Raw genomic sequence first — 41,172 nt, 5'->3', positions numbered from 1 at the left:
TCGCGGGCATCGGCACCCCCGACACCCGCCACACCACCGAACTGGCCCGAGAGGCGGAAAAGGCGGGCCACCCCGGGTCGGGGGTGGGCGGCGGCCTATTCGTCAGCGGAGCCGGCGACCCGTCAGACCGCCGAGCCGGCCTTCCAGTCGGCCCAGTCCATGTTCCAGCCGTTGAGGCCGTTGTCCGGCGCGATGGTCTTGTCGCCGGTGTTCTCGACGACCACCACGTCACCGAGCATCGAGTTCTTGAAGAACCACGCACCCGGCGTGTTCGGGTCGTTGGCGCCCTTGGCGTCCTGAAGGCCGACGCAGCCGTGGCTGGTGTTGACGCTGCCGAAGATGGACTTCGCGCCCCAGTAGTTGCCGTGGATGAACGTGCCGGAGCTGGAGAGGCGGATGGCGTGCGGCACGTCCTTGATGTCGTACTCGCCCTTGCCGTCGTCGTCCGTGAAGCCCACGGTCGCGCCGTTCATGCGCGTCTCCTTGAACTTCTCGGACATCACCATGATGCCTTCGTAGGTCTTGTTCTCGGGCGAGCCGGCGGAGATCGGGATCGTACGGACGGTCTTGCCGTCCTGTGTGATCTTCATCTGCTTGGTCTTCGCGTCGACGTACGAGACCTGGTTGCGGCCGATCTTGAAGGTGACCGTCTTCTGCTGGACGCCGAAGACGCCCTTGGCTCCCTCGACGCCGTCGAGCGCGAGCTTCAGCGTGACGGTGGAGCCTTCCTTCCAGTAGTCCTCGGGCCGGCAGTCCATGCGGTTGGCGTTGAACCAGTGGCAGGCGACCTCCTGGCCGCCGGTCGTGCTGACCTTGATGCCCTTCTGGACCGCGGCCTTGTTGGTGATCGCCTTGTCGAAGTTGATCGAGACCGGCATGCCGACGCCGACGGTGGTGCCGTCGTCCGGCGTGAAGTTGCCGATGAAGCTGTTGGCCGGGGAGACCGTGGTGAACGAGGCGTTCTCGTGGGCGACGCGTCCGTCGGAGTCCTTCGCCTCGGCCGAGAGCTTGTAGGTCGTGGACCGCTCCAGCTGGGCGGTGGGCTTCCAGCTGGTCTTGTCGGCGGATATCTGGCCGCTGACCTCCGCGCCCTCCGACGTCGTCATCTTCACGTCGGTGAGCGTGCCCTTGCTCACGGTCACGGCGGCGGAGTTGTTGATCGAGGCGTTGTCGGAGCCGTCCTCGGGCGTGATCTTGATCTGGGCCTCGGAGGTCTTCTTCGCCGCGGCCTCGTCGACCTTCGACTGGGAGCTGTCGCCGCCGTCGCCCCCGGAGGCGCTGTCGTCGCCTCCGGAACACGCCGAGAGCACCAGAACCCCGCCGAGCAGTGCGGACGCGACCGTCAGGCCCTTGCGCCGCTTACTGACCGTCATCACACGCTTCTCCATCGTTGCCGATTTCCCCAAAACCCCGAGTGTCCCCGTCACGACTGAGTGCCCCCGCCGCCACTCGTGAGTCCTCATCCGGAACTTTCAACGCTACGACCGGTTCGTCCGGTTCCCCATGTCACACAGGTGTGGGGATCACCACGTCCGTGACGGACGGTGCGGGCGATACGGGTGTGGTCGGTGCGCCGCTTGAGACGCGAAGACCCCGGGCGGCGGTTGCCGCCCGGGGTCACGAGTTTCCCGGACGTTCAGCCGTCGCTGTCGTCGCCATCATCCTCGTCGAGGTCCCAGTCGGGCGAATCGGGGTCGTAGTCGACCCGCTCGCTGCTCCAGGAGGCCTGCTGGAGTTCCACCCCCGGCACCTGGCTGACCAGGTCGAACGGGTCCACGAGGTAGGCCAGGGCCTCCGCGGTGTCTTCCGTCACAGCGCTCTCGGCGTGGGCCCGTTCCGACGCCGGCATCTCTGCCTCGTCGGCGATCCGGCGCAGGGCCGACTTGGTGACCGCGTCCGCGTCGTCGACCTCGAGGACGAGTTCCACCCGAAGCCGTACAAAACGTGATGTCTCTGGAGTGCTCATGGCGCGAGCGTACGTCCAGGCCCTCCCGTGACTTTCCCGTGACCCGCGACTTTCACTAACATCGCCCCACACGGCCAATTCGCCAGCGCCACAAGGGGATCGATATTCCGTGTCATCCGCTCGCCGATCGTTGCTGACCGCCACCGCCGCGGCGTCCCTGCTGGGTGCCCTGTGGTTCGTCCCGTCCGCGAACGCGACGTCGGACTCCCCGGTGAGAGACGCGGTCTCGGCGAGTCCGTCGCCGCAGGTCACAGAGCAGGCGCGGATCGCCGCCACGACCGCGGACGCCTCCGTCGGCGGCACCCGCCTCGCCGACACCGGCAGCTTCGACAGCACGCCGTACGTGATCGGCGGGACCTTCTGCCTGACGCTGGGCGCCGGGTTCGTCGTGTACTCGGTGCGCCGGGAACGCCTCGGTTTCTGACGGCGGTTGGGCGGGACCCCGCCGGACGGCAGGGTCCCCGCGCCCACGACGGCAGGGGCCCCGCCCGCCCCGACGGCAGGGGCCCAGCCCACCCCGGCGGCAGGGTCCCCTGCGGCCCTACCGGAGCGGCCCGGTGACCTTCTCGACCGCGGCCAGCAGCCGCCCGTCGCACACGAACGCGTCCGCCGCGGCGAGGTCGGGCGCGAGGAACCGGTCCGGCCCGGGCCCCTGAACTCCCGCCTCCCGTACGGCATCGATGACCGCCCGCGACGCGGGCGCGGGGGTCAGCCCCTCGCGCAGCTCCACGGCGCGCGTGGCGGCGTACAGCTCGATGGCGATCACACGGGTGAGGTTGTCGACGGCCGTGCGCAGCTTGCGCGCCGCCGACCAGCCCATCGAGACGTGGTCCTCCTGCATGGCGGAGGACGGGATCGAGTCGGCCGACGCCGGTACGGCGAGCCGCTTCAGCTCGCTCACCAGCGCTGCCTGCGTGTACTGAGCGATCATCAGGCCCGAGTCCACACCGGCGTCGTCGGCGAGGAACGGCGGCAGGCCGTGGCTGCGGTTCTTGTCGAGCAGCCGGTCGGTGCGCCGCTCCGCGATGGAGCCGAGGTCGGCGGCGGCGATGGCGAGGAAGTCCAGGACGTAGGCGACGGGCGCCCCGTGGAAGTTGCCGTTGGACTCCACCCGCCCGTCGGGCAGTACGACCGGGTTGTCCACCGCGGACGCCAGCTCGCGGTCGGCGACCAGCCGGGCGTGGGTCATGGTGTCCCGCCCGGCGCCGGCGACCTGCGGGGCGCAGCGCACCGAGTAGGCGTCCTGGACGCGCGGGGCGTCGTCCTGGTGATGGCCGGTCAGGCCGGAGCCCTTCAGCACGGCCAGCATGTTGGCGGCACTGGCGGCCTGCCCCGGGTGCGGCCGGATGGCGTGCAGCTCGGGGGCGAGGACCTTGTCGGTGCCGAGCAGGGCCTCCAGGGACAGGGCGGCGGTGACGTCGGCGGACCGGTAGAGCGTCTCCAGGTCGGCCAGGGCCATCACCAGCATGCCGAGCATGCCGTCGGTGCCGTTGAGAAGGGCGAGGCCCTCTTTCTCGCGCAGTTCGACGGGCTGGATGCCGTGCGCGGCGAGGAGTTCGGCGGCCGGGCGCACGACGCCGTCGGGGCCCTCGGCGTCACCCTCGCCCATGAGCGCCAGCGCGCAGTGGGACAGCGGCGCGAGGTCACCGGAGCAGCCGAGGGAGCCGTACTCGTGCACGACCGGGGTGATCCCGGCGTTGAGGAGGTCGGCCATGGTCTGCGCGACCTCGGGGCGGACGCCGGTGTGCCCGGAGCAGACGGTCTTCAGACGCAGGAACATCAGGGCCCGCACGACCTCCCGCTCGACGGCCGGGCCCATCCCGGCGGCGTGCGAGCGGACGATGTTGCGCTGGAGCTGTGCGCGCAGCTCGGGGCTGATGTGCCGGGTCGCCAGGGCGCCGAAGCCGGTGCTCACGCCGTACACGGGGTCCGGCTTGGCCGCCAGCGCGTCCACGATCTCGCGGGCCGCGGCGAGGGCGGCCACGGCCTCCTCGGAGAGCTCGACGCGGGCGCCGCCGCGCGCCACGGCGAGCACGTCGGACGCGGTCACCCCGGACGTCCCCACCACCACAGTGTGCATATCCATATTCAGGAGCGTACGCAGTGAATTCGATGATGTCACCACTGGGGACGGCGTTCACCCCTTACCGATTGCGTCACACCGCCCGGGCCGGGTCAGGGCGCGTGCCGGCCCCGGAACCGCCGGCGCTCGCCGTCGGCCTCCCGGGACGGCTCGTCCGCCAGCCGCACGACGGGATCGTCGGGCCCCGCCCGCCCCGCGACGACCGGCCTGCTCGCCCGCTCGGCCTTGGCCCGGTACTGGGCGGCGTCGGCGAGCCGGAAGAGCCGCCGGGCCGAGCGCACCGGCCCGATCGGGTCCTCGGTGGAGGCGACCCCGCAGGCCACCCCGTCCCCGAGCTCCAACTCCGCGGCCCGGCGGCACAGTTCACCGGCCGCCTTCACCACCTGATCGGCGGGCGGCCCGACCGCGAGCAGACAGAACTCGTCCCCGCCGAGCCGTGCTGCCAGTGCCCCGGGCAGCATGGCCCCGCACAGCGACAGCACCGACCCGAACCGCTCCAGGAGCCGGTCGCCGGCGGCGTGCCCATGGGTGTCGTTGACCCGCTTGAGGCCGTTCAGATCGCAGACGACGAGACTGACGACGGCCCCGTCCCTGCGGTGCCGCTCGATCGCGCGCTCCAGGCGTACGTCCACCGCACGGCGGTTGGCGAGCCCGGTGAGGGAATCGGTGAAGGCCAGCCGCCTGGCCTCCTCCAGCCGCTCGGTCTGGGCGATGCCGGCGGCCACGACGGAGGCCAGGACCGTGGCGAAGTCGGCGTCGCCCCGGCCGAAGACGGCCTCGCCGGCCGGGCGGGCCACGTACAGCTCGCCCCAGGCCCGGCCGTGCAGCACGATGGGCGCGACCACGCAGCAGCCGCGGCCCCGGCGGCGCAGGGCGGCGACCCGCTGATGGCAGTACCCGGACCGCCGCCCGGCGGCGGGCCCCTCGGCGGTCTCCACCCAGGCGTCGGGCTCCCCGCCGCCGGCCCACTGCTCGTGCAGGAACTCGGTGATCTCCGCGAACTGGTGCACCGGGTAGGCCTCGTCCTCCGGGAACTCCTCCTCCCCCTCGGCCAGCTCGCCGACGTTCACCAGGACCCGCAGCCGCCCGAGCTCCCGCTCCCACACCGACAGCGCGGCGAAACTCCCGCCCAGCGCCCGGCACGCCCCGGCGGCCGCGGCACGCCACGCCTCACGCGACCCGTGTGCGGCCGCCATCCCCTGAGCCAACGCGACGACGGCCGCGAGCCGTCTGTCCTCACCCATCACTCCAGGCTAGGGAGTTTCCAGCCAGACTGACCTGTTTACGACGCGAACGGGGACGACCGATATCGGCCCGGGGCGCTCCGGCAGCTACTCCCCCGGCCACTGCGGCGTGCGCCGCTCGTTGAAGGCCGCGACGCCCTCCGCCCGGTCCCCCGAGAACGCCGTGGCCCGCCACGCCGCGTCCTCGACCTCAAGGCCGGCCCGCAGATCCAGCCCCTGCCCGAGCCGCAGCGCCCGCTTCGCCGCCCGCAGCCCCACCGGGGAGTTCCCGGCGATCCGGGCCGCCAGCTCCAGCGCCGCCTCCCGGTCCCGCCCCTCCTCCACCAGCTGATCGACCAGCCCCAACTCGCCCGCCTCCGCGGCCTCCACCCGCCGCGCGGAGAAGATCAGCTCGGCCGCCCGGGCCGCCCCCACCCGCCGCGGCAGCAACTGCGTGCCCCCGCCCCCGGGGATCACCCCGACCGACACCTCCGGCAGTCCCACGACCGCCGTCCGGTCCGCCACGATCACGTCGCAGGCCAGCGCCAGCTCGAATCCGCCCCCGAGTGCGAACCCGTGCACCGCCGCCACCGTCGGCACCGGCAGCTCCAGCACCCCGGTGTAGGCCCCGCGCGTCACCGGCCGCTGCCGCAGCAGATCGGCGTCGCTGAACGAGTTCCGCTCCTTCAGGTCGGCCCCGACACAGAACGCCCGCTCGTGCGTCGAGGTCAGGACGACGGCCCGCACCTCCCGGTCCTCCCCCAGCGCCGTACACGCTCCGGCGATGGAGCGCGCCATCTCCGTCGACACCGCGTTCATGGCCCCCGGCCGGTCGAGGACGAGCTCCGCGACGTGCCCCTGCTCATGCCGCCGCACCGCCACGAACTCCCCGAACCGTTCCTCACTCATGACACCCTCCGGTTAACGCGGGTTAACAAAGCCGACGCCCAGATCATCGCAGCCGCACCCCACCCGCGAAAGGGCGGACACCTCCGGCCCGCACCACCCCCGCCCACCCGTTCGAGTGACATGACCGCAACTCCGGCCCAAACGCCCATGACAGCGCATAGCGTGCGTCCCTCACGGCGCACCGGGGGCGCATGTGCATCGGGGAGGGACCGTGATGACGACGAACACGCCGACGAAACCGCACCAGGCCGGCAGGACCGCCCCGGCGCCCCGCCGGCGGGAGCCGCCCGCGCCCCACGAGCCGGCCCCGGACGAAACCCCCCGCGCCCGGGGCCGTCACCGCAAGCCCCGCCCCCGCAAGGTCCTGCTCGCCGCCGGCGGTCTCGCCCTCGCCGCGGGCGCCCTGAGCCTCCTGCGCCTGACCTCCGGCCCGGGCCCCGAGGCGCGCACCGTCGAGGCCGGCCCCCGCCCGGAGCCCGCCACCACCGCCACGGACGACACCGCCGGCACGGCCGCGACCTTCCCCGCGGTCCCCGACGCGAGCCCCTCGTCGCCCGCGGCCCTGGGCGGCCTCACCCCGTCACCGGCCACCAAGGGGGCGCGGCCGTCCCCGGCCACCCCGACCGGCACCCAGGGGGCCTCCACGGCAGCCGCCCCGGCGTCCACGACCATCCCCGACACGCCGAACCCGCCGAACGCCCCCGCCCCGGCACCCACGCCCCCGGACGGCGCCACCACGCGCCCGGCCCCGGCCCCGGCGCCGCCCGCACCGCCGAGCCGGACCACACCGACCCCGGCGCCCGGGCCCGAGGAGACGAAGAAGCCGCACGACCCGGGCCTGTGCGTGCCGGTCATCGGCCTGTGCGTGGACTCACCCGCCGGCCGCCGCTGACGTCCGGCCGACGCGACGGCTGCTACGGCGCGCTGTCCCGCCGCGTGAGCAGCCACGGCTCGACGACGCCCAGGCCACGCACCGGCCGCTGCCACATCGGCTGGAGCCCGAAGCGGTACGCCGGGGGCTCCTCGCCCTCCTTCTCCGCCGCGGCGGCCTCCTCGGCCGCCTCCGCCTCCGAGGCCGGGGCGTCCTGCGTACGGATCAGCTCCTCGGCGAAGGCGGTGTCGACGAGGACGGCGTCCTTCGGCGCTATCGAGGTGAGGCGGGAGGCCAGGTTCACGGTCGTACCGAACACATCACCCATACGGGTGGTCACCGTGCCGAACGCCATGCCGACGCGCAGCTCCGGCATCGTCTCGTCGTGCGCCATCGTCTCGATCAGCCGCAGGGCGATCTCGGCGGCCGTGCCCGCGTCGTCGGCGGCGTAGAGCACCTCGTCGCCGAGGGTCTTGATCAGCCGCCCGCCGTTGGCGGCCACCAGGTCCGCGGCCGTGGTCTCGAAGGCCTCGACCAGCTCGCCGAGCTCCTCCTCCTCCATGCGGCGGGTGAGGCGCGTGAACCCGACCAGGTCGGCGAAGCCGACGGCCAGGCGCCGGTCGACCATCTCCTCGTCGTCGGCCGCCTGCACGACCCGCCCGGCGGAGGCGGCGAGCTGCCGGCGCCAGACGTAGACCAGGAACTCCTCCAGCTCGGGCAGGAGCAGCTCGACGATCGGATACGTCACCTCGGTGCGGGTCATGCCCGGCTCGGGCGGCTCGGTCAGCCCCTCCAGGAAGGAGTCGATCTGCCACTCGGCGAGCCGCGCGGTGGTCTGCCCCGTGGACCGGGCCACCTGTACGGCCATCGCCTCGCTCAGCAGCCCGGCCTCGACGAGACCGGCCAGGCGCCGCAGGGCGAGGACATCGGCCTCGGTGAGGGCCTTGGCCTGGCCGATGTCGGCGAAACCCATGGCCCGCCAGAAGCGGGAGGCCAGTTCCATGGAGACACCGGCGCTGCGGGCCGCCTGAAACGGGGTGTAGCGGCGCTCGGCGCCCAGGATGAGCCCTTCGAGGCGCAGGGCGAGCGGATCCTCGCCGGAGTCGGCGCCCTGCGCGTCCTCGCCGGAACCCGAGTCGTCGACGGTCACGCGTGTTGCCCTTCCGATCTGTCACGGTCATGTATCGACCGGCCTCAACTCTACGGCAGGTGTGCGCCAGCTCACTCCGTCAGGTTCAGCCGAAGGGTGAGGTACCCGGCGCTGTAAGAAACCCGACGTCTGTGCCGCTGCCCCCAGGGGGCCCGGACCCCCGATCGGCCTGCCTCGTCCTCGGTCGCCGGACGGGCTGGAGGCACCTGGCCCACGCCCGGCCCGCGCTCACGCCGGCCTCAGATGCACGATGTCCCCGGCCCCGACCGGCTCCTGCATCCCCTCCTCCGTCGCCAGTACCAGCCGCCCGTCTCCGTCCACAGCCACCGCTTCCCCGACGACCGACCGATCTCCCGGCAGCTCCGCCCGCACCACTCTCCCGAGCGTCGCGCAGCCGGCCGCATACGCCTCCTGCAACCCGCTCGGCCCCGGGTCGCCCCCGGCCGCGCGCCACTTGCCGTACCAGTCCTCCAGCGAGCGCAGCACCCCCCGCAGCAGCGGATCGCGGTCCGTGCTCACGGCCCCGGCCAGGCCCAGGGACCCCGCCGTCGGCACCGGCAGTTCGTCGTCCTTGAGCGAGACGTTGATGCCGACCCCGATGACGACCCCGTCGTCGCCGGCCCGCTCGGCCAGGATTCCGCCGGCCTTGCGCTCCGCGCCCCGCACCGTGACCAGCAGGTCGTTCGGCCACTTCAGGGCCGTGTCCACGCCCGCCGCCCGCGACAGACCCGTCGCCACCGCGACACCCGTGAGCAGCGGCAGCCAGCCCCACCGAGCGACCGGCACCTCGCTCGGCGTGAGCAGCACGGAGAAGAAGAGGCCGGAGCGGGGCGGCGCCGTCCACTGGCGGTCCAGACGGCCGCGGCCCGCCGTCTGCTCCTCGGCGACCAGCACCGCACCCTCGGTGGCCTCGCCCTTCGCCGCCCGGGCCACCAGGTCGGAGTTCGTGGAGCCGGTGCGCTGCACCACGTCCACCTCCGACCACAGCCCTCCCGGCCGCACCAGCCCCCGGCGCAGGGCGGTGACATTGAGGGGTGGCCGGTCCAGGTCGGACCAACGGCTTCCGTTCGGCTCTGATGCATCTCGCGGCGTCATGCAAGCCACCCTAGGTGTGGTAAACGCCGCACTGCCGATGTGGAGGGCCCCCACTACTCTACGGATGAGTAACCGTCCCCCCTTTTGAGCAGGCAGGGAGCCGCATCCCGATGTCCGAGCCGGAAGAGCAGCAGCAGCCCGACATTCACACGACCGCGGGCAAGCTCGCGGATCTGGAGCGACGCATCGAGGAAGCGACACACGCCGGCTCCGCTCGTGCCGTCGAAAAGCAGCACGCCAAGGGCAAACTGACGGCCCGTGAGCGGGTGGAGCTCCTGCTCGACGAGGGCTCCTTCGTCGAGCTCGACGAGTTCGCCCGGCACCGCTCCACCAATTTCGGCCTCGACAAGAACCGCCCCTACGGCGACGGCGTCGTCACCGGGTACGGAACCGTCGACGGCCGTCCCGTCGCCGTGTTCTCGCAGGACTTCACCGTCTTCGGCGGAGCCCTCGGCGAGGTCTACGGGCAGAAGATCGTCAAGGTCATGGACTTCGCCCTGAAGACCGGGTGCCCCGTCATCGGGATCAACGACTCCGGTGGTGCCCGCATCCAGGAGGGCGTCGCCTCGCTCGGCGCCTACGGCGAGATCTTCCGCCGCAACACGCACGCCTCCGGCGTCATCCCGCAGATCAGCCTGGTCGTCGGCCCCTGCGCGGGCGGCGCGGTCTACTCCCCGGCCATCACCGACTTCACGGTCATGGTCGACCAGACCTCGCACATGTTCATCACCGGCCCCGACGTCATCAAGACCGTCACGGGCGAGGACGTCGGCTTCGAGGAGCTGGGCGGCGCCCGCACCCACAACGCGACCTCCGGTGTCGCCCACCACATGGCGGGCGACGAGAAGGACGCGATCGAGTACATCAAGCAGCTGCTGTCCTACCTGCCGTCCAACAACCTCTCCGAGGCACCGGCCTTCCCCGAGGAGGCCGACCTGGAGGTCAGCGACGAGGACCGCGAGCTGGACGTGATCGTCCCGGACAGCGCGAACCAGCCGTACGACATGCACGCGGTGATCGAGCACGTCCTGGACGACGCGGAGTTCTTCGAGACGCAGCCGCTGTACGCGCCGAACATCGTCACCGGCTTCGGCCGGGTCGAGGGCCACCCGGTGGGCATCATCGCCAACCAGCCGACGCAGCTCGCCGGCTGCCTGGACATCAAGGCCAGCGAGAAGGCCGCGCGGTTCGTGCGCACCTGCGACGCCTTCAACGTCCCGGTCCTCACCTTCGTCGACGTCCCCGGCTTCCTGCCCGGCGTCGGCCAGGAGCACGACGGCATCATCCGCCGCGGCGCCAAGCTGATCTACGCCTACGCCGAGGCGACCGTCCCGCTGATCACGATCATCACGCGCAAGGCCTTCGGCGGCGCCTACGACGTCATGGGCTCCAAGCACCTGGGCGCCGACCTCAACCTCGCCTGGCCCACCGCCCAGATCGCCGTGATGGGCGCTCAGGGCGCGGTCAACATCCTGCACCGCCGCACGATCGCGGAGGCCGAGGCGAACGGCGAGGATCTGGAGGCGGTCCGGGCCCGGCTGATCCAGGAGTACGAGGACGCCCTCCTCAACCCCTACGTCGCGGCCGAGCGCGGCTACATCGACGCCGTGATCCTGCCGTCCGAGACCCGCCGGCACGTCGTACGGGGTCTGCGTCAGCTCCGTACGAAGCGGGAATCCCTGCCTCCGAAGAAGCACGGCAACATCCCCCTCTAGTCCGCAGCGAGCCCAGGAGGCCCACATGACGATCAAGGTCGTACGGGGCAACCCGACCCCGGAGGAGCTGGCCGCCGCCCTGGCGGTGGTCAGGGCGCGCGCCGCGGCGGCGGCGGCCGCCCCGCCCGGCGCGCCCACGTCCCGCGATTCCTGGTCCGACCCGTCCCGCATCGCCGCCCACCGCCTGCCCCAGCCGGGGCCGTCGGCGTGGGGCCGCACCTACTGGCCGGGCTAGGGCCTGTCGTTTGGATCACGCCGCAGACGCGGGGCGCCGATTTGAGTACCTCTACTCAGGCGCCCCGCCCTGCCAGGCCGCACGCTGGTGACATGCTGTGGTCCGACCCCGAGAACGAACCGCCCGAAGAGATGCGTGACATGCAGGACATGCTGCGGCGGCTGAGCGTTCTCCTGGCCCTGGCCATGGTGCTGGGGATGATCGTGATCGGCGTGAGGTGAGACGCACCGGGTGACGCCGATACGCTGAACGCATGACAGATCAGCCGCGCCGCCGACTCGTCCTCGCCTCCCAGTCCCCCGCCCGGCTCGGACTGCTCCGCCAGGCCGGCCTCGCCCCCGAGGTGATCGTGAGCGGCGTCGACGAGGACGCCGTCACCGCCCCCACCCCCGCCGAGCTGGCGCTCGCCCTGGCCGAGGCGAAGGCGTCCGTCGTGGCGGCCCGGCCGGAGGTCAAGGGCGCGCTCGTGATCGGCTGCGACTCGGTGCTCGACCTGGACGGCCAGGCCCTCGGCAAGCCCGCGGACGCCGAGGAGGCCACCGCCCGCTGGAAGTCGATGCGCGGCCGCGCCGGCACCCTCCAGACCGGCCACTGCGTCTACGACACGCTCACCGGCCGCTACGTCTCCGCCACCGCGTCCACGGTCGTCCACTTCGGCGACCCCACCGACGAGGAGATCGCCGCCTATGTCGCCTCCGGTGAACCCCTCTACGTCGCCGGGGCGTTCACCCTGGACGGCCGTTCGGCCCCGTTCATCGACGGCATCGACGGCGACCACGGCAACGTCATCGGCATCAGCCTGCCCCTGGTGCGGCGGCTGCTGGCGGAACTGGGCGTCGGCATCACGGAGTTGTGGGCGCCGGCGGAGAAGTGACCGGGGACCCGTCGCCGCTCTTCCCGTCCCCGGGGGCGGCGTCGGCGGGCTCCACCGGGCGGTCGTAGGTCATCAGCAGCAACACGATCAGGGCGAGGACCAGCTCCATGAACAGGAACGCGGTCACGCCGACGGGTCCCCAGGTGAACGCGCCCAGCAGGCCGTGCACGACCGCCGCGCTGATCAGAAGGATGCGCCCGAAGCCGGCCGGGGGCCGGTCCCGCAGCGCCACGAGCAGGGCGACCAGGCCGCACAGGGCGAAGTAGAGGCCGAAGGCGATCCCGCCGATCTTCGACGACACCGCCATCATGTGCGGGTCCAGGCCGGCCAGCGACATGTCCTGCCGGTCGACGACCATCCCCAGGAACCAGTTGAGGGCCGCGACGCCGAACGCCTCCGCGAACAACACCACCGCCACGACCCACGCCACCGGCCTGCGTATCACCGGGCCCACCCTCTTCCCTCGAAGACATCGCGAACGCTACTAACCGGTAAACCGGGGGACAAGGGTCCGGCGGCCGGCAAAGAATCATTGGGCCATTCGTAGGGACTCGACAAAGAAACCGAGTGGCCCGCAGCACGTGATGACAGAGACCTTGACCACAGGAGAGGACTAGGGTTTCCCGGAGGAGTACTGCGTACCGCGGTGCGACAAGGGATTTCGCCGCTCGAGCGAGCCTCGCATCACGCTCCGTGTGGGCAAGCTCACCACTGGGGACGGGTCGAAGTGTCGTGTCGGCAGTCCCTAAACTCGGCTTGTTTCAAGGAGGGAGCCTCAATCGTGCGCAAGGTGCTCATCGCCAACCGTGGCGAAATCGCTGTCCGCGTGGCCCGGGCCTGCCGGGATGCCGGTATCGCGAGCGTGGCCGTCTACGCCGACCCGGACCGGGACGCTCTGCATGTCCGCGCCGCGGATGAGGCGTTCGCCCTGGGCGGTGACACGCCGGGCACCAGCTACCTCGACATCGAGAAGGTGCTGGGCGCCGCCCGCGAGTCGGGCGCGGACGCGATCCACCCCGGCTACGGCTTCCTCTCCGAGAACGCCGAGTTCGCGCAGGCGGTCCTGGACGCGGGCCTGATCTGGATCGGCCCGCCGCCGCAGGCCATCCGCGACCTGGGTGACAAGGTCGCCGCCCGGCACATCGCGCAGCGCGCCGGTGCCCCGCTGGTGGCCGGCACGCCCGACCCGGTCTCCGGTGCGGACGAGGTCGTCGCGTTCGCCGAGCAGCACGGCCTGCCGATCGCGATCAAGGCCGCCTTCGGTGGTGGCGGTCGCGGTCTGAAGGTCGCCCGCACCCTCGAAGAGGTGCCGGAGCTGTACGACTCGGCGGTCCGCGAGGCCGTCGCCGCGTTCGGACGGGGCGAGTGCTTCGTCGAGCGGTACCTGGACAAGCCGCGGCACGTGGAGACCCAGTGCCTGGCCGACCAGCACGGGAACGTGGTCGTCGTCTCCACCCGTGACTGCTCGCTCCAGCGCCGTCACCAGAAGCTGGTGGAGGAGGCCCCGGCCCCCTTCCTGTCCGACGCGCAGATGGAGGAGCTGTACTCCGCCTCCAAGGCGATCCTGAAGGAGGCCGGCTACGTCGGCGCCGGCACGGTCGAGTTCCTCGTCGGCCTCGACGGCACGATCTCCTTCCTGGAGGTCAACACCCGTCTCCAGGTGGAGCACCCGGTCACCGAGGAGGTCGCCGGTATCGACCTGGTGCGCGAGATGTTCCGCATCGCCGACGGCGAGGAGCTCGGCTACGGCGACCCGGAGCTGCGCGGCCACTCCTTCGAGTTCCGCATCAACGGCGAGGACCCGGGCCGCAACTTCCTCCCGGCCCCCGGCACGGTCACGACGTTCGCCCCGCCGTCCGGCCCGGGTGTGCGTCTGGACGCGGGTGTGGAGTCCGGCTCGGTCATCGGCCCGGCGTGGGACTCCCTGCTGGCCAAGCTGATCGTCACCGGCCGCACCCGCAAGGAAGCGCTGCAACGGGCCGCCCGCGCGCTGGAGGAGTTCCAGGTCGAGGGTATGGCGACGGCGATCCCGTTCCACCGTGCGGTCGTCAAGGACCCGGCGTTCGCGCCCGAGCTGACGGACTCGTCCGACCCCTTCACGGTCCACACGCGCTGGATCGAGACGGAGTTCGTCAACGAGATCAAGCCGTTCGCCGCGCCGGCCGACGCCGAGGGGGACGAGGAACCGGGCCGCGAGACGGTCGTCGTCGAGGTCGGCGGCAAGCGTCTGGAGGTCTCCCTGCCGTCGTCGCTGGGCATGTCGCTGGCCCGTACGGGTCTGGCGGCGGGCGCCAAGCCGAAGCGCCGCGCGGCGAAGAAGTCGGGCCCCGTGGCGTCCGGCGACACCCTGGCCTCCCCGATGCAGGGCACCATCGTCAAGGTGGCCGTCGAGGAGGGCCAGGAGGTCAAGGAGGGCGACCTGGTCGTCGTCCTGGAGGCCATGAAGATGGAGCAGCCCCTCAACGCGCACCGGTCGGGCACGATCAAGGGCCTGAGCGCGGAGATCGGCGCGTCGGTGACGTCGGGCGCGGCAATCTGCGAGATCAAGGACTGACGGTTCCGCCCCCTGGCGCTGCGCCCGCCCCTCGGGGGTGGGCGCCGCGCCGAGGTGTGTCCGGCCTACCCCTCGGGGCGCGCCTTCGCGTGACGCCGGGTGGGGTGCGCGTCTTCGCATGCCGCGGGTGGTGGGTCGGGGCCGCGCCGGGGGGGTGTCCGTCCTCGGAACGGCGCGATGGGCTTGCGTGCCGACTGACTGTCCGTTGACACGCCAACCGCTGCGGGCGGACACCCCCCGACACGTCCCCTTCTCGCCGCACGCGGGTGGACAGGCGCGGGCGGCACCCCGACCCGCGCAGCCTGCGGGCATGCGTGCCGCTGGGGGCGATGAGGGTCCCCCCTGCTCGAGCGAAGCCGAGAGCTTGGGGGAGGGTGGGCGCAGGCGGTACCCCGTTCCGCCGGGCTGCGGACCCACCCGGCCTCAGCGACAACGCCGGGGCCTGAAAAGCAACCGCGGCTCAGCCCACCGTCGGCGTCAACGCCGCCGCATGTCCGCCACCCGGGCCCGCTCCGCCCCGGTTCCCTGCTCACCCAGCATCGACGCGGAGGCGGACCGCAACTGCCCTCCGGCCCCCGGCACCTGCCGCCGAGGCCCGGGCACCGGCACATCCCGGCGCTGCTGACGTGCAGGGACGGCATCACCCCCCGGGCCCCCCGGACCCGACCCCGCCGAACTCCCTTGCCCCCCGGCCACGGCGATCTGCACGCCCTGGTCGGCGAGCGCCTGGAGCTCGGTGGCCGCACGGTCGTCGTGGGCGGGCGGCTCGTCCGTGACGAGGCGCGTGATGAGATCCGTGGGCACGGTCTGGAACATGGTGTCGGTACCGAGCTTCGTGTGGTCGGCGAGGACGACCACCTCCGCCGCGGCCTGCACCAGCGCCCGGTCGACGGACGCCGACAGCATGTTGGACGTGGACAGTCCCCGCTCGGCGGTCAGCCCCGCCCCGGACAGGAACGCCCGCGACACCCGCAGCCCGTGCAGGGACTGCTCGGCACCACTGCCGACCAGGGCGTAGTTCGAACCGCGGAGCGTACCGCCGGTCATCACCACCTCGACCCGGTTGGCATGGGCCAACGCCTGGGCGACGAGGAGGGAGTTGGTGACGACGGTCAGCCCGGGCACCCGGGCGAGCCGGCGCGCCAGCTCCTGGGTCGTCGTACCCGCCCCGACCACGATCGCCTCCCCCTCTTCCACGAAGTTCGCGGCGAGGTCGGCGATGGCGGTCTTCTCGGCGGTCGCGAGATGAGACTTCTGCGGAAAGCCGGACTCCCGCGTGAAACCGCCCGGCAGTACCGCACCGCCGTGCCGGCGGTCGAGGAGTCCTTCTGCCTCCAGCGCGCGCACGTCCCGCCGTACGGTCACTTCGGAGGTCTGGACGACGCGGGCGAGCTCACGGAGCGACACGGCCCCGTTGGCTCGCACCATTTCGAGGATCAATTGGCGACGTTCTGCAGCGAACACGAAACTGACAGTAACGCCAGCGACCGTCTGCTTTCAGCAGTTTGCGCTGAATAGCAGAAGATGTTCGCACCGAGCAGCGGGAAGTGGTATAAGGCCTAGTCCCGCCGCCTATGCCGTACGCATGGTCGAACACTCCCCGTGACCAGCGAGGAGCCGGTTTCGGCCTCAGCCGTCGCCGTTCTCCTTGCGGGTGTGCAACTGCCGTGCCACTTCGGCGATCGAGCCCGACAGGGACGGGTAGACGGTGAAGGCGTTCGCGATCTGTTCGACCGTCAGATTGTTGTCGACGGCGATCGAGATCGGGTGGATCAGTTCCGAGGCGCGCGGCGCCACGACCACACCGCCCACGACGATGCCCGTGCCCGGCCGGCAGAAGATCTTGACGAAGCCGTCCCGGATGCCCTGCATCTTCGCGCGCGGGTTGCGCAGCAGCGGCAGCTTGACGACCCGGGCGTCGATCTTCCCGCCGTCGACGTCGGCCTGCGTGTAGCCGACGGTGGCGATCTCGGGGTCGGTGAAGACGTTCGACGAGACCGTCTTCAGGTTCAGCGGCGCCACGGCGTCGCCCAGGAAGTGGTACATGGCGATGCGGCCCTGCATGGCGGCCACGGACGCGAGGGCGAACACGCCGGTCACGTCACCGGCCGCGTACACGCCCGGAGCGGTCGTGCGCGACACCCGGTCGGTCCAGATGTGGCCGGACTCGCGCAGCCGGACACCGGCGTCCTCAAGACCCATGCCCGCGCTGTTGGGCACGGCACCGACGGCCATGAGGCAGTGCGACCCGGTGATGACGCGTCCGTCGGCGAGAGTCACCTCGACCCGGTCCCCCACCCGCTTGGCGGACTGCGCGCGCGAACGCCCCATGACGTTCATGCCGCGCCGCCGGAAGACGTCCTCCAGCACGGCGGCCGCGTCCGGGTCCTCACCCGGCAGCACGCGGTCCCGCGACGACACGAGCGTCACCCTGGAACCCAGCGCCTGGTAGGCCCCGGCGAACTCGGCACCGGTCACGCCGGACCCGACCACGATGAGCTCCTCGGGGAGCTCGTCGAGGTCGTACACCTGGGTCCAGTTCAGGATCCGCTCGCCGTCGGGCTGGGCGTCGGGCAGCTCACGGGGGTGCCCGCCGGTGGCGATGAGCACGGCGTCAGCCGTCAGGGTCTCCTCACTCCCGTCGGCGGTGCGCACCACGACCTTGCGCGACCCGTCGAGCGCCTGCATGCCCTCCAGCCGCCCGCGGCCGCGCATGACGCGCGCCCCGGCACGCGTCACGGAGGCGGTGATGTCGTGCGACTGGGCGAGCGCGAGCCGCTTCACACGCCGGTTGACCTTGCCCAGGTCGACGCCCACGACCCGGGCGGCCTGCTCGATGTGCGGGGTGTCGTCGGCGACGATGATCCCCAGCTCCTCGTACGAGGAGTCGAAGGTGGTCATCACCTCGGCCGTGGCGATCAGGGTCTTCGACGGCACGCAGTCGGTGAGCACCGACGCCCCGCCCAGACCGTCGCAGTCGACGACGGTCACCTCCGCGCCGAGTTGGGCGGCCACCAGGGCCGCTTCGTATCCGCCGGGTCCGCCACCGATGATCACGATCCGAGTCACGTACTCCATTGTCCCGCACTGCTCAACATGCCACCGCCCCGGGGCCCCGCCGATGCGACGGTTGTTACGACAGTGACGCCGGGGCGGCCTGCCGTACCCTCTCCCCATGTCGCTCTACGCCGCGTACGCCGGCAACCTCGACGCGCGGCTGATGTCCCGCCGCGCCCCGCACTCGCCGCTGCGCGCCACCGGCTGGCTGAACGGATGGCGACTGACCTTCGGCGGCGAGCACATGGGCTGGGAGGGCGCACTGCCGACGATCGTGGAGGACCCGCTCTCCCAGGTCTTCGTGTCGCTGTACGACATCGCCCCGATGGACGAGGAGTCACTCGACCGCTGGGAGGGCGTGGGCCTGGAGATCTACCGTCGTACGCGCGTCCGGGTCCACACCCTGGACGGTGAGGACTCCGCCTGGGCCTTCGCCCTGAACGCCTACGAGGGCGGCCTGCCCTCCGCCCGCTACCTGGGCGAGATCGCCGACGCGGCCGAGTCGGCCGGCGCGCCCCACGACTACGTGATGGAACTCCGCAAGCGTCCCTGCTGACGCCCGCCCGCACGAGCCGCTCGTCGGAAACGACAAGACAACGATCGCCACCCCGTGAGCTCTGCCATCTACGCGCGTAGGCAATCACCGGCTACCCTCATCGGCGTGAACGCATCTCTTCTTCCGGACGACATCCAGGGCGACCCCCACGCGGCCGCCGACGCCGCCGCGGCCCGCCTGCGCGAACTCACGGGCGCCGAGACCCACGACGTCGCCCTCGTGATGGGCTCCGGCTGGGCCCCGGCCGTGGACGCGCTGGGCGCCCCCGAGGCCGAGTTCCAGGTCACCGAGCTGCCCGGTTTCCCGCCGCCGGCGGTGGAGGGCCACGGAGGCAAGATCCGCTCGTACCGGATCGGCAACAAGCGCGCCCTGGTCTTCCTCGGCCGTACGCACTACTACGAGGGCCGCGGTGTCGCCGCGGTCGCCCACGGGGTCCGCACCGCGGTCTCGGCCGGCTGTAAGACGGTCGTCCTCACCAACGGCTGCGGCGGCCTGCGCGAGGGCATGCGCCCCGGCCAGCCGGTCCTGATCAGCGACCACATCAACCTCACCGCCACCTCCCCCATCATCGGCGCCAACTTCGTCGACCTCACCGACCTGTACTCCCCGCGCCTGCGGGCCCTGTGCAAGGAGGTCGACGCCACGCTGGAGGAGGGCGTCTACGCCCAGTTCCCCGGCCCGCACTACGAGACGCCGGCCGAGATCCGCATGGCCCGTGTCATCGGCGCGGACCTGGTGGGCATGTCGACGGTCCTGGAGGCGATCGCCGCACGTGAGGCGGGCGCCGAGGTCCTGGGCATCTCCCTGGTCACCAACCTCGCCGCCGGTATGACGGGCGAGCCCCTGAACCACGAGGAAGTCCTCCAGGCGGGCCGCGACTCCGCGACGCGCATGGGTTCCCTGCTCGCACAGGTCCTCGGCCGCCTCTGAGAAGGCTGCGGGAGGCGGTCCGGCGGCTGCGGGTCGCGCAGTTCCCCGCGCCCCTGAGGGGTTGCAGCCACCCGCGCGAGAAGGCAGCCACGGCGCACTGGGGACATGGCCGCAGCGGGCGCACCCGCACCCGCGCACGGCGAGAAGGGGACGTGTCGGGGGGTGTCCGCCCGCAGCGGTTGTCGCGTCAACGCACAGTCAGTCGGCGTCCAAGCCCATCGCGACGTTCCGAGGACGGACACCCCCCGGCGCGGCCCCGACCCACCACCCGGCGCAAGGCGAAGACGCGCACCCCCACCACCTCACGCAGACCCACACCACACCGGAGAGGCTGACACCACACCGTGCACGAAGAACTCATCGCACAGGCCCGGGCGTGGCTCACCGAGGACCCCGACCCGGACACCCGCGCCGAGCTCGCCCGCCTGATCGACGCCGGGGACCACACCGAACTCGCCGCCCGATTCAGCGGCACCCTCCAGTTCGGCACCGCCGGTCTCCGCGGCGAACTCGGCGCCGGCCCCATGCGCATGAACCGCTCGGTCGTCATCCGCGCCGCCGCCGGCCTGGCCGCGTACCTCAAGAAGCAAGGCCACGACGACGGCCTCGTCGTCATCGGCTACGACGCCCGCCACAAGTCCCACGACTTCGCCCGGGACACCGCCGCCGTCATGACCGGCGCCGGTCTGCGCGCGGCCGTCCTCCCCCGCCCGCTGCCGACCCCCGTGCTCGCCTTCGCGATAAGGCACCTCGGCGCGGTCGCCGGCGTGGAGGTCACCGCCAGCCACAACCCGCCCCGCGACAACGGCTACAAGGTCTACCTCGGCGACGGCTCCCAGATCGTCCCCCCGGCGGACATCGACATCGCGGCGGAGATCGCCGCCGTCCCGTCCCTCACCACCGTCCGGCGCCCCACCGAAGGCTGGGACACCCTCGGCGACAGCGTCCTCGACGCCTACCTCGCCCGCACGGACGCCGTCCTGTCCGAGGGCTCCCCCCGCACCGCCCGCACGGTGTACACGGCGATGCACGGCGTCGGCAAGGACGTCCTCCTGGCCGCCTTCGCCCGCGCCGGCTTCCCGGAACCGGTCCTCGTCGTGGAGCAGGCCGAACCCGACCCGGAGTTCCCGACCGTCGCGTTCCCCAACCCGGAGGAACCCGGCGCGATGGACCTGGCCTTCGCGACGGCACGCGCCTGCGAGACCGCCCCGGACCTGATCATCGCCAACGACCCGGACGCGGACCGCTGCGCCGTCGCCGTCCAGGACGGCACCGACTGGCGCATGCTGCGCGGCGACGAGGTCGGCGCCCTGCTCGCCGCGCACCTGGTCCGCCGCGGAGCGACCGGCACCTTCGCGGAGTCGATCGTCTCCTCGTCCCTCCTCGGCCGCATCGCCGAGAAGGCGGGCCTCACCCACGTCGAGACCCTCACCGGCTTCAAGTGGATCGCCCGCGCCGAGGGCCTGCGCTACGGCTACGAGGAGGCCCTCGGCTACTGCGTGGACCCGGACGGCGTACGCGACAAGGACGGCATCACGGCCGCACTGCTGATCACGGAACTGGCCTCACGGCTCAAGGAGGAGGGGCGTACGCTCCTCGACCTGCTGGACGACCTCGCGGTGGAGCACGGCCTGCACGCGACGGACCAGCTCTCGGTCCGCGTCGAGGACCTCTCCCTCATCGCGGCCGCGATGCAGCGCCTGCGCGAGCAGCCCCCGACGGAGCTGGCCGCTCTGCCGATCACCCGTACCGACGATCTCACCAAGGGCACGGCCGAGCTCCCGCCCACGGACGGTCTGCGCTACACCCTCGACGGCGCCCGGGTGATCGTCCGCCCGAGCGGCACGGAGCCCAAGCTGAAGTGCTACCTGGAGGTCGTGATCCCGGTCGGGTCCCACGCGGACCTCCCGGAGGCCCGCGCGAAGGCGACGGCGCTGCTGGAGTCGATCAAGCGCGATCTGTCCACGGCGGCGGGCATCTGAGGCCGGGGGCCCGCACCGCCGCTCCCCGCCGAGGACTCAGGAACTCTTCCGGGCGGCCTCCCGCCGCTGCCGCTTTCCGAGAGGCGCCTGGGAGAGGTCCTCGGCGCTGGACCTGAGGTTCTTGTAGCCGTACCCGCGCCGATCCAGCCAGGCCCGCGCCGACTCCTCGGCCCGCTCGGTCGCCTCCAGGATGTCCTCCTCGGCCTCCCCGGAGTCCAGGAAGCGGAAGGTGAAGGCGGGCCGCACGGCCACGTCGTACGTGAGGCTCCCCTCGGGCGTGAAGGCCGCGCGCAGCACGTCGTGCTCCGCGGCCCGCTCCAGAAGACCGGCCCGCTGGTCGGCACTCAGCCCGTCGAAGACGCCTCGGACGGTGACACGGAAGGTACGGGTGCTCATGCCCCGAACCTAGGCTCGGGGAGCACACCGGCTCCACCGGTTTTCCATCACCGGACGCGCACCCGGAAGCCGCCACCGACAAAACCGCGCGGCCGGCCGACCGACCAGAACGGGCCGGTCGGCGGACCGGCAGAACTGGCGGGGGCCCATCACCCCCGGAACCAGTCAGCCCCGAAGCGCCACCAGAACCGACAGGGCACGCCGGCCCACCAGAACCCGCCGAGCGGCCCACCCCACCGCCACCAGAACCGGTACGGCGCCTGAGCCCACCAGAACAGGGCGTGCGGTCACCCCAGGCCCCAGAACCGGCCGGGCACGGAGCCCACCAGAACCGGCCGGGCAGTCAGCCCACCGCCACCCGAACCGGCCGGGCGGCCACCCCACCGCCCCCAGAACCGGCCAGGCGGTCAGCCCACGAAACCGGTACGGCGCCTGAGCCCACCAGAACAGGGCGTGCGGTCACCCCAGGCCCCAGAACCGGCCGGGCACGGAGCCCACCAGAACCCGCCGGGCACGCCGGCCCACCAGAACCCGCCGGGCAGTCAGCCCACCGCCACCCGAACCGGCGGTCGTGCCGGGGGAACCGGCCGTTCCATCACCCCAGCGCGACGAGAATCAGCACCAGTACCGCCCCCGCAACCGCCGGCGCCAGCACCTCGTACGCCCACCGCACCGTCACCTCGCCCCGCGCCGACTCCGCCTGCCGCCGCGCCTCGTGCAGCCCTCGCAGGTCGTCCATGATCCGGTCGGTGTCCGCCCGCACGGGCCCGTCCGACAGCGGCTCCCGGCTGAAGCCCTGCCGCAGCCCCTCCGTCGTGCCGAGCGCGCTGCCGCGGCTCTCGTCCCGCCCCATCTGCCGCCGCGCCTGCGCCGTCGCCCGCATCTCGCGCCGCGCGGCCTTCTTGCGCGCGCGCAGCGACACCGGCACGGCCCACAGCTGGTACTTCGCACCGGACTCCGTGAGGACCTCGTTCGAGTAGGCGGAGCGCAGCGAGGCGACCTGCCCCCAGGGCACGACGACGACGCGGAACGGGTTGCGGATCCGCAGCCGGTCGTCGCCGGCGTACACGGCCGGGCGCAGGGTGAAGGCGACGACCAGCGGCACCACGAGGAGCAGCAGGGCGAGCGCGAGCCACGGCGTGCGCCCCTCCCCGGAGATCACCGCGTCGACGCCGAGCCATCCGGCGATGCCGAGCAGCATCACGCCGCCGGCGATGGCCGGGGCCGACCGGTACACCCGGTCCCGGGACTCGGGCTCCGCGGGCGGCGGCGTCGGCGACTGGGATTCGGGGCTCGTCATGTCTCGATTCTGCCGGACCCGTCCGCACGTCCCTCATCCACGTCCCCCACGGTCCCCCACGCCTGAGAACGCCCGGCGGATCCGCCCCGGAGAAACCGGGGGGCTGTACAGCCGCTACGCGCGTAGATATGCTCGTCTGGTGACCATGCCCAGTTCTGCACTCACCGCAGCTCACCCCCTCAAGGACGTCGCCGCGTCCGACAGCGCGCTGCGCCGCTTCCTCCACGGGCTCCCCGGCGTCGACGCGGTCGGGCTCGAAGGCCGTGCGGCCTCGCTCGGCACCCGTTCGATCAAGACGACCGCCAAGGCGTACGCCATCGACCTCGCCATCTCGATGGTCGACCTGACGACGCTGGAAGGCGCGGACACCCCGGGCAAGGTCCGGGCGCTCGGCGCGAAGGCGGTCAAGCCCGACCCGACGGACCGTACGACGCCGTCCACGGCGGCGGTCTGCGTCTACCCCGACATGGTGGCCGTGGCCAAGGAGGCCGTCGCGGGCTCCGGCGTGAAGGTCGCCTCGGTGGCCACGGCGTTCCCGGCCGGCCGCGCCGCGCTGGACGTCAAGCTGGCCGACGTCCGTGACGCCGTCGCCGCGGGCGCCGACGAGATCGACATGGTCATCGACCGCGGGGCGTTCCTCTCGGGCCGATACTTGAAGGTGTACGACGAGATCACCGCCGTGAAGGAGGCCTGCGGGACCTCGGCGCGCCTGAAGGTCATCTTCGAGACGGGCGAGCTCTCGACGTACGACAACATCCGCCGCGCGAGCTGGCTCGGAATGCTCGCGGGCGCGGACTTCATCAAGACCTCCACCGGAAAGGTCGCCGTCAACGCGACCCCGGCGAACACGCTGCTCATGCTGGAGGCGGTGCGTGACTTCAAGGCGCAGACCGGCATCCAGGTCGGTGTGAAGCCGGCCGGCGGCATCCGCACCTCCAAGGACGCCATCAAGTTCCTCGTGCTGGTCAACGAGACCGCGGGCGAGGACTGGCTGGACAACCACTGGTTCCGCTTCGGCGCCTCCTCGCTGCTCAACGATCTGCTGATGCAGCGCCAGAAGCTGGCCACCGGCCGCTACTCCGGTCCCGACTACGTGACGGTGGACTGATCACCATGGCACCCGTATTCGAATACGCCCCGGCCCCCGAGTCGCGCGCGATCGCCGACATCGCGCCCTCGTACGGCCTGTTCATCGACGGCGAGTTCGTCGAAGCGGCGGACGGCAAGGTCTTCAAGACCGTCTCCCCGTCCACCGAGGAGGTCCTCTCCGAGGTCGCCCGGGCAGGTTCCGAGGACGTCGACCGCGCGGTGAAGGCCGCGCGCCGGGCCTTCGAGAAGTGGTCGGCGCTGCCGGGCGCGGAGCGCGCCAAGTACCTGTTCCGCATCGCGCGCATCATCCAGGAACGCTCCCGCGAACTCGCCGTCCTCGAAACCCTCGACAACGGCAAGCCGATCAAGGAGACGCGCGACGCCGACCTGCCCCTGGTGGCCGCGCACTTCTTCTACTACGCGGGCTGGGCCGACAAGCTCGACCACGCCGGCTACGGGGCGAACCCGAGGCCGCTGGGTGTGGCGGGCCAGGTCATCCCCTGGAACTTCCCGCTGCTGATGCTGGCGTGGAAGATCGCCCCGGCGCTCGCGACGGGCAACACGGTCGTGCTGAAGCCGGCCGAGACCACCCCGCTCTCGGCGCTGTTCTTCGCGGACATCTGCCGCCAGGCCGGCCTGCCGAAGGGCGTCGTCAACATCCTCCCGGGCTACGGCGACGCCGGCGCGGCGCTGATCGCCCACCCCGACGTGAACAAGGTCGCCTTCACCGGCTCCACGGCCGTCGGCAAGGAGATCGCCCGCACGGTCGCCGGGACCCGCAAGAAGGTCACGCTGGAGCTGGGCGGCAAGGGCGCGAACATCGTCTTCGACGACGCCCCGATCGACCAGGCCGTCGAGGGCATCGTCAACGGCATCTTCTTCAACCAGGGCCAGGTCTGCTGCGCGGGCTCCCGCCTGCTGGTGCAGGAGTCGATCCAGGAGGAGCTGCTCGACTCCCTCAAGCGCCGCCTGTCCACGCTGCGTCTCGGCGACCCGCTGGACAAGAACACGGACATCGGCGCGATCAACTCCGAGGAACAGCTCACCCGCATCACCTCGCTCGTCGAGCAGGGCGAGGCGGAGGGCGCCGACCGCTGGTCCCCGGCGTGCGAACTGCCCGAGAGCGGCTACTGGTTCGCCCCGACCCTGTTCACGAACGTCACCCAGGCGCACACCGTCGCCCGGGACGAGATCTTCGGCCCGGTGCTGTCGGTGCTGACGTTCCGCACGCCGGACGAGGCGGTCGCCAAGGCCAACAACACGCCGTACGGCCTGTCCGCCGGCATCTGGACGGAGAAGGGCTCCCGGATCCTGGCGGTCGCGAACAAGCTCCGCGCGGGTGTCGTCTGGTCCAACACGTTCAACAAGTTCGACCCGACGTCGCCGTTCGGCGGCTACAAGGAGTCGGGCTTCGGCCGCGAGGGCGGCCGCCACGGCCTGGAGGCGTACCTCGATGTCTGATGCACGACTGTCGGTGTTCAAGACCTACAAGCTGTACGTCGGCGGGAAGTTCCCGCGTTCCGAGAGCGGCCGGGTGTACGAGGTGAGCGACTCGAAGGGCAAGTGGCTGGCGAACGCGCCGCTGTCGTCCCGCAAGGACGCCCGGGACGCGGTGGTCGCCGCCCGCAAGGCGTTCGGCGGCTGGTCCGGGACGACGGCGTACAACCGCGGTCAGGTCCTCTACCGCGTGGCCGAGATGCTGGAGGGCCGCCGCGACCAGTTCACCCGTGAGGTGGCCGACGCGGAGGGCCTGTCGAAGTCCAAGGCGGCGGCGGTCGTGGACGCGACGATCGACCGCTGGGTCTGGTACGCGGGCTGGACCGACAAGATCGCCCAGGTGGTCGGCGGCGGCAACCCGGTCGCGGGCCCGTTCTTCAACCTGTCCTCCCCCGAACCGACGGGCGTGGTCGCCGTCCTGGCGCCGCAGGAGTCGTCCTTCCTGGGCCTGGTGTCGGTGCTCGCCCCGGTGATCGCGACCGGCAACACGGCGATCGTGGTGGCGAGCGAGAAGGCCCCGCTGCCGGCCCTGTCCCTGGCCGAGGTGCTGGCCACCTCCGACGTGCCCGGCGGCGTGGTCAACGTCCTGTCGGGCCGTACGGCGGAGATCGCGACCCCGCTCGCCGCCCACCAGGACGTCAACGCGATCGACCTCGCGGGCGCCGACGAGGCCCTGGCGAAGGAACTGGAGACCGCCGCGGCCGACAACCTCAAGCGCGTCCTCCGTCCACAGCCTGTGGATTACGCGGAGACCCCCGGCATCGACCGCATGACGGCGTTCCTGGAGACGAAGACGGTCTGGCACCCCACGGGTTCGCTGGGCGCGTCGGGTTCCTCGTACTAGCCCGCCCCCCACAGGCCGAAGCCCCGGCCCTCCTCCGTCCGGGAGGGCCGGGGCTTCTCCGCGTGCCTACTGCTGCGACAGCAGTCCCGCCACCTGTCCCACCACCGGCATGCTCCCGATCGACTGCGCCTGCGCCACCGGCCCCGTGAGGGCCTGGGACGTCATGGGCTTGAAGTCGGCGAGGTCGGTGCCGATGCCGTTGTCGAGGGGGTCGACCCCGGTGCCGGCGAGCGGGTTGGGCTTGAGGCCGGCGACGGGGCCGGTGACGTAGCCGACGGTGCCGGTCGCGGCCTGGAGGCCGGAGTGGGGGTCGATCTTGCCCAGGGAGGTGGGACGGGTGTTGACCACGCCCAGGATCGAGGTGGGGTCCGCCGCGGCCGACGCCGTGCCCGCCCCCAGTGCCACGCCCGCGGTCGCGAGGACGGCCAGGGCACGCTGGGCGGCCGGCTTCTTGGGAGAGTCGTGTCGGGCCATGACTGCCACCTTCTGATGCACTGGGTGATCGGATCGGGACCGAGGGTAGTTGAGGTGTGACGCGCGCATCAAAGCCGACCCGCGGGGTCGTACGGCCCCCGGTGGATGCCTCACACTGGTGTCCCGTGAGTTCTCCATCGCCCATATCGACGCGAGTCGTGCTGCTCTGCGGCCCTTCCGGCTCCGGCAAGTCCCTCCTCGCGGCCCGCTCCGGCCTCCCGGTGCTGCGGCTCGACGACTTCTACAAGGAGGGCGACGACCCGACCCTGCCGCTCGTGGCGGAGAGCTCCGACATCGACTGGGACCATCCGGACTCTTGGGACGCGGACACGGCCGTCGCCGCGATCACCCGGCTGTGCCGCACAGGTCGTACGGACGTTCCCGTCTACGACATCTCTCTCAGCGCCCGCACCGGCGACGAGACGGTCGACATCGGACGGACCCCGCTGTTCATCGCGGAGGGCATCTTCGCCGCGGAGATCGTCACACGCTGCCGTGAACTCGGCGTCCTGGCCGACGCGCTGTGCCTGAGCCGCGGCCCGGTGAAGACCTTCCGCCGCCGCTTCCTGCGGGATCTGAGGGAGGGTCGCAAGTCGGTGCCGTTCCTGCTGCGCCGCGGCTGGCGCCTGATGCGGGAGGAGCGCACGATCGTCGCCCGCCAGACGGCACTGGGTGCGTACGCCTGCGACCGCGACGAGGCGATGGGCCGGCTGGCCGCGGCGGCGGCCGGCCGGTGCGCGGGCCTGCGTACAGCGGCCTAGCCGACGGCGGCCCAGCCGAGGGCGGCGGTTCCGGCTCCAGGGTGCCGGAGCACAAAGGAAAGCGGGACTGGACGGACCCCCCGGCCCTCCAGTCCCGCTCCTGTGCTCCCCCGTTGTCCTCCCCCGAGTCCCCACTCTCCCGCGAAGACGCCCCCCAGCGTCCGTACGGTTCCCCCGTGGGCCCCCTTGTGGTGCTCCCCCCCGACCTTCAGGCGACGAGCTCGCCGAAGGCGTCCTCCTCGTCACGGCCGAAGCTGAGGACCTCGTCCTCGCGCAGCCGGCGGAGCGACCGCCAGATGCTGGACTTCACCGTGCCGACACTGATGTCGAGGATCTCCGCGATCTCCGGGTCCGTGCGGCCCTCGTAGTAGCGCAGGACCAGCATGGTGCGCTGGAGTTCGGGCAGCCGGGCCAGCGCCTGCCACAGGACGGCGCGCAGCTCGGTGCCGCGCATCGCGTCCGTGTCGCCGGGCGTCTCCGGCAGTTCCTCGGTCGGGTACTCGTTGAGCTTGCGGCGCCGCCAGGCGCTGATGTGCAGGTTCGTCATGGTGCGGCGCAGGTACCCGCCGACCGCGGCCTTGTCGCTGATCCGGTCCCACGCCCGGTAGGTCGAGAACAGCGCGCTCTGCAGCAGGTCCTCGGCCTCGAAGCGGTCACCGGTGAGGTGGTAGGCGGTTGCGTACAGGGAGGCACGGCGCTCCTGGACGTAGGCGGTGAACTCCGCCTCCGTCAGCGAACGACGCTCCCCCGAGCCCTCCCCGTACGCGGCTCCCCCGTGCGCCGCCCCCGTCCCCTTGCTCTCCCCCGTGGGTGCGTCAACCACCGTCATGAACGCGGTGTGCTGACGCCCGGCGCCGCGAGCGCACCCCCGCCCTCCCCCAAGCTCTCGACTACGCTCGAGCAGGGAGGTACCCCCATCGGCACCGGACTTCTCGGAAACCCTGTGCACGTCGTGCAGACGCGTGACAACTGCGCTGGTGCTGATGCCGTGCAGCGTGTTCATCTCGCGCCCCCCGTCGTGGACTTCCGGTGTGCGGCCCGCCTGTTGGGGCGGGCTTCCTTGCCTGTGCCGAAAAGCTTGCCGCCGCACTTTCATGGCCGTGTCCGCCGACTGTCACAGACCTGTCACAGGGGTCGGCCACAGTCCGCCCACAGGTCGTACACACGCGTCGGCGGTACCGGCCGCACCGAGTGGGCCCCACCGGTCGAACCCCGACCCCTCCATGGGCCAGAATGAGCGCGTGCCTTCCCTGTTGCTGATCGAGGACGACGACGCCATCCGGACGGCCCTGGAGCTCTCACTGACGCGCCAGGGTCACCGCGTGGCGACCGCTGCCAGCGGTGAGGACGGTCTGAAGCTGCTCCGCGAGCAGCGGCCGGATCTGATCGTGCTGGACGTGATGCTGCCCGGCATCGACGGGTTCGAGGTGTGCCGGCGCATCCGGCGCACGGACCAGTTGCCGATCATCCTGCTGACCGCGCGCAGCGACGACATCGACGTGGTGGTCGGGCTGGAGTCCGGCGCCGACGACTATGTCGTCAAACCCGTGCAGGGCCGGGTGCTGGACGCCCGGATCCGGGCCGTGCTGCGACGCGGCGAGCGGGAGTCGAACGACGCGGCGAGCTTCGGCAGCCTCGTCATCGACCGCTCGGCGATGACCGTGACGAAGAACGGCGAGGACCTCCAGCTGACGCCGACCGAGCTGCGGCTGCTGCTGGAGCTGAGCCGGCGGCCGGGCCAGGCGCTGTCCCGGCAGCAGCTGCTGCGGCTGGTGTGGGAACACGACTACCTGGGCGACTCGCGGCTCGTGGACGCGTGTGTCCAGCGGCTGCGCGCCAAGGTCGAGGACGTGCCGTCGTCCCCGACGCTGATCCGTACCGTGCGGGGTGTCGGCTACCGGCTGGACGCGCCTCAGTGACCCAGGCGCACCAAGGGGGGGCCCGCGGCTGGACCGGGGCGCGCAAGGGAGTTCTGTCGCGGCTGCGCTTCACCAGCCTGCGGCTGCGGCTGGTCGTCGTCTTCGGCCTGGTGGCCCTGACGGCCGCCGTGTCCGCGTCCGCGATCGCGTACTGGCTCAACCGCGAGGCCGTGCTCACCCGCACCCAGGACGCCGTGCTGCGCGACTTCGAGCAGGAGATGCAGAACCGGGCGGCCGCGCTGCCCGAGCGGCCCACGCAGGACGAGCTCCAGCACACCGCGGGCCAGATGGCGGGCAGCGACCAGCGCTTCAGTGTGCTGCTGGTGGGCCGCGACACCGCGGGCCGGACCGTCTACGGCAGCTCCGGCGGCCTGAGCGGCTTCTCGCTGCGCGACGTGCCGGCCTCGCTGCGCACGGCGGTGAACAAGGCGCAGAAGGTCGACGGCGGCAACAAGCAGCCGTACCACCTGTACTGGCAGCGGATAGTCGACCACGACACGCCGTACCTGGTGGCCGGTACGCGCGTGATCGGCGGCGGTCCGACCGGTTACATGCTCAAGTCGCTGGAGCCGGAGGCCAAGGACCTCAACTCGCTGGCCTGGTCGCTGGGCATCGCCACGGGCCTCGCGCTGATCGGCTCGGCGCTGCTCGCGCAGGCCGCTGCGACGACGGTGCTGAAGCCGGTGCAGCGGCTCGGGGCGGCCGCGCGGCGGCTCGGCGAGGGCAAGCTGGACACCCGGCTGCGGGTGTCGGGGACCGACGAACTCGCTGATCTGTCCCGGACGTTCAACAACGCGGCCGAGGCGCTGGAGAAGCGGGTCGCCGACATGGCCGCCCGGGACGAGGCGTCCCGGCGGTTCGTGGCCGACATGAGCCATGAGCTGCGCACGCCGCTCACCGCCATCACCGCCGTCACGGAGGTGCTGGAGGAGGAGCTGGAGGCGGAGACCGGGAGCATGGACCCGATGATCGAGCCCGCCGTCCGGCTGGTGGTCAGCGAGACGCGGCGGCTGAACGACCTGGTCGAGAACCTGATGGAGGTCACCCGCTTCGACGCGGGCACCGCCCGGCTGGTCCTGGACGACGTCGACCTCGCCGACCAGATCACCGCCTGCATCGACGCCCGCGCCTGGCTGGACGCGGTCGAGCTGGACGCCGAGCGCGGTCTGCACGCCCGGCTGGATCCGCGCCGGCTGGACGTCATCCTGGCCAACCTGATCGGCAACGCGCTCAAGCACGGCGGCTCCCCGGTGCGGGTGTCGGTGCGGGAGGCGGACGACTCGATCGTCATCGAGGTGCAGGACCACGGGCCCGGCATCCCGGAGGACGTCCTGCCGCACGTCTTCGACCGCTTCTACAAGGCCAGCGCCTCCCGGCCGCGTTCGGAGGGCAGCGGCCTGGGTCTGTCCATCGCGCTGGAGAACGCCCACATCCACGGCGGCGAGATCACCGCGGCCAACTCGCCCGACTCCGGCGCGGTGTTCACCCTGCGGCTCCCGCGCGGCACGTCCCCCGCAGACGCGGAGGAGCAGCCCGCCGAGGGCGGTCTGGAGCCCGGGAGCGACACCGACCGGCCCCCGGGCGAGGACGCGAAGGGGGACGCACGATGACCGCCCGTCTCACGGCCGTGCCCCGGCTGCTGGCCGCCCCGGCGCTCGCCGTGCTGCTGGCCGGCTGCGGGATCCGGGCCACGGAGGTGCCGACGAACTTCGGGGCCGCGCCCTCGCGGGTGCAGTGCTCGCTCTCCGAGCCGGACGTCTCGACGCAGGCGGCCCGGGGGCTGCCGGTGCAGGTGTTCCTGCTGTGCGGGTCCGCGCTGGTGACCGTCGACCGGACCGTGCGGGTCCCGGACGGCGCGGCCGACTCCGAGCGGCGCATGCTCGTCGCGCAGGGCCTGCTGGACCAGCTCGCCACACCACCGTCGGCCGCCGAGAAGGAAGCCGGCTACAGCACGGACGTCCGCGACGGCATCACCGTCGGCGGGCCGCGCCCCGGCGACCCGGAGGACACCCTGCGGCTGAGCACGGCACCGGCCGGACTCACCTCGTACGCCCTCGCGCAGATCGTCTGCACCTTCTCCGACTCGGCGGCGGCCGAGGGGGACGGTTCGGTGGTCCTGGGCGGACCCGGTGCCGAGGCACCGCGCCGCTTCGAGTGCACGGACGAGGTGCGGGCCCGGCCCGGCAGCACGGAACCGCCGTCGAAGGCGGTGGCCCGGGAGTGACGCCGGCGGGTTGTGGCGCATGCCTCACACACCTGTCGGGGCCGGTCCCGGAACCGATCCTGCCGGAGGTCGCGTCTAGGGGGGCGTGCAGCGTCAAGGCTCCATCGGCGGCAGCGCCGCGTTCCGCATCCGTGTGACAGGAGGTGTCCTCCTCGTCGCCCACCTCGCGTTCGTCGCCTGGTTCACGCTGCGGCCGCTGGACGTGCCCTGGGTGATGCCGGCCAATCTGCGGCCGTTCGCCGGGATCAGAGCCGACCTCGCTCTGGGCTGGCCGGAGGCGGCCCGCCACATCGGTGAGAAGCTGGCGCTGCTCGCCCCGCTGGGTGTGCTGCTGCCGGTGGTGAGCGGCAGGCTGGCCGTCTCGCCGCTGGCGTCCCTGCTGCGCACCGTCGCGGCCGGGGCCCTGCTGTCGTGGGGCATCGAACTGGTGCAGACCGGTGTGCCCGGTCAGGTCGTCGACGTCGACTCGCTGTTCCTGAACACCGCGGGCGTGGCCCTCGCGCATCTCGCGCTGGTCCCGGCGGGTCGTTCCTGGCTGCGCCGCCGTACCGCCGCCGGCGCGCTGCGTGCGCCCCTCCCCCCGGAGGAGCCGGCTCAGGGTCGGACCCCGACGATTCCCAGGGTCGGGATCGCCCCGTGGAGCGACGCTTTGCCCCCTTCGTCTCCGTAGCGTGGAGTGCAGATGGGGTACTCGGACGAGAAGCCCCACGCACACCGACGTTGAAGGAGTCGCACATGTCCCGCCTCGCCCGCCCCACCCACGGCCGCATGATCGGCGGAGTGTGCGCCGCGCTGGCACGGCGCTTCGGCACCTCCGCGACGACGATGCGCGTGATCTTCCTCGTCTCGTGCCTGCTGCCCGGCCCGCAGTTCCTGCTGTACATCGCGCTGTGGATCGTGCTGCCCTCGGAGGACAAGGTGCACGGCAAGACCCGGACGGCCTGGTAACCCCCCTGTGAGAACGCCGATGGGGCGCACCCCGTGCGGGTGCGCCCCATCGGCGTGTGTGTCCGCCTCGGCGGGTGGGTCAGCCGACCGGCACGCCGTTCACCGGCAGGCCGTGCGTGGGCAGCCCCTGCACCGGGAGTCCGCCCAGCAGGCCGGCGGCCGGGCCCGTCGGGCCCTTGGCGAGCAGCTGCTCGGCGACCGGCTGCGCGGCGGCCAGACCGGCACCGGCCGCCGTCTGCCCCTGACCCAGCGCCTCACCCGAGCCCGGCAGCGTCTGGGAGAGCTGCTCCGCCGGGAGCGCCGTGGTGACGGTCTCCAGCGTCTGGGCGGTGTCCGGGAGGGCCGGGGCGGCGTTGGCGGCGCCCGCACCGGCGGCGGCGAAGGCGGCACCGAGAGCGGCGACACCGAGGGACTTGGCAGCAGACTGCTTCATGAAATGCGTCCTCGTAACGGGATGACGGGGTGGGTGAGCGGTCCAGCGACCGTAAACACCCGGCGCCACCCGCCGCAAACATCGAAATGCGGACGGATTGTGAACGCCGGCCGCATCCGCAGTGCGCCGAATACGCCCGGATCAGCCCTCGAAATCGGCAGAACCGCTGGTGGAAGCCGTCTGACGGAACAGCCATTCGGATTTCAGCTCGGCATACCCGGGCTTGATGACGTCATTGATCATGGCCAGTCGTTCATCGAAAGGAATGAACGCTGATTTCATCGCATTGACGGAGAACCATTGCATGTCGTCGAGCGTGTATCCGAATGCCTCGACGAGGTGCTCGAATTCCCGGCTCATGCTGGTGTGGGACATCAGACGGTTGTCCGTGTTGACCGTGGCGCGGAAGTGCAGTTTGCGCAGCAGTCCGATGGGGTGCTCGGCGTACGAGGCGGCCGCCCCGGTCTGGAGGTTGGAACTCGGGCACAGCTCCAGCGGGATGCGCTTGTCGCGGACGTAGGAGGCGAGCCGGCCGAGTTCGACGCGGCCGTCCTCGTGGACCTGGATGTCGTCGATGATCCGCACGCCGTGCCCCAGCCGGTCGGCGCCGCACCACTGGAGGGCCTGCCAGATGGAGGGCAGCCCGAAGGCCTCCCCGGCGTGGATGGTGAAGTGGTTGTTCTCGCGCTTCAGGTACTCGAAGGCGTCGAGGTGGCGGGTGGGCGGGTAGCCGGCCTCGGCACCGGCGATGTCGAAGCCGACGACGCCCAGATCGCGGTAACGGTTGGCGAGTTCGGCGATCTCCAGGGCGCGGGCCGCGTGCCGCATGGCGGTGAGCAGCGCGCCGACGCGGATGCGCTGTCCGTTCTCGCGGGCGCGCCGTTCCCCCTCCCGGAAGCCTTCGTTGACCGCCTCGACGACCTCTTCGAGGCGGAGGCCGCCCTCCAGGTGCTGCTCGGGGGCGTAGCGCACCTCGGCGTAGACGACGCCGTCGGCGGCCAGGTCCTCGGCGCACTCGGCGGCGACCCGGACCAGGGCGTCCCGGGTCTGCATGACGCCGACGGTGTGGGAGAACGTCTCCAGGTACCGCTCCAGGGAACCGGAGTCGGCGGCCTCGCGGAACCAGACGCCGAGCTTCTCGGGGTCGGTGTCGGGGAGCTGGGTGTAGGCGCTCTCGCGGGCGAGTTCGACGATGGTGCCGGGGCGCAGACCGCCGTCGAGGTGGTCGTGCAGCAGAACCTTGGGCGCCCGGCGGATCTGGTCCGTTGTCGGGGTGTTCGCGGTGGTCTGGCTCGTCATTTCCGCACTCTAACTCCTACGCGCGTAGAGGGCGCGGCCCCGGCAGCTTTACTTTTTCGTCGATACGTAACGGTGACCCCGAGGACGGGTCGTGTACACCCGCGCTTCTGACACTGTTCTGTCATGGCACACCAAGCGACGCCGGTTCGCAGGGCCCGGCTGGGCAGGGCACTCGGTCCGCAGCCGACGGCGGTGAGCGGCGCGGTGCTGCTGCTCCCCGGCGGTGACGAGGTCTCCGCCCGCAGACCGTCGCCCATGCTGGCGACCGCCTCCATGCGCGCCGTCGGGCGACGGCTGGCCCGCGCGGGACGGGACGAAGGTCTCGCCGCGCACGTGGTGCACTACCGCTACCGCGGGTGGAACGGCAGCGAGGCCCGTCTCGCGCAGGACGCCACCTGGGCGGCCGACGAGGTCGTCCGGCGCTACGGGGACGTCCCGGTCTGCCTCGTGGGTCTCGGGATGGGTGGCCGGGCCGGGCTGCGGGCGGGCGGCCACGACGCCGTCAACTCCGTGCTGGCGCTGGCCCCCTGGCTGCCGGAGGAGGACGTCGCGGCACCACCCGAACCGGTGAAGCAGTTGGTCGGACGCCAGGTGCTGATCGTGCACGGCACGAACGACGGGCGGACGGATCCCGAGCTGTCGTTCCGGCTGGCGGCGCGGGCGAAGAAGGCGAACCGGGACGTGTGCCGGTTCGAAGTGCACGCGGACGGGCACGGGTTGCATCAGTACCGGGACGAAGTGCTGGCGCTGGCCGAGGACTTCGTGATGGGGGCGTTGTTCGGGCGGGTGGTGTCGCGGCCCGTGCGGGACGCGTTCGCGGCGCCGCCGCCGTTGGGGCTGCGGATGCCGCTCGCGGCGGGGTTCAGTCCTTCGAGGCGGTAGCGCCGTCCTCGCACTGGTGGCCTTCGGGCTGCGGGCGCGTCGTGGCTGGTCGCGCCCCCGCGGCGGAGCCGCAGATCGATACAGCCCCGCGCCCCTTCAGGTGGGCAACAGGCTGCCTCTTCTCGAGAGCAGGAACCTCTTGAAAGCCGCTACCGGAGGCGTGTCCGGGCGGCCCTCCAGCCAGGCGACTCCGATTTCACGGGCCGCCCTCGGGGCCGTGACCGTCAGTTCCACCACGCCCGGGCGCGGGACGGCCGGTGGCGGCAGGAGGGCGACTCCCAGGCCCGCCGCCACCAGACCCCTCAGCGTTTCGGCCTCCTCGCCCTCGAAGGCGATGCGGGGCTTGAAGCCGGCCTCCTTGCAGAGGTCGTCGGTGATGCGGCGCAGGCCGTAGCCGGGTTCCAGGGTCACGAAGGTTTCGTCGGACGCCTCGGCGAGGCGGATGCGGCGACGGCCGGCCAGGGAGTGGTCGGCGGGGACGACCAGGCGCAGCTTCTGCTCGTCCAGGCGGCGGGCCACCAGGTCGGGGGCGTCCGGCACCGGGGACGTCAGGCACAGGTCGAGCTCGCCGGCGCGCAGGCGTTCCAGCATGGCCTCGCCGTAGTTCTGGACGAGGCTGAAACGGACGCGCGGGTGGTCGGCGCGGAAGGCGTGCAGGAGGCCCGGGACGGTCTCGGCGCCCATGGTGTGCAGGAAGCCGAAGGCGACCTTGCCGGTGGTCGGGTCGGCGTCGGCGCGCACCTCCTCGGCGGCGCGTTCGACCTCGGCCAGGGCGCGTTCGACGGAGCTGAGGAAGGTGCGGCCGGCCGGGGTGAGGGAGACCGTGCGGCCGTGCCGGGCGAACAGGTCGACGCCCAGGTCCTGCTCCAGGCGCGCCATGGACCGGGACAGGGTCGACTGGGGGACGTTCATCTCCTGGGCGGCGCGGGTGACGTGCTCGGTGCGGGCGACGCCCGCGAAGTACGCGAGGCGCGGCGCCAGCAGCTTCGACATCTCTGCCATGTCTTCTGTGTCACTGCTTGGTGACAGGCGGGGCTGTGAGCTCTGTTGATGCACCATGGGAACGATTATGACCGTTCCATGCATTGGACGGATGAGTGAGTCGTCCGTAGGTTCGAGGCATGTCTCCCGCCAGTACCGGGGCGTCCACGATCGTGGGCGCCGATGCCTCTGTTCCCACCCCCGATTCACGTGTCTCCCCGGGCGGCCCCGGCTACCGCCGGATGAGCTTCGCCCTGTTCCTCGCGGGTGTCGCGACCTTCGCGCTGCTGTACTCCACCCAGGCGCTGCTTCCGCTGATCTCCGGCGAGTTCGGGGTGGCGGCGAGCGACGCGAGCTGGACGGTGGCCGCCGCGACGGGCGGGCTGGCGCTGTTCGTGCTGCCGATGAGCGCCCTGTCGGAGCGCTTCGGACGCCGGGCGGTCATGACCGCGTCGCTCGCGGTGGCCGTCACGCTCGGGCTGCTGGTGCCGTTCGCCCCCTCCCTCGGTGTGCTGATCGCGCTGCGGGCGCTCCAGGGCGCCGCCCTCGCCGGGCTGCCCGCGTCGGCGACGGCGTATCTCGCGGAGGAGGTCAGCCCGAAGGCGCTGATCACGGCGATCGGACTGTTCGTCGCGGGCAACAGCGTCGGCGGGATGAGCGGCCGGGTCATCACCGGCTGGGTCGCTCAGGAGTGGGGCTGGCGGATCGCCGTCGGTGTCATCGGTGTGATCGCTGTGGCGTGCGCGGTGGCCTTCCGGCTGCTGCTCCCCGCCCCGAAGCACTTCAGGGCCGGTTCGCTGCGGCCGCGCGTCCTGGCCCGCACGGTCCGCGCCCACCTGTCCGACCCGCTGCTGTGCCGGCTGTACGCGATCGGCGCGCTGTTCATGACGGTGTTCGGCGGTGTGTACACGGTCATCGGCTACCGGCTGACCGAGGCCCCGTTCTCGCTGCCGCAGGGCGTCATCGGCTCGATCTTCCTGGTGTACCTGGTCGGCACGGTGTCGGCGTCGACGGCGGGCCGCCTGGTCGGGCGGCTCGGCCGGCGGGGCGCGCTGTACGCGGCGGGCGGCACGACCACGACGGGCCTGCTGCTGTCCCTCGCGGACTCGCTCCCGCTGGTCCTGGCGGGGCTGGTCCTCATCACGGCGGGCTTCTTCGCGGGCCACGCGGTCGCCTCCTCCGCGGTCAGCAAGACGGCCACGCACGGCCGCGCCCAGGCCTCGGCGCTGTACCAGTCCGCGTACTACATCGGTTCCAGCGCGGGCAGCACGGTCGGCGCGATCGCCTTCCACGCGGGCGGCTGGGCCGGGACGGTCGGGGTCGGCCTCCTGGCGGTGCTGGGCGTCGTCACGATCACGGTCTTCGGCACCCGGGCGGCCCGGCTCCAGCGCCGGGAACTGGCCACGGCCGCCTGAGACTTCGCGGCATCCCCCCTGGTCGGGGCCGGTTGTCAGTGGGTGCGGATAACGTCCGCGCCGGCTGATCACCGGTTCCGAGCAGGGGGATTTTTCATGGAGTTCCGCATCGACCGTACGGAGTTCGCCGATGCCGTGGGCCGGGCGGCCCGCGCGCTGCCCGGGCGCACGCCGGTGCCGGTGCTGGGCGGGCTGCTGCTGGAGGCGGACGCGGGGCGGCTGGCCGTGACGGGGTTCGACTTCGAGGCGGCGGTCCGGGTGGAGGCCGACGCGGACGTCACGGCGCCGGGGCGGGTGCTGGTCCCGGGGCGGCGGCTGCTGGACGTCTGCCGGGTGCTGCCGGACGGGCCGGTGGGCTGTGTGCTGGAGGGCTCGCGGTTCACGGTGGAGGGGGACGGTACGCGCTTCGGGCTGTCGACGCTGCCGCTCGCGGAGTACCCGTCCCCGCCCGGGCCGCCCGCGCCCTACGGCACCGTCGACGCCGCCGCCTTCGCGACCGCCGTCGCCCAGGTGGCGGTCGCCGCCGGACGCGACGACACGCTGCCCCTGCTGACGGGCGTACAACTGCGCCTCGACGGCGGGGAGATGACCCTGTCGGCCTCGGACCGCTACCGGTACGCGGTGCGACGGCTGGAGTGGAAGCCGGAGGCCGCCGCCGGTGACGGGGTCGTGGAGACGCTGCTGCCGGCGCGGCGGCTGCTGGACGTGGCGCGGTCGCTGGGGCGCGGCGGGGACGTGCGGATCGGGTGGGAGCCGGGCGGGGGCGGCGGTCTGGTCGGCTTCGAGGGCGGGCGGACGCGGACCGCGCTGCGGCTGCTGGACGGACGGCTGCCGGCGTACACGTCGCTGTTCGACATGGCGGGGGCCGCGGTCGCCGAGGTGGAGCGCGAGGACCTCGCGGAGGCGGTGCGGCGGGTCGCGGTGGTGGCGGAGGCGAACAGCCCGGTGCGGCTGGACTTCTCGGCCGGCGGATCCGTACGGCTGCGCGCCGGCTACGGCGACGACGTGGCGGCCCAGCGGCTGCCCGCCACGCTGAGCGGCGCCGACGAGATGCCGGTCGCGTTCAACCCGGCCTACCTGCTGGACGCCCTGACGTCCTTCGAGAGCCCGCGGGTACGGCTGGAACTGCTCGGGGCGGGACAGCGGGCGCTGCTGCACGCGGTGCCGGGCGACGGGGAGGAGGGTGCGGACGCGGCGGCCGGGGAGCACCGGCATCTGCTGATGTCGGTCAAGGAGCTCGCGTGAAGGCCCGCACATCTGTCACCGCCGGCCTGGATCACCGGCTTCCACCTGCGCCTTTGCGCGCTCGGGGGGCCGTTGTCAGTGGGCTGCGGTAGCTTCCCAAGTGCTGGAGCGCGAAGGCGCGTGAACAGAACGTCCACAGGGGTGGGTGGAGATGGCGAACGGCACGGCGGCACCGACGGACCTGGACAGCAGGCTGGAGGCACACCGGACCGAGCTGACGGGGTACTGCTACCGGATGCTCGGCTCCTCCTTCGAGGCGGAGGACGCGGTGCAGGACACGATGGTCCGCGCCTGGCGCAGCTACGACAAGTTCGAGGGCCGCTCCAGCCTGCGCTCCTGGCTCTACCGCATCGCGACCAACGTGTGCCTGGACATGCTGACCGCAGGCAACAAGCGAGCCCGGCCGATGGACCTCACCGAGTCCACCCCGCTCGCCCAGGCCGCCCTCTCCCCCCGACCGGACAACACCTGGCTGGAGCCCATGCCGGACGGCCGTGTGCTGCCCACCACCGGTGACCCGGCGGAGGCGGCGATCGCCAAGGAGTCCGTACGGCTCGCGTTCATGGCCGCCCTGCAACAGCTCCCGGCCAAGCAGCGGGCCGTGCTGATCCTGCGCGAGGTCCTGGCCTGGAAGGCCAGCGAGGTCGCCGAGCTGCTGGACACGTCGGTGGCGTCGGTGAACAGCGCCCTCCAGCGGGCCCGCGCCACCCTCGCCGAGCGGCAGGAGCCGGGCGCCGAGGCGGCCGTCTCCGACCCGCTGGACGAGGACCAGCAGAAGCTGCTGGACCGCTATGTGGCGGCCTTCGAGGGCTACGACATGACGGCGCTGACGGCGCTGCTGCACGAGGACGCGGTCATGACGATGCCGCCGTTCGACCTGTGGCTGACCGGCACGCGCGACATCACCGGCTTCATGACCACCCTCGGCGCGCCCTGCGCGGGCTCCCGGCTGGTGCCCGTCCAGGTCAACGGCCTGCCGGGGTTCGCCCAGTACAAGCCGGACCCCGAGAAGGGCGGCTTCACGCCGTGGGCGGTCCAGGTGCTGGAGATCTCAGACGGCCGGATCACCGGGTTCCACTGCTTCCTCGACACCCAGCGCTGGTTCCCGCTCTTCGACCTCCCCCTCCACCTCGAAGCGGAGACCGACCAGGTCGAGCAGGGCGCGTAGGGCCGGGTCGGGGTCGCGCAGCCGAATCCGCCCCCCGGCGCGGCGGGCGGCCAGCTGGAGCCTCGCCAGCAGGTCGACGGCGGCGAGGCCCGGCGGCCCCAGGCCCGCGACATCGCACACCACGACCCGGGCACCGCTGCCGTGCAGCAGTGCCCGGACATCGTCGCTGAGCCCTCTCACCTCGTCCCGGGTGACGGGGCCGGGCAGTACGAGCACGGGCGGTGTCATGGCGTCCACGATCGGTAGACCGGGCGGGCGGCGGTAACTCATCGCGGCGGTCCGTCGGGTCGGCGCCGTAAGGATCACATTGACCCGGGCAGCGCCTTCCCCGAAGGGTTGGCTGTATGCCCCACCGATCCGGTTCTGCCGCGCTGCCCCGTGCCCTCGTCGCCGGTGGGGAGGTGCCGTGCAGGGGGTGCTGAGCGGGTTCGCGGTGATCGCCGTCGTCATCGGCGTCGGCTATCTGATCGGCCGGCGGGGGTATCTGGGGGACGGCGGCCGTGAGGTCCTGACGAAGCTCGCCTTCCACGTGGCCTCGCCGGCGCTGCTCTTCACGACCCTCGCGCAGGCCGACCTGTCCGTGATCTTCTCCGACCGGCTGCTGGTCACGGCGATGAGCACGGCAGCGGCGGCGGGGATCTTCGTGGCGGTGGGGGCGGTGCGCGGCTGGGGCGTGGGCCGGACGACGATCGGCGCGCTGTGCTCCAGCTACGTCAACTCCGGGAACCTGGGCATCCCGATCGCCGTGTACGTGCTGGGTGACGCGTCCCTGGTGGCGCCGGTGCTGCTGTTCCAGCTGGTCGGTGTCACACCGGTGGCGCTGACGGTCCTGGACCTGGCGAGCGGCGGTCGGAAGCGGCCCCTGTGGCAGCGGCTGCTCACGCCGTTGCGCAATCCGATAGCGCTGGGTTCCCTGGCCGGGGTGGCGGTCTCGGCGTCGGGCCTCGCGGTGCCCGGCCCGCTGATGGACCCCCTGAACCTGATCGGCAACATGTCGGTGCCCGCGGTGTTGCTGGCCTTCGGCATCTCCCTGCGGGGCAGCACGCTTCCGCTGCGCGGCGCGGAACGGGCCCCGGTTCTCCTCGCCGTAGTCCTGA

Annotated in this window: 42 protein-coding genes (1 of these 42 running past the window's edge); 24 read left to right on the top strand and 18 right to left on the bottom strand. The window is 72.2% G+C overall.

The genetic code is table 11. The features are described from left to right. Window positions 1-122: 122 nt before the first annotated feature. A complete protein-coding gene (locus AB0E85_RS07610) occupies window positions 123-1,373 on the bottom strand; it encodes an Ig-like domain-containing protein (RefSeq protein WP_361923686.1) in 1,251 nt (416 codons plus the stop codon). A 263-nt stretch (window positions 1,374-1,636) separates the two neighbouring features. Next, window positions 1,637-1,966 (bottom strand): hypothetical protein, encoded by a 330-nt coding sequence (locus tag AB0E85_RS07605; protein ID WP_361923683.1) that lies wholly within the window; start codon window positions 1,964-1,966, stop codon window positions 1,637-1,639. 109 nt (window positions 1,967-2,075) lie between these two features. On the opposite strand from AB0E85_RS07605, the gene AB0E85_RS07600 reads away from it, so the two are divergent. After that, window positions 2,076-2,390, top strand: coding sequence for a hypothetical protein (locus AB0E85_RS07600; protein WP_361923679.1), 315 nt, complete (start codon window positions 2,076-2,078; stop codon window positions 2,388-2,390). 117 nt (window positions 2,391-2,507) lie between these two features. Here AB0E85_RS07600 and hutH read toward each other — a convergent pair whose 3' ends face one another. From hutH to AB0E85_RS07585, 3 genes are all read right to left on the bottom strand, one after another. Next, a complete protein-coding gene (gene hutH, locus AB0E85_RS07595) occupies window positions 2,508-4,046 on the bottom strand; it encodes a histidine ammonia-lyase (protein WP_361923713.1) in 1,539 nt (512 codons plus the stop codon). 95 nt (window positions 4,047-4,141) lie between these two features. Beyond that, window positions 4,142-5,293 carry a GGDEF domain-containing protein gene (locus tag AB0E85_RS07590; RefSeq protein ID WP_361923676.1) on the bottom strand — a complete coding sequence of 384 codons (1,152 nt, stop codon included), beginning with the start codon at window positions 5,291-5,293 and terminating at the stop codon, window positions 4,142-4,144. 87 nt (window positions 5,294-5,380) lie between these two features. Next, window positions 5,381-6,181, bottom strand: coding sequence for an enoyl-CoA hydratase-related protein (locus tag AB0E85_RS07585; RefSeq protein WP_361923673.1), 801 nt, complete (start codon window positions 6,179-6,181; stop codon window positions 5,381-5,383). A gap of 214 nt (window positions 6,182-6,395) precedes the next feature. Between AB0E85_RS07585 and AB0E85_RS07580 the strand changes: the two genes are divergently transcribed. Further along, window positions 6,396-7,073, top strand: coding sequence for a hypothetical protein (locus AB0E85_RS07580; protein WP_361923670.1), 678 nt, complete (start codon window positions 6,396-6,398; stop codon window positions 7,071-7,073). Window positions 7,074-7,095: 22 nt separating this feature from the next. Here the strand turns inward: AB0E85_RS07580 and AB0E85_RS07575 are convergent, their stop codons facing one another. Continuing rightward, on the bottom strand, window positions 7,096-8,202 hold the full coding sequence (locus AB0E85_RS07575) for an adenylate/guanylate cyclase domain-containing protein (RefSeq protein ID WP_351636214.1): 1,107 nt from the start codon (window positions 8,200-8,202) through the stop codon (window positions 7,096-7,098). Window positions 8,203-8,430: 228 nt separating this feature from the next. Next, the gene (locus AB0E85_RS07570) at window positions 8,431-9,297 is read right to left on the bottom strand and encodes a biotin--[acetyl-CoA-carboxylase] ligase (protein ID WP_361923667.1); all 867 of its coding nucleotides are present in this window, start codon (window positions 9,295-9,297) and stop codon (window positions 8,431-8,433) included. 110 nt (window positions 9,298-9,407) lie between these two features. On the opposite strand from AB0E85_RS07570, the gene AB0E85_RS07565 reads away from it, so the two are divergent. The 4 genes from AB0E85_RS07565 (at window position 9,408) to AB0E85_RS07550 (ending at window position 12,121) form a co-directional block, all read left to right on the top strand. Next, window positions 9,408-11,012 (top strand): acyl-CoA carboxylase subunit beta, encoded by a 1,605-nt coding sequence (locus tag AB0E85_RS07565; protein WP_361923664.1) that lies wholly within the window; start codon window positions 9,408-9,410, stop codon window positions 11,010-11,012. 25 nt (window positions 11,013-11,037) lie between these two features. Next, window positions 11,038-11,247: an acyl-CoA carboxylase epsilon subunit gene (locus tag AB0E85_RS07560; protein WP_344458318.1), complete on the top strand. Its 210-nt coding sequence runs from the start codon at window positions 11,038-11,040 to the stop codon at window positions 11,245-11,247. Between the two features lie 92 nt (window positions 11,248-11,339). Next, complete coding sequence (locus AB0E85_RS07555) at window positions 11,340-11,468, top strand: hypothetical protein (RefSeq protein WP_107092457.1); 129 nt, start codon at window positions 11,340-11,342, stop codon at window positions 11,466-11,468. A 32-nt stretch (window positions 11,469-11,500) separates the two neighbouring features. Beyond that, window positions 11,501-12,121, top strand: coding sequence for a nucleoside triphosphate pyrophosphatase (locus AB0E85_RS07550; RefSeq protein ID WP_361923660.1), 621 nt, complete (start codon window positions 11,501-11,503; stop codon window positions 12,119-12,121). Here AB0E85_RS07550 and AB0E85_RS07545 read toward each other — a convergent pair. After that, window positions 12,090-12,566: a hypothetical protein gene (locus AB0E85_RS07545; protein WP_361923657.1), complete on the bottom strand. Its 477-nt coding sequence runs from the start codon at window positions 12,564-12,566 to the stop codon at window positions 12,090-12,092. The genes AB0E85_RS07550 and AB0E85_RS07545 overlap by 32 nt on opposite strands. Before the next feature lie 336 nt (window positions 12,567-12,902). Here AB0E85_RS07545 and AB0E85_RS07540 point away from each other — a divergent pair, with 336 nt between their 5' ends. Further along, window positions 12,903-14,675: a biotin carboxylase N-terminal domain-containing protein gene (locus AB0E85_RS07540; protein WP_361923654.1), complete on the top strand. Its 1,773-nt coding sequence runs from the start codon at window positions 12,903-12,905 to the stop codon at window positions 14,673-14,675. A 477-nt stretch (window positions 14,676-15,152) separates the two neighbouring features. Here AB0E85_RS07540 and AB0E85_RS07535 read toward each other — a convergent pair whose 3' ends face one another. Continuing rightward, on the bottom strand, window positions 15,153-16,139 hold the full coding sequence (locus AB0E85_RS07535; RefSeq protein ID WP_361923651.1) for a DeoR/GlpR family DNA-binding transcription regulator: 987 nt from the start codon (window positions 16,137-16,139) through the stop codon (window positions 15,153-15,155). A 165-nt stretch (window positions 16,140-16,304) separates the two neighbouring features. After that, window positions 16,305-17,753 carry an NAD(P)H-quinone dehydrogenase gene (locus AB0E85_RS07530; RefSeq protein ID WP_361923648.1) on the bottom strand — a complete coding sequence of 483 codons (1,449 nt, stop codon included), beginning with the start codon at window positions 17,751-17,753 and terminating at the stop codon, window positions 16,305-16,307. Window positions 17,754-17,850: 97 nt separating this feature from the next. Between AB0E85_RS07530 and AB0E85_RS07525 the strand changes: the two genes are divergently transcribed. The 3 genes from AB0E85_RS07525 to AB0E85_RS07515 all read left to right on the top strand — a co-directional run bounded on the left by AB0E85_RS07525 (window position 17,851) and on the right by AB0E85_RS07515 (window position 21,200). Further along, window positions 17,851-18,288, top strand: a complete 438-nt coding sequence (locus AB0E85_RS07525; protein WP_361923645.1) for a gamma-glutamylcyclotransferase — start codon at window positions 17,851-17,853, stop codon at window positions 18,286-18,288. Window positions 18,289-18,393: 105 nt separating this feature from the next. After that, entirely contained in the window at window positions 18,394-19,218 is an 825-nt protein-coding gene (locus AB0E85_RS07520) for a purine-nucleoside phosphorylase (RefSeq protein ID WP_031110318.1), read from the top strand. Window positions 19,219-19,562: 344 nt separating this feature from the next. Beyond that, window positions 19,563-21,200 (top strand): phospho-sugar mutase, encoded by a 1,638-nt coding sequence (locus AB0E85_RS07515; RefSeq protein WP_361923641.1) that lies wholly within the window; start codon window positions 19,563-19,565, stop codon window positions 21,198-21,200. Between the two features lie 36 nt (window positions 21,201-21,236). Here the strand turns inward: AB0E85_RS07515 and AB0E85_RS07510 are convergent, their stop codons facing one another. Together AB0E85_RS07510 and AB0E85_RS07505 are read right to left on the bottom strand one after the other, a co-directional pair. Then, a complete protein-coding gene (locus AB0E85_RS07510) occupies window positions 21,237-21,596 on the bottom strand; it encodes a DUF6204 family protein (protein WP_361923638.1) in 360 nt (119 codons plus the stop codon). A gap of 595 nt (window positions 21,597-22,191) precedes the next feature. After that, window positions 22,192-22,896: a PH domain-containing protein gene (locus AB0E85_RS07505; protein ID WP_361923635.1), complete on the bottom strand. Its 705-nt coding sequence runs from the start codon at window positions 22,894-22,896 to the stop codon at window positions 22,192-22,194. A gap of 145 nt (window positions 22,897-23,041) precedes the next feature. On the opposite strand from AB0E85_RS07505, the gene deoC reads away from it, so the two are divergent. Genes deoC through AB0E85_RS07490 form a run of 3 tightly spaced genes read left to right on the top strand, consistent with a single transcriptional unit; the run spans window position 23,042 to window position 26,326 of the window. After that, a complete protein-coding gene (gene deoC, locus AB0E85_RS07500) occupies window positions 23,042-24,004 on the top strand; it encodes a deoxyribose-phosphate aldolase (protein WP_107456155.1) in 963 nt (320 codons plus the stop codon). A gap of 5 nt (window positions 24,005-24,009) precedes the next feature. Beyond that, complete coding sequence (locus tag AB0E85_RS07495; RefSeq protein ID WP_361923632.1) at window positions 24,010-25,446, top strand: aldehyde dehydrogenase family protein; 1,437 nt, start codon at window positions 24,010-24,012, stop codon at window positions 25,444-25,446. Then, a complete protein-coding gene (locus AB0E85_RS07490) occupies window positions 25,439-26,326 on the top strand; it encodes an aldehyde dehydrogenase family protein (protein ID WP_361923629.1) in 888 nt (295 codons plus the stop codon). The genes AB0E85_RS07495 and AB0E85_RS07490 overlap by 8 nt, the downstream gene beginning before the upstream one ends. Window positions 26,327-26,392: 66 nt before the next feature. Here AB0E85_RS07490 and AB0E85_RS07485 read toward each other — a convergent pair whose 3' ends face one another. Beyond that, entirely contained in the window at window positions 26,393-26,800 is a 408-nt protein-coding gene (locus tag AB0E85_RS07485) for a hypothetical protein (RefSeq protein ID WP_361923626.1), read from the bottom strand. Between the two features lie 56 nt (window positions 26,801-26,856). Here AB0E85_RS07485 and AB0E85_RS07480 point away from each other — a divergent pair, with 56 nt between their 5' ends. Next, window positions 26,857-27,561 (top strand): uridine kinase, encoded by a 705-nt coding sequence (locus tag AB0E85_RS07480; RefSeq protein WP_361923623.1) that lies wholly within the window; start codon window positions 26,857-26,859, stop codon window positions 27,559-27,561. A gap of 208 nt (window positions 27,562-27,769) precedes the next feature. Here the strand turns inward: AB0E85_RS07480 and AB0E85_RS07475 are convergent, their stop codons facing one another. Continuing rightward, complete coding sequence (locus AB0E85_RS07475) at window positions 27,770-28,564, bottom strand: SigE family RNA polymerase sigma factor (protein ID WP_361923620.1); 795 nt, start codon at window positions 28,562-28,564, stop codon at window positions 27,770-27,772. A 238-nt stretch (window positions 28,565-28,802) separates the two neighbouring features. On the opposite strand from AB0E85_RS07475, the gene afsQ1 reads away from it, so the two are divergent. From afsQ1 to AB0E85_RS07450, 5 genes are all read left to right on the top strand, one after another. Continuing rightward, window positions 28,803-29,480 (top strand): two-component system response regulator AfsQ1, encoded by a 678-nt coding sequence (afsQ1, locus tag AB0E85_RS07470; protein ID WP_053675520.1) that lies wholly within the window; start codon window positions 28,803-28,805, stop codon window positions 29,478-29,480. Beyond that, window positions 29,477-31,090: a HAMP domain-containing sensor histidine kinase gene (locus AB0E85_RS07465; RefSeq protein WP_361923616.1), complete on the top strand. Its 1,614-nt coding sequence runs from the start codon at window positions 29,477-29,479 to the stop codon at window positions 31,088-31,090. The genes afsQ1 and AB0E85_RS07465 overlap by 4 nt, the downstream gene beginning before the upstream one ends. Continuing rightward, window positions 31,087-31,704, top strand: coding sequence for a hypothetical protein (locus AB0E85_RS07460; protein ID WP_361923613.1), 618 nt, complete (start codon window positions 31,087-31,089; stop codon window positions 31,702-31,704). The genes AB0E85_RS07465 and AB0E85_RS07460 overlap by 4 nt, the downstream gene beginning before the upstream one ends. Window positions 31,705-31,789: 85 nt before the next feature. Continuing rightward, window positions 31,790-32,374, top strand: a complete 585-nt coding sequence (locus tag AB0E85_RS07455) for a VanZ family protein (protein ID WP_361923610.1) — start codon at window positions 31,790-31,792, stop codon at window positions 32,372-32,374. Window positions 32,375-32,439: 65 nt separating this feature from the next. Then, the gene (locus AB0E85_RS07450) at window positions 32,440-32,652 is read left to right on the top strand and encodes a PspC domain-containing protein (RefSeq protein ID WP_189591693.1); all 213 of its coding nucleotides are present in this window, start codon (window positions 32,440-32,442) and stop codon (window positions 32,650-32,652) included. A 79-nt stretch (window positions 32,653-32,731) separates the two neighbouring features. On the opposite strand, the gene AB0E85_RS07445 is transcribed toward AB0E85_RS07450, so the two are convergent. Both AB0E85_RS07445 and AB0E85_RS07440 read right to left on the bottom strand, forming a co-directional pair. Then, a complete protein-coding gene (locus tag AB0E85_RS07445) occupies window positions 32,732-33,085 on the bottom strand; it encodes an ATP-binding protein (RefSeq protein WP_361923606.1) in 354 nt (117 codons plus the stop codon). 141 nt (window positions 33,086-33,226) lie between these two features. After that, window positions 33,227-34,384, bottom strand: coding sequence for an adenosine deaminase (locus AB0E85_RS07440; RefSeq protein ID WP_361923604.1), 1,158 nt, complete (start codon window positions 34,382-34,384; stop codon window positions 33,227-33,229). Window positions 34,385-34,507: 123 nt separating this feature from the next. On the opposite strand from AB0E85_RS07440, the gene AB0E85_RS07435 reads away from it, so the two are divergent. Further along, the gene (locus AB0E85_RS07435) at window positions 34,508-35,266 is read left to right on the top strand and encodes an alpha/beta hydrolase (RefSeq protein WP_361923601.1); all 759 of its coding nucleotides are present in this window, start codon (window positions 34,508-34,510) and stop codon (window positions 35,264-35,266) included. Between the two features lie 96 nt (window positions 35,267-35,362). Here AB0E85_RS07435 and AB0E85_RS07430 read toward each other — a convergent pair whose 3' ends face one another. Beyond that, window positions 35,363-36,325, bottom strand: coding sequence for a LysR family transcriptional regulator (locus tag AB0E85_RS07430; protein WP_361923598.1), 963 nt, complete (start codon window positions 36,323-36,325; stop codon window positions 35,363-35,365). 62 nt (window positions 36,326-36,387) lie between these two features. On the opposite strand from AB0E85_RS07430, the gene AB0E85_RS07425 reads away from it, so the two are divergent. The 3 genes from AB0E85_RS07425 (at window position 36,388) to AB0E85_RS07415 (ending at window position 40,075) form a co-directional block, all read left to right on the top strand. After that, window positions 36,388-37,662: an MFS transporter gene (locus tag AB0E85_RS07425; RefSeq protein ID WP_361923595.1), complete on the top strand. Its 1,275-nt coding sequence runs from the start codon at window positions 36,388-36,390 to the stop codon at window positions 37,660-37,662. Window positions 37,663-37,758: 96 nt separating this feature from the next. Next, entirely contained in the window at window positions 37,759-38,907 is a 1,149-nt protein-coding gene (gene dnaN / locus AB0E85_RS07420) for a DNA polymerase III subunit beta (RefSeq protein ID WP_361923592.1), read from the top strand. A gap of 151 nt (window positions 38,908-39,058) precedes the next feature. Further along, entirely contained in the window at window positions 39,059-40,075 is a 1,017-nt protein-coding gene (locus tag AB0E85_RS07415) for a sigma-70 family RNA polymerase sigma factor (RefSeq protein WP_361923590.1), read from the top strand. On the opposite strand, the gene AB0E85_RS07410 is transcribed toward AB0E85_RS07415, so the two are convergent. Then, on the bottom strand, window positions 39,959-40,303 hold the full coding sequence (locus AB0E85_RS07410; protein WP_329503609.1) for an STAS domain-containing protein: 345 nt from the start codon (window positions 40,301-40,303) through the stop codon (window positions 39,959-39,961). The genes AB0E85_RS07415 and AB0E85_RS07410 overlap by 117 nt on opposite strands. Before the next feature lie 178 nt (window positions 40,304-40,481). Between AB0E85_RS07410 and AB0E85_RS07405 the strand changes: the two genes are divergently transcribed. Beyond that, window positions 40,482-41,172, top strand: the 5' portion of a protein-coding gene (locus AB0E85_RS07405; protein WP_361923586.1) for an AEC family transporter. The gene runs 230 nt beyond the window's last position; 691 of the gene's 921 nt are visible here — the first part of the coding sequence; the start codon lies at window positions 40,482-40,484; its stop codon lies beyond the right edge, outside the window.

The organism is Streptomyces sp. NPDC029044 (genome assembly GCF_040637495.1).
In the GTDB taxonomy this organism is placed as follows: Bacteria; Actinomycetota; Actinomycetes; order Streptomycetales; family Streptomycetaceae; genus Streptomyces.
Note: the sequence above shows the minus strand (reverse complement) of the source record. Positions and strands in the feature narration are given on the sequence as shown.

What these genes read in the sequence shown, in the direction of transcription:
- AB0E85_RS07610 (WP_361923686.1), bottom strand. Translation starts at nt 1,373, where the DNA reads ATGACGGTCAGTAAGCGGCGCAAGGGCCTGACGGTCGCGTCCGCACTG.
- AB0E85_RS07605 (WP_361923683.1), bottom strand. Translation starts at nt 1,966, where the DNA reads ATGAGCACTCCAGAGACATCACGTTTTGTACGGCTTCGGGTGGAACTC.
- hutH (WP_361923713.1), bottom strand. Translation starts at nt 4,046, where the DNA reads ATGCACACTGTGGTGGTGGGGACGTCCGGGGTGACCGCGTCCGACGTG.
- AB0E85_RS07590 (WP_361923676.1), bottom strand. Translation starts at nt 5,293, where the DNA reads ATGGGTGAGGACAGACGGCTCGCGGCCGTCGTCGCGTTGGCTCAGGGG.
- AB0E85_RS07585 (WP_361923673.1), bottom strand. Translation starts at nt 6,181, where the DNA reads ATGAGTGAGGAACGGTTCGGGGAGTTCGTGGCGGTGCGGCGGCATGAG.
- AB0E85_RS07580 (WP_361923670.1), top strand. Translation starts at nt 6,396, where the DNA reads ATGACGACGAACACGCCGACGAAACCGCACCAGGCCGGCAGGACCGCC.
- AB0E85_RS07570 (WP_361923667.1), bottom strand. Translation starts at nt 9,297, where the DNA reads ATGACGCCGCGAGATGCATCAGAGCCGAACGGAAGCCGTTGGTCCGAC.
- AB0E85_RS07565 (WP_361923664.1), top strand. Translation starts at nt 9,408, where the DNA reads ATGTCCGAGCCGGAAGAGCAGCAGCAGCCCGACATTCACACGACCGCG.
- AB0E85_RS07560 (WP_344458318.1), top strand. Translation starts at nt 11,038, where the DNA reads ATGACGATCAAGGTCGTACGGGGCAACCCGACCCCGGAGGAGCTGGCC.
- AB0E85_RS07555 (WP_107092457.1), top strand. Translation starts at nt 11,340, where the DNA reads ATGCTGTGGTCCGACCCCGAGAACGAACCGCCCGAAGAGATGCGTGAC.
- AB0E85_RS07550 (WP_361923660.1), top strand. Translation starts at nt 11,501, where the DNA reads ATGACAGATCAGCCGCGCCGCCGACTCGTCCTCGCCTCCCAGTCCCCC.
- AB0E85_RS07530 (WP_361923648.1), bottom strand. Translation starts at nt 17,753, where the DNA reads ATGGAGTACGTGACTCGGATCGTGATCATCGGTGGCGGACCCGGCGGA.
- AB0E85_RS07525 (WP_361923645.1), top strand. Translation starts at nt 17,851, where the DNA reads ATGTCGCTCTACGCCGCGTACGCCGGCAACCTCGACGCGCGGCTGATG.
- AB0E85_RS07510 (WP_361923638.1), bottom strand. Translation starts at nt 21,596, where the DNA reads ATGAGCACCCGTACCTTCCGTGTCACCGTCCGAGGCGTCTTCGACGGG.
- AB0E85_RS07505 (WP_361923635.1), bottom strand. Translation starts at nt 22,896, where the DNA reads ATGACGAGCCCCGAATCCCAGTCGCCGACGCCGCCGCCCGCGGAGCCC.
- deoC (WP_107456155.1), top strand. Translation starts at nt 23,042, where the DNA reads ATGCCCAGTTCTGCACTCACCGCAGCTCACCCCCTCAAGGACGTCGCC.
- AB0E85_RS07495 (WP_361923632.1), top strand. Translation starts at nt 24,010, where the DNA reads ATGGCACCCGTATTCGAATACGCCCCGGCCCCCGAGTCGCGCGCGATC.
- AB0E85_RS07490 (WP_361923629.1), top strand. Translation starts at nt 25,439, where the DNA reads ATGTCTGATGCACGACTGTCGGTGTTCAAGACCTACAAGCTGTACGTC.
- AB0E85_RS07485 (WP_361923626.1), bottom strand. Translation starts at nt 26,800, where the DNA reads ATGGCCCGACACGACTCTCCCAAGAAGCCGGCCGCCCAGCGTGCCCTG.
- AB0E85_RS07475 (WP_361923620.1), bottom strand. Translation starts at nt 28,564, where the DNA reads ATGAACACGCTGCACGGCATCAGCACCAGCGCAGTTGTCACGCGTCTG.
- AB0E85_RS07460 (WP_361923613.1), top strand. Translation starts at nt 31,087, where the DNA reads ATGACCGCCCGTCTCACGGCCGTGCCCCGGCTGCTGGCCGCCCCGGCG.
- AB0E85_RS07450 (WP_189591693.1), top strand. Translation starts at nt 32,440, where the DNA reads ATGTCCCGCCTCGCCCGCCCCACCCACGGCCGCATGATCGGCGGAGTG.
- AB0E85_RS07445 (WP_361923606.1), bottom strand. Translation starts at nt 33,085, where the DNA reads ATGAAGCAGTCTGCTGCCAAGTCCCTCGGTGTCGCCGCTCTCGGTGCC.
- AB0E85_RS07440 (WP_361923604.1), bottom strand. Translation starts at nt 34,384, where the DNA reads ATGACGAGCCAGACCACCGCGAACACCCCGACAACGGACCAGATCCGC.
- AB0E85_RS07435 (WP_361923601.1), top strand. Translation starts at nt 34,508, where the DNA reads ATGGCACACCAAGCGACGCCGGTTCGCAGGGCCCGGCTGGGCAGGGCA.
- AB0E85_RS07430 (WP_361923598.1), bottom strand. Translation starts at nt 36,325, where the DNA reads ATGGTGCATCAACAGAGCTCACAGCCCCGCCTGTCACCAAGCAGTGAC.
- AB0E85_RS07425 (WP_361923595.1), top strand. Translation starts at nt 36,388, where the DNA reads ATGTCTCCCGCCAGTACCGGGGCGTCCACGATCGTGGGCGCCGATGCC.
- dnaN (WP_361923592.1), top strand. Translation starts at nt 37,759, where the DNA reads ATGGAGTTCCGCATCGACCGTACGGAGTTCGCCGATGCCGTGGGCCGG.
- AB0E85_RS07415 (WP_361923590.1), top strand. Translation starts at nt 39,059, where the DNA reads ATGGCGAACGGCACGGCGGCACCGACGGACCTGGACAGCAGGCTGGAG.
- AB0E85_RS07410 (WP_329503609.1), bottom strand. Translation starts at nt 40,303, where the DNA reads ATGACACCGCCCGTGCTCGTACTGCCCGGCCCCGTCACCCGGGACGAG.